Annotated in this window: 62 protein-coding genes and 1 pseudogene; 30 read left to right on the top strand and 33 right to left on the bottom strand. The window is 43.1% G+C overall.

From position 1 onward, the window contains the following. Positions 1–643: pseudogene (locus tag VB714_RS22400) on the top strand (PBS lyase); the annotation flags it as partial. Between the two features lie 12 nt (positions 644–655). Here the strand turns inward: VB714_RS22400 and VB714_RS22395 are convergent. Then, positions 656–874, bottom strand: coding sequence for a hypothetical protein (locus VB714_RS22395; RefSeq protein WP_323226927.1), 219 nt, complete (start codon positions 872–874; stop codon positions 656–658). 100 nt (positions 875–974) lie between these two features. Between VB714_RS22395 and VB714_RS22390 the strand changes: the two genes are divergently transcribed. After that, on the top strand, positions 975–1,211 hold the full coding sequence (locus VB714_RS22390) for a type II toxin-antitoxin system VapB family antitoxin (protein WP_323226926.1): 237 nt from the start codon (positions 975–977) through the stop codon (positions 1,209–1,211). Here the strand turns inward: VB714_RS22390 and VB714_RS22385 are convergent. After that, positions 1,173–1,397, bottom strand: a complete 225-nt coding sequence (locus tag VB714_RS22385; protein ID WP_323226925.1) for a hypothetical protein — start codon at positions 1,395–1,397, stop codon at positions 1,173–1,175. The two genes, VB714_RS22390 and VB714_RS22385, sit on opposite strands and share 39 nt — an antisense overlap. 216 nt (positions 1,398–1,613) lie before the next feature. Between VB714_RS22385 and VB714_RS22380 the strand changes: the two genes are divergently transcribed. Beyond that, positions 1,614–1,823 (top strand): hypothetical protein, encoded by a 210-nt coding sequence (locus VB714_RS22380; protein ID WP_204103953.1) that lies wholly within the window; start codon positions 1,614–1,616, stop codon positions 1,821–1,823. Continuing rightward, the gene (locus VB714_RS22375) at positions 1,820–2,086 is read left to right on the top strand and encodes a type II toxin-antitoxin system RelE family toxin (protein ID WP_204103954.1); all 267 of its coding nucleotides are present in this window, start codon (positions 1,820–1,822) and stop codon (positions 2,084–2,086) included. The genes VB714_RS22380 and VB714_RS22375 overlap by 4 nt, the downstream gene beginning before the upstream one ends. Here the strand turns inward: VB714_RS22375 and VB714_RS22370 are convergent. Together VB714_RS22370 and VB714_RS22365 are read right to left on the bottom strand one after the other, a co-directional pair. After that, complete coding sequence (locus VB714_RS22370) at positions 2,083–2,175, bottom strand: type II toxin-antitoxin system PemK/MazF family toxin (RefSeq protein ID WP_204103955.1); 93 nt, start codon at positions 2,173–2,175, stop codon at positions 2,083–2,085. The genes VB714_RS22375 and VB714_RS22370 overlap by 4 nt on opposite strands. Next, positions 2,168–2,515 (bottom strand): hypothetical protein, encoded by a 348-nt coding sequence (locus VB714_RS22365; protein WP_323226922.1) that lies wholly within the window; start codon positions 2,513–2,515, stop codon positions 2,168–2,170. Before VB714_RS22365 ends, VB714_RS22370 begins: the two co-directional genes overlap by 8 nt. A gap of 115 nt (positions 2,516–2,630) precedes the next feature. Between VB714_RS22365 and VB714_RS22360 the strand changes: the two genes are divergently transcribed. Continuing rightward, positions 2,631–2,885, top strand: coding sequence for a hypothetical protein (locus VB714_RS22360; protein WP_323226921.1), 255 nt, complete (start codon positions 2,631–2,633; stop codon positions 2,883–2,885). A 67-nt stretch (positions 2,886–2,952) separates the two neighbouring features. On the opposite strand, the gene VB714_RS22355 is transcribed toward VB714_RS22360, so the two are convergent. From VB714_RS22355 to VB714_RS22335, 5 genes are all read right to left on the bottom strand, one after another. Next, on the bottom strand, positions 2,953–3,747 hold the full coding sequence (locus VB714_RS22355; RefSeq protein WP_323226918.1) for an MlaE family lipid ABC transporter permease subunit: 795 nt from the start codon (positions 3,745–3,747) through the stop codon (positions 2,953–2,955). A gap of 27 nt (positions 3,748–3,774) precedes the next feature. Then, positions 3,775–4,149: a cytochrome c gene (locus tag VB714_RS22350; RefSeq protein ID WP_323226916.1), complete on the bottom strand. Its 375-nt coding sequence runs from the start codon at positions 4,147–4,149 to the stop codon at positions 3,775–3,777. A gap of 146 nt (positions 4,150–4,295) precedes the next feature. Continuing rightward, complete coding sequence (locus tag VB714_RS22345; protein WP_323226915.1) at positions 4,296–5,171, bottom strand: glycosyltransferase family 2 protein; 876 nt, start codon at positions 5,169–5,171, stop codon at positions 4,296–4,298. Between the two features lie 121 nt (positions 5,172–5,292). Then, entirely contained in the window at positions 5,293–6,063 is a 771-nt protein-coding gene (locus VB714_RS22340) for an HpsJ family protein (protein WP_323226913.1), read from the bottom strand. An 88-nt stretch (positions 6,064–6,151) separates the two neighbouring features. After that, complete coding sequence (locus VB714_RS22335) at positions 6,152–6,352, bottom strand: hypothetical protein (protein ID WP_323226912.1); 201 nt, start codon at positions 6,350–6,352, stop codon at positions 6,152–6,154. A 117-nt stretch (positions 6,353–6,469) separates the two neighbouring features. On the opposite strand from VB714_RS22335, the gene VB714_RS22330 reads away from it, so the two are divergent. From VB714_RS22330 to VB714_RS22320, 3 genes are read left to right on the top strand one after another with little or no spacing between them, the layout of a single operon-like run. Beyond that, the gene (locus tag VB714_RS22330; protein ID WP_323226911.1) at positions 6,470–6,745 is read left to right on the top strand and encodes a hypothetical protein; all 276 of its coding nucleotides are present in this window, start codon (positions 6,470–6,472) and stop codon (positions 6,743–6,745) included. A gap of 30 nt (positions 6,746–6,775) precedes the next feature. After that, positions 6,776–7,504, top strand: coding sequence for a 6-phosphogluconolactonase (gene pgl / locus VB714_RS22325; protein WP_323226910.1), 729 nt, complete (start codon positions 6,776–6,778; stop codon positions 7,502–7,504). 43 nt (positions 7,505–7,547) lie between these two features. Next, entirely contained in the window at positions 7,548–8,216 is a 669-nt protein-coding gene (locus tag VB714_RS22320; RefSeq protein ID WP_323226906.1) for an FHA domain-containing protein, read from the top strand. Here VB714_RS22320 and VB714_RS22315 read toward each other — a convergent pair. After that, positions 8,197–9,246, bottom strand: coding sequence for a YihY/virulence factor BrkB family protein (locus tag VB714_RS22315; RefSeq protein WP_323226905.1), 1,050 nt, complete (start codon positions 9,244–9,246; stop codon positions 8,197–8,199). The genes VB714_RS22320 and VB714_RS22315 overlap by 20 nt on opposite strands. 224 nt (positions 9,247–9,470) lie before the next feature. Between VB714_RS22315 and VB714_RS22310 the strand changes: the two genes are divergently transcribed. Further along, entirely contained in the window at positions 9,471–9,914 is a 444-nt protein-coding gene (locus tag VB714_RS22310; protein WP_323226903.1) for a hypothetical protein, read from the top strand. Positions 9,915–9,949: 35 nt separating this feature from the next. Here the strand turns inward: VB714_RS22310 and VB714_RS22305 are convergent, their stop codons facing one another. From VB714_RS22305 to VB714_RS22290, 4 genes are all read right to left on the bottom strand, one after another. Further along, complete coding sequence (locus VB714_RS22305; RefSeq protein ID WP_323226902.1) at positions 9,950–10,612, bottom strand: hypothetical protein; 663 nt, start codon at positions 10,610–10,612, stop codon at positions 9,950–9,952. A 40-nt stretch (positions 10,613–10,652) separates the two neighbouring features. Next, positions 10,653–11,894 (bottom strand): AAA family ATPase, encoded by a 1,242-nt coding sequence (locus VB714_RS22300; RefSeq protein WP_323226900.1) that lies wholly within the window; start codon positions 11,892–11,894, stop codon positions 10,653–10,655. 61 nt (positions 11,895–11,955) lie between these two features. Continuing rightward, the gene (locus VB714_RS22295) at positions 11,956–12,900 is read right to left on the bottom strand and encodes a hypothetical protein (protein WP_323226899.1); all 945 of its coding nucleotides are present in this window, start codon (positions 12,898–12,900) and stop codon (positions 11,956–11,958) included. 256 nt (positions 12,901–13,156) lie between these two features. Beyond that, positions 13,157–13,432, bottom strand: coding sequence for a hypothetical protein (locus VB714_RS22290; protein WP_323226897.1), 276 nt, complete (start codon positions 13,430–13,432; stop codon positions 13,157–13,159). Here VB714_RS22290 and VB714_RS22285 point away from each other — a divergent pair. From VB714_RS22285 to VB714_RS22265, 5 genes are all read left to right on the top strand, one after another. Then, positions 13,420–15,696, top strand: a complete 2,277-nt coding sequence (locus tag VB714_RS22285; RefSeq protein ID WP_323226895.1) for a ribonuclease R family protein — start codon at positions 13,420–13,422, stop codon at positions 15,694–15,696. The genes VB714_RS22290 and VB714_RS22285 overlap by 13 nt on opposite strands. Then, complete coding sequence (locus tag VB714_RS22280; RefSeq protein ID WP_323226893.1) at positions 15,689–16,399, top strand: flavin prenyltransferase UbiX; 711 nt, start codon at positions 15,689–15,691, stop codon at positions 16,397–16,399. The genes VB714_RS22285 and VB714_RS22280 overlap by 8 nt, the downstream gene beginning before the upstream one ends. A gap of 187 nt (positions 16,400–16,586) precedes the next feature. Beyond that, positions 16,587–17,216, top strand: a complete 630-nt coding sequence (locus VB714_RS22275; RefSeq protein WP_323226892.1) for a hypothetical protein — start codon at positions 16,587–16,589, stop codon at positions 17,214–17,216. Next, complete coding sequence (locus tag VB714_RS22270; protein WP_323226890.1) at positions 17,122–18,000, top strand: transporter substrate-binding domain-containing protein; 879 nt, start codon at positions 17,122–17,124, stop codon at positions 17,998–18,000. The genes VB714_RS22275 and VB714_RS22270 overlap by 95 nt, the downstream gene beginning before the upstream one ends. Positions 18,001–18,048: 48 nt before the next feature. Then, positions 18,049–18,585 (top strand): tetratricopeptide repeat protein, encoded by a 537-nt coding sequence (locus tag VB714_RS22265; RefSeq protein WP_323226889.1) that lies wholly within the window; start codon positions 18,049–18,051, stop codon positions 18,583–18,585. Between the two features lie 90 nt (positions 18,586–18,675). On the opposite strand, the gene VB714_RS22260 is transcribed toward VB714_RS22265, so the two are convergent. After that, positions 18,676–20,496, bottom strand: a complete 1,821-nt coding sequence (locus VB714_RS22260; RefSeq protein ID WP_323226888.1) for an ATP-binding protein — start codon at positions 20,494–20,496, stop codon at positions 18,676–18,678. A 68-nt stretch (positions 20,497–20,564) separates the two neighbouring features. Beyond that, positions 20,565–21,458, bottom strand: a complete 894-nt coding sequence (gene phnD, locus VB714_RS22255; protein ID WP_323226887.1) for a phosphate/phosphite/phosphonate ABC transporter substrate-binding protein — start codon at positions 21,456–21,458, stop codon at positions 20,565–20,567. 104 nt (positions 21,459–21,562) lie between these two features. Between phnD and VB714_RS22250 the strand changes: the two genes are divergently transcribed. Beyond that, a complete protein-coding gene (locus tag VB714_RS22250; RefSeq protein ID WP_323226885.1) occupies positions 21,563–22,354 on the top strand; it encodes a YdcF family protein in 792 nt (263 codons plus the stop codon). A gap of 5 nt (positions 22,355–22,359) precedes the next feature. Here VB714_RS22250 and aroQ read toward each other — a convergent pair whose 3' ends face one another. Continuing rightward, positions 22,360–22,860, bottom strand: coding sequence for a type II 3-dehydroquinate dehydratase (gene aroQ / locus VB714_RS22245; RefSeq protein WP_416309766.1), 501 nt, complete (start codon positions 22,858–22,860; stop codon positions 22,360–22,362). 54 nt (positions 22,861–22,914) lie between these two features. Then, positions 22,915–23,058 carry a hypothetical protein gene (locus VB714_RS22240; RefSeq protein ID WP_323226882.1) on the bottom strand — a complete coding sequence of 48 codons (144 nt, stop codon included), beginning with the start codon at positions 23,056–23,058 and terminating at the stop codon, positions 22,915–22,917. A gap of 132 nt (positions 23,059–23,190) precedes the next feature. Between VB714_RS22240 and VB714_RS22235 the strand changes: the two genes are divergently transcribed. Further along, entirely contained in the window at positions 23,191–23,418 is a 228-nt protein-coding gene (locus VB714_RS22235) for a hypothetical protein (RefSeq protein WP_323226880.1), read from the top strand. Here the strand turns inward: VB714_RS22235 and VB714_RS22230 are convergent. Further along, the gene (locus VB714_RS22230; protein WP_323226879.1) at positions 23,392–24,399 is read right to left on the bottom strand and encodes a pentapeptide repeat-containing protein; all 1,008 of its coding nucleotides are present in this window, start codon (positions 24,397–24,399) and stop codon (positions 23,392–23,394) included. The two genes, VB714_RS22235 and VB714_RS22230, sit on opposite strands and share 27 nt — an antisense overlap. A 245-nt stretch (positions 24,400–24,644) precedes the next feature. On the opposite strand from VB714_RS22230, the gene VB714_RS22225 reads away from it, so the two are divergent. Further along, positions 24,645–25,619, top strand: coding sequence for a M48 family metallopeptidase (locus tag VB714_RS22225; RefSeq protein ID WP_323226877.1), 975 nt, complete (start codon positions 24,645–24,647; stop codon positions 25,617–25,619). Between the two features lie 34 nt (positions 25,620–25,653). Continuing rightward, a complete protein-coding gene (locus VB714_RS22220; protein WP_323226876.1) occupies positions 25,654–26,439 on the top strand; it encodes an RDD family protein in 786 nt (261 codons plus the stop codon). Between the two features lie 6 nt (positions 26,440–26,445). Here the strand turns inward: VB714_RS22220 and VB714_RS22215 are convergent, their stop codons facing one another. Then, on the bottom strand, positions 26,446–27,699 hold the full coding sequence (locus tag VB714_RS22215; RefSeq protein WP_323226874.1) for an ATP-binding protein: 1,254 nt from the start codon (positions 27,697–27,699) through the stop codon (positions 26,446–26,448). 215 nt (positions 27,700–27,914) lie between these two features. Here VB714_RS22215 and VB714_RS22210 point away from each other — a divergent pair, with 215 nt between their 5' ends. The 3 genes from VB714_RS22210 (at position 27,915) to VB714_RS22200 (ending at position 29,345) form a co-directional block, all read left to right on the top strand. After that, positions 27,915–28,436 carry a DUF4149 domain-containing protein gene (locus VB714_RS22210; RefSeq protein ID WP_323226872.1) on the top strand — a complete coding sequence of 174 codons (522 nt, stop codon included), beginning with the start codon at positions 27,915–27,917 and terminating at the stop codon, positions 28,434–28,436. 155 nt (positions 28,437–28,591) lie between these two features. After that, positions 28,592–28,897, top strand: a complete 306-nt coding sequence (locus VB714_RS22205) for a BMC domain-containing protein (protein ID WP_204105529.1) — start codon at positions 28,592–28,594, stop codon at positions 28,895–28,897. A gap of 88 nt (positions 28,898–28,985) precedes the next feature. Further along, positions 28,986–29,345: a BMC domain-containing protein gene (locus VB714_RS22200; protein ID WP_323226869.1), complete on the top strand. Its 360-nt coding sequence runs from the start codon at positions 28,986–28,988 to the stop codon at positions 29,343–29,345. Positions 29,346–29,363: 18 nt separating this feature from the next. Here VB714_RS22200 and VB714_RS22195 read toward each other — a convergent pair whose 3' ends face one another. Then, the gene (locus VB714_RS22195) at positions 29,364–30,188 is read right to left on the bottom strand and encodes a lysophospholipid acyltransferase family protein (protein ID WP_323226868.1); all 825 of its coding nucleotides are present in this window, start codon (positions 30,186–30,188) and stop codon (positions 29,364–29,366) included. 379 nt (positions 30,189–30,567) lie between these two features. On the opposite strand from VB714_RS22195, the gene VB714_RS22190 reads away from it, so the two are divergent. Both VB714_RS22190 and VB714_RS22185 read left to right on the top strand, forming a co-directional pair. Beyond that, entirely contained in the window at positions 30,568–31,227 is a 660-nt protein-coding gene (locus VB714_RS22190; protein WP_323226867.1) for a DUF2993 domain-containing protein, read from the top strand. Between the two features lie 33 nt (positions 31,228–31,260). Next, entirely contained in the window at positions 31,261–31,662 is a 402-nt protein-coding gene (locus VB714_RS22185; protein ID WP_323226866.1) for a DUF2809 domain-containing protein, read from the top strand. Positions 31,663–31,735: 73 nt separating this feature from the next. On the opposite strand, the gene VB714_RS22180 is transcribed toward VB714_RS22185, so the two are convergent. The 5 genes from VB714_RS22180 to VB714_RS22160 all read right to left on the bottom strand — a co-directional run bounded on the left by VB714_RS22180 (position 31,736) and on the right by VB714_RS22160 (position 35,012). Continuing rightward, on the bottom strand, positions 31,736–33,622 hold the full coding sequence (locus VB714_RS22180; protein WP_323226864.1) for a GTPase family protein: 1,887 nt from the start codon (positions 33,620–33,622) through the stop codon (positions 31,736–31,738). Positions 33,623–33,716: 94 nt separating this feature from the next. Continuing rightward, a complete protein-coding gene (locus tag VB714_RS22175) occupies positions 33,717–34,034 on the bottom strand; it encodes a DUF433 domain-containing protein (protein ID WP_204101864.1) in 318 nt (105 codons plus the stop codon). An 88-nt stretch (positions 34,035–34,122) separates the two neighbouring features. Continuing rightward, positions 34,123–34,371 (bottom strand): hypothetical protein, encoded by a 249-nt coding sequence (locus VB714_RS22170; protein ID WP_323226863.1) that lies wholly within the window; start codon positions 34,369–34,371, stop codon positions 34,123–34,125. Between the two features lie 36 nt (positions 34,372–34,407). Beyond that, on the bottom strand, positions 34,408–34,671 hold the full coding sequence (locus VB714_RS22165) for a DUF4926 domain-containing protein (protein WP_323226862.1): 264 nt from the start codon (positions 34,669–34,671) through the stop codon (positions 34,408–34,410). Then, complete coding sequence (locus VB714_RS22160; RefSeq protein WP_323226861.1) at positions 34,671–35,012, bottom strand: DUF6883 domain-containing protein; 342 nt, start codon at positions 35,010–35,012, stop codon at positions 34,671–34,673. Before VB714_RS22160 ends, VB714_RS22165 begins: the two co-directional genes overlap by 1 nt. Before the next feature lie 122 nt (positions 35,013–35,134). Here VB714_RS22160 and VB714_RS22155 point away from each other — a divergent pair, with 122 nt between their 5' ends. Together VB714_RS22155 and argB are read left to right on the top strand one after the other, a co-directional pair. Beyond that, positions 35,135–36,862 carry a succinate dehydrogenase/fumarate reductase flavoprotein subunit gene (locus tag VB714_RS22155; protein ID WP_323226860.1) on the top strand — a complete coding sequence of 576 codons (1,728 nt, stop codon included), beginning with the start codon at positions 35,135–35,137 and terminating at the stop codon, positions 36,860–36,862. A gap of 97 nt (positions 36,863–36,959) precedes the next feature. Continuing rightward, complete coding sequence (gene argB / locus VB714_RS22150) at positions 36,960–37,853, top strand: acetylglutamate kinase (RefSeq protein WP_323226859.1); 894 nt, start codon at positions 36,960–36,962, stop codon at positions 37,851–37,853. Between the two features lie 52 nt (positions 37,854–37,905). Here the strand turns inward: argB and VB714_RS22145 are convergent, their stop codons facing one another. The 4 genes from VB714_RS22145 to VB714_RS22130 all read right to left on the bottom strand — a co-directional run bounded on the left by VB714_RS22145 (position 37,906) and on the right by VB714_RS22130 (position 41,563). Next, positions 37,906–40,113: a PhoX family protein gene (locus VB714_RS22145; RefSeq protein WP_323226858.1), complete on the bottom strand. Its 2,208-nt coding sequence runs from the start codon at positions 40,111–40,113 to the stop codon at positions 37,906–37,908. Positions 40,114–40,395: 282 nt separating this feature from the next. Continuing rightward, positions 40,396–40,863: a 4Fe-4S domain-containing protein gene (locus VB714_RS22140; protein WP_323226857.1), complete on the bottom strand. Its 468-nt coding sequence runs from the start codon at positions 40,861–40,863 to the stop codon at positions 40,396–40,398. Further along, entirely contained in the window at positions 40,864–41,250 is a 387-nt protein-coding gene (locus VB714_RS22135; protein WP_323226856.1) for a DUF1257 domain-containing protein, read from the bottom strand. 82 nt (positions 41,251–41,332) lie between these two features. Further along, positions 41,333–41,563, bottom strand: a complete 231-nt coding sequence (locus VB714_RS22130; protein WP_323226855.1) for a DUF2997 domain-containing protein — start codon at positions 41,561–41,563, stop codon at positions 41,333–41,335. 320 nt (positions 41,564–41,883) lie between these two features. Here VB714_RS22130 and VB714_RS22125 point away from each other — a divergent pair, with 320 nt between their 5' ends. The 4 genes from VB714_RS22125 to VB714_RS22110 all read left to right on the top strand — a co-directional run bounded on the left by VB714_RS22125 (position 41,884) and on the right by VB714_RS22110 (position 45,947). Further along, positions 41,884–43,116: a glycoside hydrolase family 10 protein gene (locus VB714_RS22125; RefSeq protein WP_323226854.1), complete on the top strand. Its 1,233-nt coding sequence runs from the start codon at positions 41,884–41,886 to the stop codon at positions 43,114–43,116. A 136-nt stretch (positions 43,117–43,252) separates the two neighbouring features. Continuing rightward, on the top strand, positions 43,253–43,675 hold the full coding sequence (locus tag VB714_RS22120) for a hypothetical protein (RefSeq protein ID WP_323226853.1): 423 nt from the start codon (positions 43,253–43,255) through the stop codon (positions 43,673–43,675). A 200-nt stretch (positions 43,676–43,875) separates the two neighbouring features. After that, positions 43,876–45,414, top strand: coding sequence for an AAA family ATPase (locus VB714_RS22115; RefSeq protein WP_323226851.1), 1,539 nt, complete (start codon positions 43,876–43,878; stop codon positions 45,412–45,414). Positions 45,415–45,596: 182 nt separating this feature from the next. Continuing rightward, entirely contained in the window at positions 45,597–45,947 is a 351-nt protein-coding gene (locus tag VB714_RS22110) for a DUF1257 domain-containing protein (protein WP_323226850.1), read from the top strand. Between the two features lie 130 nt (positions 45,948–46,077). Here the strand turns inward: VB714_RS22110 and dusA are convergent, their stop codons facing one another. Together dusA and VB714_RS22100 are read right to left on the bottom strand one after the other, a co-directional pair. Then, the gene (gene dusA / locus VB714_RS22105; protein WP_323226849.1) at positions 46,078–47,085 is read right to left on the bottom strand and encodes a tRNA dihydrouridine(20/20a) synthase DusA; all 1,008 of its coding nucleotides are present in this window, start codon (positions 47,083–47,085) and stop codon (positions 46,078–46,080) included. Between the two features lie 156 nt (positions 47,086–47,241). Next, on the bottom strand, positions 47,242–49,422 hold the full coding sequence (locus tag VB714_RS22100; protein ID WP_416309765.1) for a DNA cytosine methyltransferase: 2,181 nt from the start codon (positions 49,420–49,422) through the stop codon (positions 47,242–47,244). A 281-nt stretch (positions 49,423–49,703) separates the two neighbouring features. On the opposite strand from VB714_RS22100, the gene VB714_RS22095 reads away from it, so the two are divergent. Beyond that, the gene (locus VB714_RS22095) at positions 49,704–50,207 is read left to right on the top strand and encodes a GNAT family protein (protein ID WP_323226847.1); all 504 of its coding nucleotides are present in this window, start codon (positions 49,704–49,706) and stop codon (positions 50,205–50,207) included. Here the strand turns inward: VB714_RS22095 and VB714_RS22090 are convergent. Further along, positions 50,201–50,437: a hypothetical protein gene (locus VB714_RS22090; protein ID WP_323226846.1), complete on the bottom strand. Its 237-nt coding sequence runs from the start codon at positions 50,435–50,437 to the stop codon at positions 50,201–50,203. The genes VB714_RS22095 and VB714_RS22090 overlap by 7 nt on opposite strands. Position 50,438: the final 1 nt, after the last annotated feature.

Here is a 50,438-nt window from a genome sequence, read left to right as displayed (position 1 = left end):
TTCTGCCTTAAAAGACTGCCTCAGCGATGAAGTTTGCCAAAACAACTTTGACCTATTCAAAAAATGCTACCAAGTCATGTGGAACTGTGCCACCAACCTCCCCTATCCCGACTTTTATCAAGCATGGCACAATCCCCCCACCACTCCCCATCCCGAAGTCGAAGACACCACTCCAGTTGCTTCCACTCCCTTCACCCAGCATTGCAACCTAGCACTTTTGCCCCAGAGTATTAACCAAGCCATCCAGTCATCTAGTCACCCCCCAAACCGCCAAATCATTTGCATCGACGGTAGCCGCTTCAGCGACCCCAGTAACCCCGCCCTGCAAATCTACACCGTCCTCAAAAAAGCAGGCTGTCCCGCCATTAACGACAGACCCCGCACCATTGGCGAATTGCAAGCCTACTGCGAAGACGACCTCAGTGCAGAGAAAATCGCCCTCATCCTCTACGAAGCACCCACCGATCTACCCCCCCAAGAGTTTGATATCGCCGTCCTCAATCAACTCGCCCGGTTTAGCCATCCCCCCATTGCCGTGGTTGTAGGCGATCGCCTCCCCGAGTGCCGATTACCGCACTTCCTGGAAACAGACCCGGATTTGATCGCCAATATCCTTCAGTGGTTGCACAATTTGGAACGATGAACTAACTTGCTTTTAAACCTTCCTCAACTGCTCCTTCATCAAATCATTCACACTGCCTGTTTTTGCTGTTCCTTGTTTGAAAGACTCCAAAGTAGCTTTAGCATTGGCAGCAATCTCTAAACGTCGCTTTTCAATTCTTCTTTTTTTGATTAGCTCAAACAAATAATCTTGCTCGTCAAGAGATAGTTTTTCAACAGAATCTATAATTTCTTGAAAAGATATAATGCTCATAACTCATCTCGTTTATTAACTGGCTGCAACAGAATTTTAATGATAAACTAGAGAAATAAAGACGCAAAATCAAACCATCTCATTAAATTAATAACTAACAATGATAACTCAAATCGAACTTAACCCAAAATTGGTTCAAGAGGCATTACAATTAACTCAATTGACAACAGAACAAGAATTAATTGATTTTGCCCTACAAGAACTCATTCGTACTCGCAAAAAGCGCAATCTCTTGGATTTAAGTGGACAAATTCAATTCTCAACTACCTACGATTATAAGGCATTACGGGAAAATCGTTTAGCATTTCGCATTTTCTTTCGCTTCTTCTTGTTCTAATAAGCTCATTAACTTATGAGCCGCATCACCATAATTGTAAGGCGACCAAACGCGATGAGATGTAGCATTATCGAGGGATTCGATCGCCTCTTCCTTAGCTAACTCAGCAAGCAAAAATTGCATCATTTGGAACTTCTCAGCACGGGATAACTGCTGCAATTCTTCCAATAATTCAGAATGTGACATAAAAAGCCATTGGATTTATCTCTCCATTTTATCGTGAAAGAGCGCGATCGCACAAAGAGAATGGGTAATGATATGATAAGAATATCGCCAACCGAGCATTAAATGAGGTAAAGTTATGACCATTATTCTCAACCTAAATATCGAAGAAAAATTGATGAAGCACTAAAAATTGCCATTACGCGCTACAATTTGGGTTGTTAACTACAGAAAATAGCAATGTCTGAAATTACACTAGACGAAACCAAACTCAAAGAATTACTCAAAACAGCTATTTTTGAATTACTGCAAGAACAAAAAGAATTATTTTCAGAACTTGTTACAGAAGTCTTAGAAGATATAGGCATGGAAAATGCGATTAAAGAAGGTGAAAATACTGAAATAGTCAGCCGTGAGGAAATCTTCAAAATTCTGGATAGAAAACCATGAATATTGAATTTAGAAAGAGCTTTGCAAGAGATTTGCTCGAAATTATTGATGTTAAGCTGTTGCAGAGAATTCAGGAAGTGATTGAGCGAGTCGAGCAAGCAGAAAAATTAAGCGAAGTGAGTAATATGAAAAAGATAAAAGGCGAGACAGATTACTACCGTATTAGAGTAGGAAATTACCGAATCGGTATTAAATTTAATGATGGTGTAGTTTATTTTGTTAGGATACTGCATCGAAAAGAAATTTATAGATACTTTCCCTAATTATTCACGATCGCACAAGGGCGAGTTTTGCCAATTTCATCACCAACAGTCGGATCGGCACAGTAGAGCCAAATTTCACCTCTACGCATAATCTTGATACTCATAGAAATCTTCGGGACAGTCATCAACAAACTCAGTAAGATTGCTCCCTTTTGCATAGTAAGAACGCATCATTTCAGCCGCATCTCTTAAACTGATTTTTTCATTTGTTGCCGGATTTTGAGGTTGTTCTTTTTCCATCTCGAGTAATTGCATGAGTTGTGCTGCACCTGAATTAGAAGTATGCACTCCAGCCATAATTGCTCCAGTTTCATTTCCCAAACTCAATCCCTCTCCTTTCGCTAATTCAGCAAGCAAAAATTGCATCATTTGGAACTTATCGGCACGGGATAACTGCTGCAATTGTTCCAATAATTCAGAATGTGACATAAAAAGCCATTGAATTCATTTCTCTATTTTATCGTAAAAGAGCGCGATCGCACAAAGAGAATGGGTAATGATATGATAAGAATATCGCCAACCAAGCATTAACGGAGGTAAAATTATGACCATTGTTCTCAATCTGAGTTTGGAAGTAGAGGCAAAACTGAAGGAAGAAGCAACCCGACAGGGAAAAGAGATTTCTGTTATTGCTTCCGAATTGTTAACGAAGGTTTTAGAATGGGAAGCATGGGACAGAGAAGATGCGATCGCGGGTATTCAAAAAGGTTTAGATGATTTTGAAGCAGGTCGATTTCGTTCTTTTGATGAATTTACACAAGAACAATATCGCAAACACAATCTCTCAAACCCAGAATGAATTACCGTGTTAAATCTTGAAAGAGCGCGATCGCGACAATCCCACCCGTCAAATAATCTGTTACTTATTACCCAATTACCGCATTTCCCATTCCTTGGAACATAAGCCAAGAGAGAAAAAAGTTAGTCACAAAAATTGCTAACAGTGATGTTACTACGGCTGTTGTTGTAGACTGTCCGACTCCCTTTGCTCCCCCAGTTGTCGTTAAACCCCAACTACAGCCGATAACGGCAACCAATCCTCCAAAAACAACAGATTTAATCACCGCACTGAAAATATCCCATACCCCTAAAAAATTTTGAATCGATTCGAGAAAAACAGATTGAGAAATACCGTAAAGATTTGTTGCGACTAATAACCCTCCCGACATTCCCAAAAGTAACGATAAAAGTGTTAATACAGGCAGCATCAAACAACAAGCAATAATACGAGGAATGACCAGATAATCAATGGGATCGGTTTTGAGGATATAAAGTGCGTCAATTTGTTCCGTGACCCGCATGGTGCCAATTTCCGCCGCAAATGCCGATCCCACTCGTCCCGCTAAAACCACTGCTGTGAGGACGGGGGTTAATTCTCGGGTTAATGCCACCGCTAAAACGCCACCGATCGCGCTTCCTGCCCCAAAATGAATAAATTCCCGCGCTACTTGAATTGTAAACACCATCCCCACAAAACCCGCCGTAGTTAGGGCGATCGCCAAGGAACCCGGACCGACTGCATTACACTGTTCGAGGGTATTGCGACGGTTAATTTTCGCCTTCAGTAAATGCAAAACAACTTGACCCCCTAAAAATATGGCGGCAATGAGTCGCTGTATCCAATTCCGTAACCCCATATTTGAGGCAACTTGACCTGCCATAATCACAAATAGTTAATAATAATTACATTACAATCGCTTTAAATATCCTAATAAATCTGCCATATCTTGCGGTTTAGGCTGGAACTGGGGCATGGGTGGAGTTGTCCCATCAATCACTTGTCGAATGATTTGCAGGTCGGACCTGCGATCGCTCAAATGTTCCAGGCTTGGACCGACATATCCCGTCCCATAGATTCCGTGACAGCCAGCACAATTAATCGCAAAGATTTCCTGACCTCGCTCAATATTTCTATTTAACGCGAAGACTCTTTGTATATAAGGATCGAAACTGTGGGAATATGAGAACCCCATTATCCCGATCGCAATTAATAAAATAAATACCAGCACGAATAAAACCATTCGTCGAACCGGAATTTGAACTTTGGCTTCTAAGTTAGTCACGGGTTGAGAAAATTGTTTGCGAAAAAGTACCGGGAAAAAATAGATCGATATCCGGAAGTTAGCTAAACTGTTCCCATCGGACTCTCAATTATTGTGCCAAAGTATTGCGATAAATGAAAATATCTTAAGATTTTTCTTAATTTATGTTAATTTTTGTGTTTTTCTGTTGCTAATGGTACCTTGGCTGAGTTGGCTTCGGCAGTTTTTTTAGTTTGGAGTTCCCAAACTTTAAGAATAATAAAATATTCGTAGAAAGATTGGAGAACGCACCAAGCCCAACCCGGACGACCATCCCAAATTCCTCCCAACAGGAAATACATATATAAAAATCTTAAAAAAGGGCGAAAAGGAAGACGTAAAGAGAGGTCTTTAAGAGCGCGACGCTTCTCAACCTCCGATCGCCCCCAAAACAAATCTTGCCAGCGAACATCTCCCGCTTCAAGTTGAGATAGGGTTTCTCTCGCTTCATCGGTGGAGTAACGATTGTGTTTTTCCAGCCAACGACTGAACCCCTTACCGCTTGTATAGTGAGGATAGGTTTCTTTTAAAAAGCTCGTTTCACCGTCGCAAATTTCTCGTTCGGTGTGGCCGTAATCATCAAACCAAACCTTATCTTTACGGAAAAGTCGGAGTTGATAGCGGGGATATTGGGTGCAATGGCGAATCCAACGATTCATAAACATGACCCGTTCCGCCACATAATAGCCGATATATTTATCCTTGTTTTGAATAACTTGACAGCATTCGCCATAAAGTTCTGGGGTCATGCGTTCGTCAGCTTCAAGGATGTAAACCCAATCATATTGGGTGGGGACTTCCCGCAGCATCCAAGTGCGTTGTTTACCGTGACTTTCAAAACTGTGTTGGACAATGCGAACATCATAGTTACTAACAATATCTAAAGTGCGATCGCTGCTATAAGAATCCACAATAATAATGTCATCGCACAAAGAAATAATAGACTCGATACAAGCTGCGATTTCTATTTCTTCGTTGTAAGTCAGGATATAAATAGAAAACATTAATAGGTTTTGGGTATGGGTTAGAGTTTATGGGTTATTCATTGATAATTATTCACTGATAATTATTCATTGATAATTGTTCACCATCCCACTCGAAAAAAGAGTGGGATGAGTGAGAAGCCTAGACGCGACGGCGACTGGAAGCGCCACCTCCTCCAGCTAATCCTCGAAAGCCCATTGCACCAATGACACTATAGCCGATGGACAGCAATAAACTGCTGACTCCGGTGCGAATACCCGATTTAAAAGCGTTAGTTTTAGCACGCTGTTCCGCTTCCTGTCGGCGTTCTTGGAGTTGGGTTTGAGCCGCTTCTAACTGTTCGTCCAATGCGGCTGGATTGGTTTTTAACTGTTCGATTTGACTGCGGATTGTTTGCAATTGTTCGAGACGAGGACCTGTGACTTGACCGCTTTTAATTGCGTCGTCGAGTTGTTTAATGCGATTGTCGTCTATGAGGAGTTGATTGATTTGGTCGAATTGGGTTTGAATCTGCTGTTCCGCAGCCGTTAAACCCTGTTGAATTTGTTCAGTGGCCTGTTTCATTTTATAGCGAAGATTCCCTAAGTGCAGGGGAATAAACAATAAAAACATGAGTCCGAGGATGCAGGCAAACAAAAAAGACCAAAATCTTAAGTCAGTGACAGAAACACCGCGACTTTCATTCCCGAGGGATTCGCCGATCCAATATCCCACAATGAGGAAAGCAATCCCCACCATGGGAATGATACCGCGATCGACAATATTGCTGGCTAAAGTCAGTTGCCAGTCTTTGTTTGTAATCTGAAAGGGAATCGCTAGTACAATATAGTCAAGCAGAGACGAAACGATGAGTATCACCCCGACAAGTTTAAGTGCTAGAGAAGAAAAGGCAGAAAAGGCTGGATTGTTCATTATTTTTATCTGAGTCGTATCAGTTTAATCTTTGGGGAAGCATGAAGGCGAGAGGATTAAGCATGAAAGCGCCTGTAGAATTCTTCTCTTATCTTGCCCGAACTTGTCGGCATAAGGGAAGAGAGTCGCCTCCAGTTATACCTCGAAAGCCAGTCCAGCCAATAATAGTGTAACCAATGGCGAGGAGCAAGCTATTGATAACCGCGTAAAAGCCGGATTTTAAAACATTTGTTTTGGCTTCGTTTTTGTCCTGTTGATGGCGATCGCCGAAGTCCGCGATCGCCCGCAAAAACAAACGCCCACCAGGGTAAATCTGCTCATGAAATACGCTGAGTTATTCCCGTCAAATATTCTGGCATCCAATATCCGCAAATGAGGAAAGATATCTGGTTATAGGCTGAATTCAATGTGCTTGCCAATTATGTTGGCTGCGTTTCCGATCGCAGAAATGCCCGTAAAAAAATTTGGACTAAAAAACTCTTGCTCTAGATTTCCTATCTTAACCCACGATCGCCTCAGCATCGATAAATTACGAGGAGAAAACTGGAAAAGACTGGGGATGCACTCTGTCGATCTTAAATTCCGATCTGGAAAATGTAACGTTAAGTTACAAAATCGGGAGAGCGCGATCGCCAAAAATTCAAAAAAAGTTATCGAGCAAAAAACTGATTTGCGCCTTTAAGCTGGAAAATAACTAAATTTAAAGAATTTCATGGGCAATCCATCAATTGAAGTTTTAGCCGATAAGAGCGCTCTAGTAAAACGGGCAACGGTTCTGGTACTGGAGAAAATCCAATCCGCTTTGCAAGAGCGAGGACAATGTACTCTGGTTCTCGCGGGGGGCAGTACCCCTAAACCCCTTTATGAGGCGATCGCCGCTCAATCTCTCCCTTGGGACAAAATTCACGTTTTTTGGGGAGACGAACGCTATGTTCCCCACGATCATCCCGACAGCAATTATAATATGGCTCGCAAGGCATGGTTAGAGCGGGTAGACTTCCCAGAAGCCAATATTCACGCCATGCCCACGGGAGCCAAGGATGCCACCGCCGATGCCCATCGCCACGATCGCGAACTACAGGGCTTTTTTGGGGTCAAAGCGGGGGAATTTCCCCGTTTTGATATCATCCTCCTGGGCATGGGAGATGACGGTCATACTGCGTCTTTATTCCCCCAAACAGAAGTCTTACAGGTATGCGATCGCCTCGTCGCCGTGGGCAACAAATCCGGTCAACCTCGCCTAACCTTCACGATTCCCCTGATCAATCGCGGGCGTTGCGTTATCTTTTTAGCAGCAGGAGCCAACAAGCAAAACGCCCTTGCTCATGTTTGGGGAAATTCCGCCGATCCCAAGGATTATCCCTCCCGTTTTATTCAACCCGAGGGAGAACTTTGGTGGTTTGTTGATGAAATTGCCGCCCGCGACATTGAAGCAAAATAAAACAATAACCGATAACCGATAACCGATAACTGAAATAATTGACATGATCGTTTGTCCGAATTGCAATCACCAAAACCCTGACGGCGCAACCCAATGCGAAGCCTGTTATACGCCCCTACCTACCATGACCAATTGCCCCAACTGCGGCGCGATCGTGCAAGTCGATGCCAGTTTTTGCGGACAATGCGGTTATAACTTACAGGAAACAAGCATCACTGTGGCAGAAGAAGGGGAAAATAACGGCATTGAACTCAGCAAATCTGAGGTTAGCACGCCTCCACCTTTGAGTTCTACGGTAGCAACGGTTGTGGAACAAGAAGAAGAAGGTACTGCTGCTTCTGCACCCCCTATTTCCACCGGGGGCTCCTCGACGCAACTCCAAGTTAAAACGGCGAGTTTACTGCATCTGCAAACCGATACTGTCATTGAATTTCCACAAAATTTACCCGTGATTCATATCGGCAAACCGGGAGGACCGATCCCCCCTGATGTTGATGTTTCCGGGTTTCCCGACTCGGCGATCGTTTCGCGGGTTCATGCCGATATTCGCGTGGAAGCAGATGTGTTTTTCATTGAGGATGTGGGCAGCGCCAATGGCACCTATATCAATCATAATCCTTTGCCTCCAGGAAACCGTCACCGCCTCAGAGCTGGCGATCGCATTGCTTTAGGGAAAGAAGATAAAGTCACGTTTATTTTTCAGCTTGCTTAGGAATAGGGGGATGAGGAGGGATTGTTTCCTCCTTTCTTCCTTCTAAGGTAGGGCGATCGCGCACTCTTTTTTTGATAGTTTTGCGTTTCATTGCTTCGCCAACGGTCACGTTAACTACCCCACCAATGAGAAAAACGAGGGAGGTTAAATACAACCAGAGCATTAAAACAATAACCGCCCCGACTGCCCCATAAACCTTGTTATATGCGCCAAAATTGTCCACGTAAGCGCGAAACAATAAGGAAATACCCGCCCAAGCAAAGGCAGCTAACATGGCTCCTGGGAGAATGGGAGTGCCTTTGCGCCACTGACTCGGACCTAAGCGGTAAATGAGGGCAAAAGCGACGATCGCAATGCTGAGAGCAAAGGGCCAATTGAGTTGTTGCCAAAGTTTGAGCAACCAATAGCTGCCAATTTCCAATTTCTCGATGGGGAGTGCCTCAATGGTCCGGACCGCGAATTTCACGAGAACATCGCCGACAAGGACGAGAAATGAGGCAATGAGGAGCAATCCGATACTGCCTAGGGTAAGGAGGAGGGAAATGATTTTGGCGTGCCACCAGGGTCGTCGTTTGTGTCTAGGAATTTCGTGAATGCGATCGAGGGCATTCATCGCGGCACCGATCGCGGCGGAGGAGATCCACAAAGTGGCAGCAAAACTGGCGGAAAATAGACCTGTGCTGCGGGTACGAGTGATTTCTGTAACAAAGTTGGAGAGAAGTTCCCAAACTAAATCTGGGGCGACAATTTTCAGGTTCGCTGCTAACCCTTGCATGGTAGAACCGAGAGACTCATCTTGTACAACCCCAAAGCCTTCAATTAAGGTGCGAAAGAGAGTGGCTAGGGAATTTTCAAAGAGGGCGATCGCGGTAATCAGCGCCAAAATTGCTGGGAATAGTGCCAGCAGGGAATTATACGCCATTTCTGCGGAAAGACCCGCCAAACGTTGGCGAAAAATTCTCGCGATAATGGTGCGGATAACTAACCAATTTAGGTAGGAAAAAAAGCGGAAAAAATGCGGGAGTGGCATGGTGAAACTGATTCACGATTAGATCGCTTGCAAATTCGTGTTCGATCCCCGTTAACCCCCCTGAAAAAGGTCAGCATTTTGCAATGATGCAAGAGGTCTATATCTTAATTTGCCAGATTTTGGTCAAGCTGGCATCACGGGAAAGAGTTCGCATCTTCAGTTAGGATAAATTTTTGTAGAGAACGATCGCAATTTTTCGGACTTTTTTCAAGGAGTGCTGGGTTATGAGTGAAGAGGTGGTGCAATGGCTGGCGGAAATTCGGACGTTAAAGCAACAATTGGCGCAGTTGGAGGGCGATCGCAATGCGGCGCAGGAGAGTGCTGCACATTGGCGCAAACTCTACAATATTGAAGCACGACAGCGACGGGAGGAGGCGCAGTTGGCTCGCCAGGAGAGTCAACTCCTACAGGCAAAACTCGAGCAGGTTGAGGAGGAAATTCCTGCACTGTCGATGGAGGATATTGAGGCTGCTATTAAGGCGGAAATTGCTGCTTTGGAGACTCCTGAAGCGATAAAGGGGAAGTTAATTACGGTCATTCGCGAGCGCGATCGGGCGTTGGAGGCTTTAAAGAATGAACAGGACAATCATATCGAAACTCGTCGCAGTTTAACGGCAGTTATTGGGGATACCATCGATCAATTGACTCGAATGCGTAATGAAAAATAGGGGTTTTTGTTTTGGGTTGGCGATCGAGATTATTTTTAGAGGGTAATATTTCGGGTTTGCATTTCTTCGATAAATATTTTTAAGCTGGGATTTTTGGGATAATATTGGGTGAGTTCTTTGGGTTTAGAATACTTTCTAGAAATTTGCTCGTAATAATCTAAAGTTTTTTCGATTTTTATTTTTGAGTTTTTCTTTTTCAAGCATTTTGTGAGTTGCTTATCACAACCTTTGATCTTTGCCGCTTTTTTGGGATCGTCGCAATACAGAGGCAGCAACCAACACTCAATGGAGTGAATGGCAATCGCAAAAATAAATTTTTCTTCATACTCTTCATATTGAAAATTGTGACATTTCTTGCCGATGATTTCTTTAAATTTTGCAACAACGCGATCGCGTAATTCCCCTACGCTTAATTCTCTTCCCGTTCCAGCTTCATGCTTTAATATATCAAAATTCTTATTATCAGAAACATCAGTATCGATATGAATAATAATATAAGTACAAGAGCCAAGAGCTTCTATAAATTCTTGCGACTCGCAATATTCAAAGACTTTCTCCCATCCTCCATAAGAATCTTTATCGCGATCGGGTTGTAATGGTTGTATTAATAGATCGGGATCGTCAAAATAACCATAGAGAATATTTTCAATAACGACTTGGTCGATTATTCCTTCTGTTACTAAGCCAAAATCAATCATTATCAGAGATACTATTTCAAACGATGAAAATATACTAAAATCAAAAGTTTTTGGGGAGTCCGCCAATATAGCCTCTTAAGAATGCTTCTGAAAGTCTGACAGGTTTTTGTCCTGCGATCGCTTTCGGTTTAGAAACTCTCCTAACTTTAGTATATCCAAATTTGTTACGATAAACAACAAATAATCTTTGTTCGTCATCATCTAAATCTAACCCATCTAAAACAGCAGGATTATGAGTTGTGAGAATAGTTTGTTTATCATACTTCTGAGCGAGTTCGACTAACTCTTGTAGTAAACGACGGCATAATCTAGGATTGAGAGAATTATCAATATTATCAATCGCAAAGAAATCTGGGGTTTCTTCGCCGACAAAGAGGGCAAGATAGAAAAGAGTAAATAAAAATCCTTCATTTGAACTGCGCTGGTCAAAATATTTGAGTTCTGGATCGAGATATCTATCAAAAATATGAATTCTTCGTTCGTTCTCAAATAGGTCTTTAGGAATTTCAAAATCTTTAAACCAACTGATTAAGCGAAGTCGTTCTTTTATTTCATTAAATCTTGTTTTATCTTCTTTCATATCAAGAAATCTCAAAAATTTAAACAATCCTTCTCCATGAATACCTAGCGGTTGAATCTGTCCTTCTTGTTCAAAAATTCTAAGTGATGAATTGTTAGGACAAAACACAAGAAATTCTGAAAAAAAAGATAATCTATTAAAATTATTTAGTTCGTCTTTGTATTCCTCATTCAAATCATTTAAGCTCTTTTCCAATAAGATTCTTTGTTCCAATATATCATTTTTAAATTGAACAATATTTCTGATTTTATTTTGTAGATCGTTTTTGTTTTTTTGTATATCTTTTTCTATTTCATCTAACTCTTTTATGCGTTCGTTAGATTTGTCTAACATTTTGAGTCCATTACCATAAACTTTTTGAGGATTAATTTGCTCCCATTGATCGTATAATTTATTTTCATGAGTTAATGCAAATGGAAATTTTTTGAAGTCATTTAAAATTATTTCTACTCCGACATATTTCTCAACATTCTCTTTATCAAAAGCCGATCGCATAAACTGAGGTTGTGTGACGCGAATACCGCGAGACACCAAAAACTCATTATCTAACTTGTCACTATAAGCCGCAGAAGCCAGCGCGATCGCCTCCAGAATATTAGTTTTTCCGCAGCCATTTTCCCCAATGAGAACATTAATGCGTCCCAATTCCAGATCGAGACTTTCAATCGATTTATAGTTTTGAATCTTAACTTCTCGAATCATGGTTCAAATTATCAGTTTGCTATTTATCCTGTTGCGATCGTAACAAATAACCCAGAATAAATTATTGTGACTTCAGATATGCCAAGAAATCTAATAATTCCTCATCGCTCAAAACTTGGCGCGATCGCTTACCATAGCGTTCGATTAAAAAATCGCGTCCCTGTGCTTGCGTCCACTGTAAGCGACGAATTTCAATATTAGTCTGGGAGAGAACGTCCGAAAAATCAATGTTTTCTGTCAGGGGTTTAAGCGCTGCTGGGGGTGCAGATGCTTCTACAGGTTCAGTTTCAGGTTCGACAGATGTAGGCGAATCTTGCATTTCTGGCGCGGTTTCGGGAAATGTCGGTTCCGAGGGAATAAAATCAGAACTAGGCTCTGGTAAGGGTTCTGATGGTATTATCGTTTCTTTGACTGGGGTATTCTCAAAAGAGGCGATCGCCCCTGGAATCACCGTTTCCTCGGGAATTTTATCCTCAGAAGAAGCGATCGCCGTTGCGGGTTCGGGAGTGGGAAGCGTGACAGGGGTAGAAAAATCGGCTAAATCTTCAGAAATAACCCCTGACTGAGACGAGACAACCTGAATTTCCTCATCTCTTCTTATTTTTTCTTCTTCTCTTCTTGTTTTCTCCTCATTTCTTCCTTCTTCTTGCGCTGAAACAGGGAGTTCCGTCGCAGGAGACTGTCCCGATAGATGCGACGGACTCCCATTGCGCGATCGCACTTCAGGAAGAGAAGGAATAGTCTCAAGATTTAATAACCCTAAAGCACGTTCTCGAGCGCGATCTTCGGCTTCTTCCACAGTATCAGCCGCACCCAGTCCCGTTCCTAAAACCATCCGATCTAGATGAACCGTGACTTTGACCACATACTTACCTTGCTCGAATTTCAGTAGCTCGCTCACGAGACTACCTTGGGGATAATGAGAACGAAATAGCTTTAACATCATAAGAATGTAGAGTGTGAAGTGCAGAATATAAGAGATTTTGGCTTTGTTTTTATCCTTCATCCAGACGGATCGGACTCGATCGCATCTCTTAAAAATTATTATCTCATACTTGAAGAAAAGATCATTGTGATTCCAGCTTATTATTTTACCCTTCTCCACCAAAAAGAACTTGCCAATGAGCCGATAAAATCTACAATGGATAAAAGACTATTTTGGATTCTACTCACTTCTTGATGATAGGGTGAGAGTAAGATAAGAAAATGGTCTTGAGAGAAAACGGACTTGACAGACTTTTTGGGGAGTGACACCGAAGCCTTTACCGATCGCTCGATCCTCCTATTTTGCAGAGATTGGTTCTTTCGTTGATACACTCCGCCCCTCCGGAAACGAGTAAACTCAAAGGAATCGAACCGATCGCAACAGGAAATGTCAACCCGTTTGAGTTAGAGACTAAGCTCTCTGATGCTAACTCTCCGAATCTCTTCTCTTCGATTTTGGCGAGCATAAGCAGTAGAGTGCGATCGCCTTCCAACCTCCCCGGTGCCATGACAACGCTCGAGTTATAAGGAATCACGAGAAATGAATTTTTCAATCGCTACATTACTTTCCCAGTTTAGCCAAGATAAGTTGGTGCCCGGAAAAGTCCTCGAAAAAAAATTAGGATGCGATGACGATCTCGATCTGCAAAAATTGCAAATTGCCCTTGATGCGTTGGAAAGAGTCGGTATTCTCACCAAAGAACTGGGGAAATATCGCCGGGTAGCCCGAGAAGATATTATTGAAGCTAAATTACGTTGCTCGAGTAAGGGCTTTTGTTTTGCGATCCAAGATGAAGAAGATACCGAAGATATTTACGTGCGGGAAAGCCATTTAAGCAGCGCTTGGAATGGCGATCGCGTCTTGGTTAAGATTGTTAAAGATGGGAGTCGTCGGCGATCGCCAGAAGGTGCGGTAGAAGTGATTCTCGATCGCGCTAACCCCTCTCTCCTCGCCCGCATCAAAAAAACCAGCAAAGGCTATCGCGCTGTCCCTCTCGACGATCGCTTGCTCTTTGAACTGCAACTGCAAGACGACAGCGACAAATTAGAAACCGCGATCGATCACCTGGTTCACGTGGAAGTTTTGCGCTATCCTTTGGGGGGAAATTTTCCTTTTGGTCGAGTCACCAAAATTTTAGGCAGTGACGCTGAAACGGCCAATGATATCGATATTGTTGCTTGCAAGCACGACCTTCCACAAGCCTTTAGCGAAAAGCATCTCGAAGCCGCTAAAGCCTCCCCTAAACCCGCACCCTCGGGGAAAATCGCCAAAGCAGAAATCGATCGCCGCTTGGACCTGCGATCGGTACTGACAGTAACGTTAGAAGACGAAAACTGTTTGCAAGGCAAATATCCTGAAATTGTAGAAAATGCCTTCAGTTTGGAACTCCTACCCGACGATCGTTGGTATTTGGGCATTCACATTGCAGACTTCTCTCATTACCTCGAATACGAATCTATTTTAGACATCGAAGCGAAAAAACGCGGGACGGCAGTTTATTTGCGCGATTTTACCCTCCCACTTTTTCCCGAAACCATTACTCGACGCTGTTCCTTCTTAGTGGGTCAAGAACGCCTTTCCATGAGCGTTTTACTCACCTTGGATAAAACCGGACAACTCTTGGAGTTTGATATTCAACCCAGTGTTATTAAAGTTGACCATCAACTCAGCTATCAACAAGTGCAATCTTTTTTGGGACAGCAACAAAAGATTCCCAAAGAACTCGAAGAAGGGGTAGAAATGCTCGATCGCCTCTTTTACAATCTTGCTCCTGTCGTTAAAGCGCAACGCATTCAGCGCGGTGGGTTTGAGTTCTCTTTAAGCGATTATGCCTGTCCGTTTAAAGATGAAGGGCGACTGGGGGCGATCGTCAATAGTAATGTTCTGCCGATCCGCGCTCTCCTTGCAGAATTGTGCGTTTTAGCAGGAAAGGCGATCGCCGATCACTGTCGCGCTTTGGAATTACCTACCCTTTATTGCATTCAACCCGAACCCGATCTGATGGAATTGGAAGATTTCATCAAATTAGGACTCAATCTCAATTTAAAGTTAGAAATGGAGTCAGAGGAAGAAATTCAATCCCGAGATTATCAGAGTTTTGTGCAAGAGATTACCAACTCCGAGCATCCTAAAATTCTGACCTATTTCCTGAAAAATACCCTCAAATCTCCCTATTACAGCACCAAACCGGGAGCGCATTTCGGATTAGCTTATCCTGATAGTTATTGCCACGTTCTCAGCCCAGGACGGCGTTATGCCGATCTAATCGTACAGCGCATTCTCCACGTTCTCTTTGATGAAGGTCGCGATCGCCGTTCTACGCGATCGAGAAAAGGGGTAAATCTGGGCAGTAGCAAGTGTCACGAGGAAGTAAACTGGAATGTCTTACCCGCCACAACTCAAGCACAATGGGAACACGATCTCACCGTTGTTGTCCATCATCTCAACGAACGGAATAAGGTGGCAGAAGATGCCGAAAACGACTTGGATGGCTTGAAAAAGGCGGAAAAAATGAAAGAACGCACAGGAGAAGTATTTCAAGGTTTAATTACTGGAGTGCAATCCTATGGCTTTTTCGTGGAAATTGAAGAGTTAATGGTAGAGGGTTTGGTTCATGTCAGTTCCCTTAAAGATGATTGGTACGAATACCGATCGCGCCATAGTTGCTTAGTGGGACGCAAAAATCGCACCGCTTATCGTTTAGGCGATCGGGTTGAAGTCCAAGTGAAAAGCGTGGACTACTATCGCCAACAAATCGATCTCGTCACCGTCGGTGGTGGTAGTGAGGCAAATAATGAGGACTTTGAAGATGAATAGTGATCAGTCATCCTCCCCATCCTCCCCATCCTCCCCACCCTCCCCACCCTCCCCATCCTCCCCACACTCCCCACCCTCCCCACCCTCCCCAAAATCTTTAATTGTGGGTGTAAGTGGGGCGAGTGGGTTGATTTATGCGGTTCGCGCTCTTAAATACTTGCTGGAAGCCGGCTATACTGTCGATCTGGTGGCTTCCAAGGCAAGTTTTATGGTTTGGCAGGCCGAGCAAAATGTGCGAATGCCTCCTGAACCCGAAGAACAAGCAGCGTTTTGGCGCGATCGCGCTAGTGTGGCCAACGCAGGAGTATTGCGCTGTCACCGTTGGAGCAATGTTGGGGCGACGATCGCCTCGGGTTCTTTTCGGACTTTGGGCGCGATCGTTATACCCTGTAGCATGAGTACCGTCGCCAAAATCGCCCACGGATTGAGTTCCGACCTACTTGAGCGCATGGCTGACGTACAATTAAAAGAAGGACGAAAATTAATTCTTGTCCCCCGAGAAACACCCTTGAGTTTAATTCATTTACGAAACTTAACTCTCCTGGCCGAAGCTGGAGCAAGTATTGTACCCGCTATTCCTGCGTGGTACCACAACCCCCAAACCATTGAGGATTTAGTCGATTTTGTCGTCGCCCGCGCCCTCGATCGATTGGATATTGATTGTGTTCCTTTACAGCGATGGCAAGGAGGGGTTGATAGTTGATAGTTGATAGTTGATAGTTGATAGTTGATAGTGGATGGTAGGGGTTTGGTCTCCAAACCCTAGGGGAGTAGGGGTTTGGTCTCCAAACCCTAGGGGAGTAGGGGTTTGGTCTCCAAACCCTAGGGGAGTAGGTAGTGGATAGTTGATATAGTAGGGGTTTGGTCTCCAAACCCTGATAATTGAAAAGATGCGTGCAACATGGATGGTATTGCTGGCGATCGCGATCGGACTGACTCTGCTCCAGAATTGGTCGCCTTCTTTGTCGTTAATTCTCTTTGGCAGTGCAACTCTCGCCCTTCCCTTGGCGGTATGGTTGGGGTTAGGGTTGGGTGCAGGTATTGCGACCAGTCTGCTCGTACAATTACTTAATTATCGTCCTCCTATTTCCTCTTCGGAGTCTAACCCCGACGTTGCACCGCGCTATCGCGACGCACCCCGAGGAAAACGCCGCACTCGTCCCCCCGGAAAATCAGACTGGGAAGTTCCTCCTTCTCCTGATTGGGATCCTCTGGCTGAAGATGATGGTGGCTGGGATATTGATGAAGCTCCCTCAGCAGCTACGATTCCTCAAACCAATGCCCCCCAAAGCGATCTGCGTAAAAATGCTCGCACGATTCAACAAGATTCTCCACCGAGAAAGCGTCCTCCTCAACCAGAGTCCCAAAGTCCTCCAACGACTCAAGACCCTCCAGAATCTAAAGCAACACCCTCTCAAGCCGCCGATGGCATCTATGATGCAAATTATCGAGTTATTACTCCCCCGGATACTGAAGAAAGTCAATTCTCGCCAGAAGAGGAAAAAAACTGGGATTTTTAAATCTTTATTATTAATTTTTGGCTGTTGGTTATTGACAGTTGAGGGAATAAGTGCTGCGGAATTAGCAGAAATTCTGGAACGAGGTCAATTAATTGTTGGTGTTAAAGATAATCTTCGTCCTTTGGGATTTCGCGATGGAGAGGGTAATTTACAAGGGTTAGAGATTGATATTGCTCGGAAATTAGCAGAGGAATTATTTGGCGATCGCAATGCGATTATCCTACAACCTGTTACTAATGCGGAACGATTAAATGCGGCGATCGCCCAAGAAGTCGATCTGACGATCGCCCGTGTTGGGGTTAACTCTTCGCGATCGCGTCTGATTAATTTTAGTCGTTACTATTATTTTGACAGCACCGGGTTTATTACCCGAGAAGCCAATATCAACAGCCGGATCGATCTAAAATATCGCAAAGTTGCCGTTTTAGAGCGATCGAGTACCATCGCCATCGTTCGCCATGCTATCCCAGAAGTGCAGTTAATGGGGGTAAAATCCTATCAAGAGGCTTTGACTCTCCTAGAAGCAGGGGAAATTGCTGCTTTTGCTGGCGATCGCAGTCTCTTGACGGGGTGGGTACAAGAATATCCTCAATATCGCGTGTTGCGCGATCGCCTCGGGGGAATTCCTTTAGCGATTGTTGTCCCGAAAGGGTTAAAACATAGCGAGTTGTATCTGTACGTCAATGACGCGATCGCGCGATGGCAAGATTCGGGATGGTTGCAGGATCGCATTAATTATTGGGGTTTGGGAAATTTCCCCGAGGGTGAGGAAAATGGACAATAAGATGGCACAATTGTTTATTGAAGCAACAACAAATAATAAACAACAAATATGAAAGAACAACTCCCAGTCATTTATATTTCTTTTTTGCTGGTTTTACTCGCAGGAACGGCGATTTTTTTATTTCAACAAGTTTTTCGCACTCGTCGTCTTGAAAACCAGTTAGAAAAATTGCAAAAGAAGCTAAAAGGGGGCGAAGGCACATCAAAAGACTATTATGAATTAGGCAGTATATATTTAAAGAAAAAATTATACGTTCAGTCTTCTCAAGTGTTCCAAAAAGGCTTAAAATCAGCCAGTAAGGAAGAGATTGAACCGGAAAATTTAGCTTTGATTTATAATGCACTCGGCTTTTCGTATTTTTCTCGCGAACAATACGATTTGGCTATTCGTAACTATAAGGAAGCACTGAAACTCAATCCCGAATATGCGATCGCCAATAACAATCTCGCTAATGTCTACGAAAAGAAAACAATGGATGCAAAAGCCCTAGAAACCTACAAAGAAACCTTGCAATATGCTCCAGCCAATAAAACTGCTCAACGACGAGTTGAGGCATTACAAAAGCGCTTTGCAACCCCTCAGTAGTTTCAAGATATCCCAAAATAAAAAGAGCGCGATTTCGAGTATTTTCAATGAAAAAATCGAGGGCAAATCAAGGAGATGATTAGAGATAAACTATCTTGAGAGTTCAATTTCCTTAGAGAGAAGTTTCTCTGAATTTGCGTTGGGAGTAGTGTAATTAGAATTTATGATGAGTCGGGTAGGAAGAGTTATTGTAAACTGTGTTCCTCGACCAACCTCGGAGATAACTTCAATTTTACCTCCATGTTTTTCAATAATACGATAACAAATTGCCAAACCTAGCCCCGTACCTTGTCCGATAGGTTTCGTTGTAAAAAAGGGATTAAAAATTTTGTTAAGAATTGTTTCTGGAATGCCAGAGCCATTATCTTTTATGCTTATCTGAATTTCTTCTTCTCCCGTTCCGCAAGTGCGGATTGTAATCTGTTTGGGTTCAATTTCGCTACTTAACAAGGCATCAATCCCATTAACAATTAAATTGAGAAAAACTTGATTAAGTTGAGCGGGATAGCAAGAAATTTTCGGTAGATCGCCATAATCTTTGATAATTTCAATGCCTTGTTTAATTTTACTACTGAGGATAATCAGCGTACTATCAATTCCTTCGTGAAGATCAATATCTTTGATTTCTGATTCGTCCAAACGAGAAAAATTTCGTAGGGAATTGACGATTTCTTTAATTCGTTCCGTTCCTGTCCGCATTGATGTTAGTATTCTGGGAAAATCAGACTGAAGAAAATCAAAGTCGATCGCCTCAATCTTGTCTTGAATTTCAGATTTCAGGTCGGGATAAGATTCTCGGTAAAGAGCCAGTAAATCAAATAGATCGCCAAGATATCCTTGAGCATGAGTGATATTTCCATGAATAAAATTAACAGGATTATTAATCTCGTGGGCAACTCCAGCAACCATTTCCCCCAAACTGGACATTTTTTCGGTTTGAATGAGTTGGGTTTGGGTTTCTTGCAAGGTTTCTAAGGTTATTTGTAACTCTTGGGTGCGTTCTTCAACTCGTTCTTCTAAGAAGTATTGTGCTTCTGCAAGTTGTGCGATTTGTTGTTTAACTTTATAAATAAGTTGGTTGAAGGAATCAGCTAATACACCTACTTCATCACTGGTTTTTACGGGGACTTGTAGATCGTAATTTGCATCTTGAGTAATTTTTCGAGCAGTTTTTGTCAGGACTTCGAGAGGACGTGCAATCTTGCGTCCGGTATAAAGAGAAAGAAGAATAGCAGTGCCAATGGACAAAAGCAAACTGGTAAAAATAATCCGTTCCCGTAAATGTTTAGCATTTAGCAAATCTTGATTGGCAATTTCTTGTTTATCTTTAGCAATTTGGTGCAATTGGTCTAATTTACCTGCTAATGTCTCAAACTGAATATCGATGTCTCGAGTTCCATCTTCCAAAACGGAAGCTAAGACTCGTTTTTGAGTCTCTGCACGTTTCTCAATGGGAATTCTGAGGGGGTTCACCTGTGGCCAAATCTCCTCGAAATAGCCCACGTAAGCATCGATAGTGACTTGATAATCATGGGACATTTTTTCGATAGACTCGGCCGATCGCCCACTGCGATCGCCCACCTTATTGAGTTCCACTAGCAGGGTTTCGACGCGATTGACGTTGGTTTCAAACTGTCCCACTTCATAACGAAACCAAAAAGGGTCTTTAATAGAAACAATCAGCTTTTGAGGATGAGCGCGAATTTTCAGAATAGAAGTTGCTAAATCGTGCAGTAAGGTTTCTTGTTGCACTGCGATCGTCAGATTTTCCTGTGCCTGATTTTGGTAATAATCCCCGATCCCTAATCCCAACATTGTCCCAGAAATCGAGATACCAATTGCTAGAGAATTAGCATAAGCAATTTTTTTGGAAATACCCGCGAGATTTCCATTTGCAAACCATTTTTTCACCCACTTTAGCTCCATAATTGCCGATAACAGGAAGATGCTCCCCGATATCCTCCCAAGCTAGATTTCTTTTACAAGTAATCTTTTTCACCGATCGCTTTATATCCCTCGCGAATTAGATCGTAGTCTTCATCTTTAGCGGGAACCATTTTCGATTCCGTATATTTCTTGTTCGCAGGGGAAACTAAAATTGCGTCCATTAGCTTTCTTTCATTTTCCACGACCCGCGATCGCATCTCCTCAATACATTCGGGACCTAGGGAAGGATTAGCAACTAGAATATCATTAGGGAGTTGTTCCCCTTTAGCGATAATGGAGAAGTCCGATTCGCTAAGGTTCTGTTCTCCTATAATACGCTGATAGCGGGTGCTGGCATCCGCCCAAACATCTAATTTCCCTTCTTTGAGTTCGATTAAACCGCTATCGTCACCGATAATCTTAGTGTTAAAATCCTTGTTGATTTCAAAACCCGCTTCTTTCAACAGTCGTAAAACCCCTAAATGTCCCGCAGTAGAGCCTTCTTCGCGAATGCCAATGGTTTTCCCTTTCAGGTCTTCGACACTCTTTATGGGGGTGCCAGCGACTCCCAGAATGACAGTATGATAGCCTGGACGAGTGATGCCGACAAAGGGGATGGCATTCGCTTTGGAGTGCATCAAAACGTACTCTGAGGGACCTGCGAGGACGATATCGACGCGATCGAACATCAAGGCGGGAGTCGCCGCTACGAAGTTGCTAACGGGGAAAAGTTCAATGGGAATGCCTAATACTTCTCCTAAAGCAGTTTGAAAAGCGCCAAATTCGTCTTTGAGGCGTTCTTCTCCTGGAATATCAGTGACGGCGAATCGCAGTTTTTCGGGACAGCTTGCGATGGGTTCGGAAGAGGTTGAATTAGAATCTGTTTTTGCGGTACTACAGGCTATTACCAACAATAATGGGAAGATAAGTAAGTTTTGTATTTTCATTTTATCGGTTGACTCAACTTTTGATTTTGGGGGATTTTTCCTCTTGCCGAAGTGAATGCGATCGCTCCTCTTCATTAATCATAACCTTAGTTTATTATCTCATTATGTTTCTTTTTCTCTCTAAATTTTTACCTCTGTTTTTTTATCCTTTAGGACTCTCTTGCGTTCTTTTAGGTGTTTCTTTTGTTCTCTCTTGGCAGCGATCGCGCTGGACTCCTTTACCGATCGCTGTGGCTTTTTTGCTGATTATTACTACCAGTCATCCCAGTGTTAATGCTTTCCTGATTCATTCCCTCGAAGGGCGACATATTCCCTCGAAAGAACTCCCTCAAGCCGATGCTATTGTGGTATTGGGGGGGTGTATTAAACCTGCGACTCCTCCTCGTCCGATGGTTGATATAACCGAGGGAGGCGATCGCCTTCTTTATGCCGCACAACTCTATAAGCAAGGGAAAGCACCGTTGATTATTGTTGCGGGAGGTCGCATCGGTTGGGGAGAAAAATTCCCTCCCGAGTCGGCAGATATGGCACAGTTGCTGGAGTTTTTGGGGGTGCCGCGATCGGCTATTATTGAGGAAACGGAGTCTCTCAATACTTATCAGAATGCAGTTAATGTAAAGAAAATTTTAGAGAAAGAGAAACTCGATCGCATTTTATTAGTAACTTCGGCAATGCACATGGCGCGATCGTATCTTATTTTCAAGCATCAAAATATTGATTTTATTCCCGCACCTACTGATTTTTATACCACGGAAAATCTGAACATCAAAACAGATTTTAATTTGTGGGTTTTCCTGTTGAGTTTAATTCCGAGTATCGAAGGTATGTCCAATACAACTCAGGCTTTAAGAGAGTATATCGGGATTGTTGTCTATTGGTTGCGAGGTTGGTTGTGATTTAATTAATTGTTTTCTTTAATAGTTTGCTGAAGATACTCGACGATCGCCAATAGTCCTAAACGATAACTATTCGCACCAAAGCCGCTAATCTGACCGATCGCGACTGGGGCAATATAGGAATGATGGCGAAATTCTTCTCGTTGATAAATATTGCTTAAATGCACTTCTACAGTAGGTAGTTTAACTCCAGCGATCGCATCTCGCAAAGCAACACTTGTGTGAGTATAAGCCCCAGCATTAATTATCAATCCGTGTTTCTTTCCGGGTTTCTTTCCGGGTTTCTCTTCTCCAGCACGATGAATGGCATCGACTAAAGCCCCTTCATGGTTAGACTGATAGCATTCTACCTTAGCCCCCAATGATTCGGCCTCCCGACCTAGCATAGCATCGATTTCAGCCAGGGTTGTCAATCCATAAAGACTTGGTTCTCGCCGGCCCAGAAGATTCAAATTCGGACCGTGGAGAACCAATATATTTGGAACTAAGATGTTTGCAACCAAGATGTTTAATAAATCTATAGTTTTAGAACGCACTCACCCAGATTTTTTACCCAGAGATTATCTGACACATCTTCTGGGACGATCGTTCGTAGGAATTGGAATTAACTCGGGTTCGGGTTCGACTTCTGGCCCCAGAAGAGTTTCTACAAGGCGACGCGCCCATTCCTTAAGTTTTTCCAAAACCTTGTCTAAATAGTCCATCGAACAGAATTCTCCTGTGAGACTGAACTGAATATTTTCTTAAATTGGTATTAGATCTGAATTCAATTTTTTAGATCTTACTACCAGAGTATCACAAGAATTTGTAATTCCGCAACCCCACTTGCAGCTAAGATGACGACAAAGCTAGAACGCGTTGCTACTTTGGTTTTCATGGTGGAATCCTTGGTTGTCTATGGCTACGTTCTGGCGATTTCTCTAGGGTTTGCGGGAAGGATGTCTGGGCTATTGGTCGCCGACTATTATCAAGGACAAGGTGTCGCAATGTTCAAGAAATACAGAATTTGGCGATCGCCTCGCCTTTGCAGAAGAAAACTAAGCGACAACTCTTCCATCGGGTAATATTGCTCCCGTTAAATTTGCTCCTGTGAGTTTAACAAACCAGCGATCGCCGGTTCCCATTTTAGCATTCTTTAAATTGACACCGCGTAAGTCTGCTCCACTTAAGTCCGCACCAATTAAATTTGCGCCTTCCAAATTGGCATCTTTGAGATTAGCTTGTAACAAATTGGCTCGAAATAAATTCGCATTCTGCAAATTAGCTCCTTCAAAGTTGGTACCGTGTAAAAAACCGTCACTTAAATCTGCTCCTTGTAAATTGGCAGCTTGTAAATTTCGGCCCGATAGGTCTTTTTCCTTTAAATTTGCACCCTGTAAGTCGGCTCCCACAAAATCGGAAAAAGTGGGTCTTTTATACTTTTCTTGTGGCGATCGCTCAGAAAACGGTTTTTGGTGGGCAGAATCGTTAGGTTTGTGATGAGTATCGTAATGATTGTCTGGAGAACTATTTCCTTGGCGTTGATAGTTATGATGGGTACTATAACTATTATTTTCGTAACAAGCATAACTGTTATCGCTGCGATAGCGTGGAGTATAGGCTTGATATGATTTATAGTCGTGGCGATCGCTCTGAGTTCGATCTTGATAAGGACTATGACGATTGCGATCGCTTACTTTTTGGTCTTGATAAGAATCAGAACTCGAGGGATTTTTTGAGTTATACCCATAAGCACCATAACTTTTGCGATCGCTAGAAGAATAAGGGCTATAACTGCCGTAAGGATTGCGATCTCGAGGAGGTTGAGGGCGATCGGAGGGTGTAGCGCGGCGCTTAGGGGACACCGATCGCAGGTAATCTCGTGCTTGATTGATTTCCTTGAGCTTTTCTTCTGCAACCTCTAGAAGCTGGCGATCGTCTTTAGGCTGGCGATCGGGGTGCCAAATGAAAGCCAAATTTTTATAGGCTTGTTTGACCTCTTCCCAAGAGGCACCCGGTTGCAATCCTAATACGCGATAATGGTGGCGATCCCGATGTGTCTTCATAAGCGGCTGATTCGGGGTATTGGTTTCTTAACCTAAACGTTTTCTAGCCTATCAAAATTAGATCAAAACTGCGATAATCCTAACAAATTCCTTATAAAGTTGATTAGGATTGGTAGAGAGAGGAGCTTATGTACTCATATTCGACTGTATGGAGCTTGGCAAGGTACGATCGGGATGAATTGGTGGATGATAGATTAAAATTTACTTTAAAATTTACTTAGAGTTCTTCCAAAATTATCCTCGTAATGAATGAAAACTATAGTTTAGACAACAATTTAGACACCGTGTTAGATATTGTGGACTCTCAGACTGCGATCGCAGATTCTCTTATTGTTGCTTCTCAAGAAGAGAGAAGAATTTTAACAGGATTAACCGCAGAGGCTTACGAACATCCCTTCGATCGCAAAGCCTTAGAATCTTTGCAAAAAATGCCAGGGATGTCATTGCTCTTTAAAAAGATTAATGAATATGGTATCGATCGCCAACTGAGATTGCAACACGCTGGAAGTTATTTCAGAGTGACTTCTCGGAGTTTTCCCGATTTTCATCAAACACTGATAAAAGCCTGTCAAATTCTAGAAATTTCCCCGATTCCAGATGTTTATCTATTTCAGGGTTTACGCAATTCTTATACCATTGGTGTAGAAGCACCTATACTTTGTTTTGGTATGAATGTGCTTGAATCTTTCGATCCCGACGAATTACTATATATTATCGGTCACGAACTCGCTCATATTAAGAGTCAGCATTTACTTTATCACCAAACAGCAACAATTTTACCGACTTTAGGAACATTATTAAATCGCACAACGATGGGAATTAGCGGTTTAGCAACCAGTGGTATTCAATGGGCTTTATATAATTGGGTCATGATGGCAACATTTACTGCCGATCGCGCTGGATTGTTAGCTTGTCAAAATATTAGAGCAGTAATAACCAGTTTACTTCAAGGTTCTGGGATTTCCAAAAATTATATTACGCCTATATTGGTTGAAGATTTTGTTGCACAGGCCAGAGAATTTGAAGCTGATTTCGATCGCCTTGACAAATTTGCCAAAATGTTTACTTTTATGAATGAAGAACAATATCCTTGGTCGGTCATGCGAACATCAGAACTTTTGAAATGGTATCAATCTGGAGAATATGAAGCTCTCCTGCATGAAACCAGTTTAGCTGATTTGAAACCAACAGAAGAATGGGGATTCCTCTCTTCATGGTAGATTGATAGTTGATAGTTGATAATTGATAGTTAAAATGCGTATTCTTAATCAGGTTAATCTTAAAACGCCGGAAAGTGTGGAGTTGCAGTTTACCTTAGCTGGTATCGGCAATCGTGCTTATGCTCTTCTCATTGATTATATTATCTGGGGATTATTTTTGATTTTATTTTTCATTTTGTCGGCAATTGTATCAACTCAAGCGGTTAATATTTTTGAGCAATTTATTGATAATACAGATAACCTAGAACTTTGGCTAACCTCGATTCAAATCTTGGTTACTTTTATTATTTATGTTGGCTATTTTGTCTTTTTTGAAACCCTTTGGCAAGGTCAAACACCGGGAAAGCGTTTTGTCAAAATTCGCGTCATTCGCGATGATGGAAAACCATCTCGACTTCCTCAAGCAACCCTGCGTTCTTTGCTGCGTCCTTTTGATGATATTCTGTTTCTGGGGGTATTTTTTATCGTTCTCAATAAGCAGGAAAAACGGATTGGTGACTTTATTGCCGGCACATTAGTCATTCAAGAAGAACGTCCTCTTGTTGCTGCAACTTTTCTTGTTTCCGATACCGCAAAAGCATTATCAGAACAACTCATTCAAGAAGCAGATTTGTCTCAACTACATCCGGAGGATTTTACAACAATTCGTAACTATTTACAGCGTCGTCCGAAAATGTTGCCCTCAGCGATCGCCATCAAAAGTAGAGAACTTGCTTATGCGGTAAAAGATGCGATCGCCCTCGAAAATGTACCGGAAGGAATTACTGCTACACAATTTTTAGAAGCGGTTTATTTAGCGTATCAGCAAGAGCATGAATAATAATGATTAGGGGTTTATTATTGGTAACAATACTTTAAAAATTGAGCCTTTGCCAATTTGACTGGTGACGGAAATTGAACCACCGCACCGCAAGATTAATTGTTGTACTAATGTTAATCCTAATCCAGCCCCGATCGCCTCATTCTCTGCTATCGTTCGTCCTTGATAAAAGCCCTCAAAAATATGGGATAATTCGTGAGGCGCAATTCCCACCCCTGTATCTTTAAATACCAACTGAACAAATTCATTTTGCAAAGAAGCAATAACAGAAATCTTGCCCTCTGATGGCGTAAAATGCAAGCTATTATTCAGCAAACCAATAACAATTTGTTGCAACCAATGGGAAGGACAAGAAACAGCAGGTAATCCGGTTGGAATCGTATAGCCCAATTGAATGCCCTTTTCCATCGCAAGAGGTTGATACGTGCTAACAATACCTGGAACTAGATTTTCTAATTGTATAGGAGAAAAATCTTTATGACGATCCAACTCAAGCAACAATCGCATCCCGTTAATTAAAGAATTTTGGCGATCGTATTCCCGCTTGAGAAGTTCTAAATAACGATGATGGCGATCGCGATCGAGGTGAGGAGATTCCAGCAAACTCAATGCAGTTTTAATATGAGTCAGCGTAGTTTTTAGTTCCTCAATTCCTCGGGGAAATAACTGACTGGTAAAAACTTCATTAAAAGACTCGCGATCGCCTAAAGAGAGAGTATTCTCTTCTCGATACTGCATTTGCTTGCGAAAAATCTGCGTGACGATCGGAGAATTACTCTGGGAATGACAACAAAATGTATCGTTTTGTAACAGTTCGGAGGGAGTACGATCGGAAATTGCGATCTGTAATTGGAGCGCTTGCAAAAGTTTCTCCACCGTTGTAGATTCAAAATCCCACAACAGAGAAAATCTTTCCTGACTTTGCGATCGCGCAATCAGAAAACCGCAAATTTCCTCGGATTTCACCACTAAAAATGCTTCTCGGGGATCGATAGGTAAAGTCAAGGAGACTGTATCTTTTACTTCTCCAGCATCATGATTGCAGTAATAAATTGAACCTCCCTCATAGTTGGCGATCGCCTCCCACCACCCTTGCAGAGAAGCCGGATAAACCCAGAGAGTAGCTTGAATTTGCTCCTCCCGCAAAACATCGATCCATGCTCTGGCGATCGCTTCTAAAGTTGCTATACTGGCTGGAAAGGGAGTCAGGGATTCCCCTTCAACAAGGGGGTAAAGAGAAAACAAAGAAAGGGAAGACATAAGGAAAACTGGCGATCGAGAAAGAGAATATGCCCAATTCTAAGACCAAAAAGCAAGTAAATTTAACATTTCTTATTTAAACAAAATAAAAGTGCAATATTTACCTCCCTAAGAGAGGTCAAAATAGCTGAATTACTTCATGTTTTGTGATGTTTTTTGGGTTCTGAGCTTGTTAACCTAGAATATATAGAGTAATGGAACTTAAGGAGACAACAGTGAATTCTCTTCCCGATCGCCATTCAATAATAATTGGCAAAAACTGGCAAACTGCCGTCATGTTCGTTTTAGGATTTTGGCTGAGTAGTAGCTTAGTTCTCGATACCCTCATTGTTCCGAGTCTATATAGAACGGGAATGATGAGTCAAACAGATTTTGCAAGTATGGGTTACGTTGTTTTTGGTGCCTTTAACCGCATGGAATTATTGTGTGCGGCCTTAACGATCGTCGGCGTTCTCATTCTTCATTATTATCATCATCTGAGCGATCGTCAAGATCGCTTATCCATCATCTTGTCTGGGGTTTTATTTGCAATTGCCATCATTTATACCTATATTTTGACCCCCCAGATGAGCGGTTTAGGACTACAATTAAATCTCTTTGAACCCACTGCGAGTGCCTTTCCTGCTGCAATGATGGGAATGCAAATCAGTTATTGGGGCTTGGAAATCATTAAACTCCTTGCTGGAGTAACTCTATTGCGCTGGTTTTACCGTAAAGTGGTAACAGATAATGGGTAATTAGTGGATAATTGTCAAACCTCACGTACTTGATTCTTTTTGTTAAGACCTCTTTCTTTTGGGAAGAGGTTTTTTAATTGTTCAGTTCTCTACAACCCAAATCCTGTACAATAACAAAACTGCCTCATTCTTAATTTTGAGTTGAAAAAACGCTTATGCCAGAAGCCGTTAGTGTTATTGAAACATTAGGATTTCCTGCTATATTAGCTGCCGCCGATGCAATGGTAAAAGCAGCCAGAGTTACCGTTGTTTGGTGCGATAAAGCCGAAAGTGGTCGTTTCGTCGTCGCTATTCGTGGTAAAGTCGGAGAAGTGGAACGCGCTCACGAAGCGGGAATTGAAGCTGCAAAAAATGTTTACGGTGGCCAAGTAATCACTCACTATGTTGTTCCTAATCCTCCCGAAAATGTCGTAGCGGTTTTACCTCTTGAATATACTGAAGCCGTCGAACCCTTTCGATGATAAATTAGAGTTTGGCGATCGCCGATCGCCCTTTCGATCCAGATTGAATTTACAGATTGAATTTACAGATTGACTTAGGAGAACAAAAATGCCCCAGGCAGTAGGATCGCTTGAAACAAAAGGATTTCCAGGAGTCCTGGCCGCCGCCGATGCAATGGTAAAGGCAGGACGAGTCACCCTTGTTGGGTATATTCGCGTTGGTAGCGCCCGCTTCACCGTTAACATTCGCGGAGATGTTTCTGAAGTAAAAGCCTCAATGGATGCTGGAATTGCTGCCGTAGAAAATGCTTACGGTGGTGTTTTAGAATCTTGGGTGATTATTCCCAGGCCCCATGAAAATGTCGTGGCGGTCTTACCCATTGATTTTAACGAAGATGTTGCCTCTTTCCGCTCGTCAGTGGAACAACCTCGGGTTTTCCCCGCCGCCGGAAATGGTACAAATCCTTAATCGGGATGCGTCTTAATTCTATCCTGCGGATAGTTGGTCGAGTTGTTGCTGCATTTGGGTTTGCACTTGTTGAGTACAAGTGCGGACATAATCGCGATCGCGGGCTGCTTTCCGTCCGTAGCGAGGAAAATAGATGGGGGGACACACTCGCGTTTTGATCTGCACGGGCAAGGGAAAATTGGGGAGAGGACCGATCGATATTCCCCAAGGCAAACCGAGATAAACGGGGAAAACTTCCGGATCCACATTAAATGGCCAAGGAATCCCCCATTGATGCAATATTTTTACCTGTTCGTAGAAATCTGCGAGAATAATTAAGGTATCGTGCGCCCCGTGAGAGACAATGGGAACAATAGGGAGATTTTCTCGTAAAGCCAGTTTAATAAAGCCCACTCGCCCGGCAAATTCGATTTTGTGGCGATCGCGATGGGGACGAAAAACATCTTTTGCTCCCCCTGGATAGACTAAAAGACTTGCCCCGTGATTGATAGCTGCGATCGCCATTTTGGGATGAGCCGCGATCGATCCCACTTCCATGGCCAAATCTGCCAAGGGGGGATTGACTTTCCAGAGATTCTGGTGGCTGAGTCCGTAAATCAATCTTTGGGTGCCAAAGCGTCGAAACCAGTCATAGATCGTCATGACCATATCCGGTGCCGCCAGTCCGCCATTATGAGAGCCAACGAATAGGAATTGCTCCTCGGGAATCTCTTCCCATCCTTCCGTTTGCACGCGAAAGTAATGCTCGTAAAACCAGCCCCAAAATGGCATTAAGGCACGAATGCGATCGGGGTTGCGCTTGTCTAAAGACCAGCCGGGTTTTGCGTTTACGGAATTGGGCATCAATTAGCTTAAAGTAATTTTGGGGGTTTGCTCGGACGCGATCGCGCTGAATCTGTACTATACCCGATTTTTCTTTGGATTTTATTAGCGATCGCAGCGATTAAATCCCATAAATAATAACAAATTTTACTTGATTTCTTGACATTGACAATGGTATTCTAACAGAGTGGGAATCTGTGCGCTCCTGTAACCCCTTTCTCAATTGAATTTGTTGCAATTAATCAGGACAACGAGCAATAAAACCTAATTCAGATAACGAGCAATTTTGATGCGATCGATTGTAAAGCCGCTCAGATTCCCAAAACTAAATTAATATTTTCCGTAAAAAGTTAACATTTATTTATATACTATGAATCATAACAACTCCATAAGGTAAACCGTGTTACTACTCGATCGCAAAAATTTTGGCGAACAAGCCATTAATAAGATTGCCACTCTCGCTCTTTCCAGCCAACTTAACGAAGCACAACAGCTAAACGTCCGTGTTAAAACCGATCCGACGCTTCTCTCTCAAGGGAAATTAGCCTCTCTTTTAATTGATGGGACGGGATTAGTGACCCGAGGGGATTTGCGGATGCAGCAAATGTACTTAGAAATGGATGAAATTGCCGTCAGTCCCTTCAAAGCATTGATGGGAAATATTGTTCTCACTCAACCCACTCAAGGAACGGCAAAATTTGTGCTGACGGAGAAAGACTTCGATCGCGCTTTAAATCGTTTGCAATTGCGCGATCGGGTATCTTGTCAGTTGTCGAAAAATGGGGAATTAGCGATCCTAGAGAGTCAAGATCGGGTTATTCTAACAGCAATACCCACGATCCAAGGAAAAGGAGAAAAGGTCACGTTAGAAATGCGATCGCTTAACGCTTCTTTTCCCGCCAAGCAAGTTAAAATACTCGTGGGAGAACTGGAAAATATTCTCAATCTGCGAAATTTTGGCATGACAGGTATTGCTTTAATAATTCAGAAGCTAGAGCTAGGAAATGGTTATTTAACCTTAAACGCAACGGCAACAATGACACAATTTCCTGCAAAATAGAAGAACAATAACAACGCTCATTCTGAAATACTCTTGAGAAAACTGCGATTTAATCCTCGTTTCCTTGCCTTTCTCTCTTTGGTCGTCATTGTTCCCATTGGCATCTCTACCAAATTCTATCATGGTATGGGGGCTCAATGGGTCAGCGATTATTTAGGCGATGTTCTTTATGAGATGGCTTGGTGTTGGTTTTTGTTTATCTTTTTTCCTACTAAAAAAGCTGTTTGGATAATTCCGATTTCAGTATTTATCATCACTTCCTGTTTAGAATTTCTACAATTGTGGCATCCTGCCTGGTTGCAAGCTATTCGGGCTACTTTTGCGGGTAGAATGCTACTTGGGACAACCTTTGTCACCGCAGATTTTTTCTACTATGCGATCGGCTGTTTGCTAAGTTGGCTTTGGTTGCGACAAATTTGGCAAATTCGCCAATAGAGAATCAGTAGGAATTCTGCCTATTTACACTTCTTTACATAGTTTGGGTGCGTTAGATTATTCCTCGCGCACCTTAAAATTGTTGTAAATACTCTTCATATTTGCGTCGGAGTTGTTCAATATTTAAAGGTTGTAGCCAATATTCTACCAAGGCATAGCCTAAAGCCTTCGCCGTTTTAGATATTTGAATGCGTTCTTCAGAGGAGATTGATTGCTCTAATAATAACGGCCAGAGGGCAAGTAAATCAAAGTTATTTGTATTAGGATTTTCGAGATTAAAAAGGGAGAATAGATCGTAAGCCATTTGGAGTTTACCAATTACAACGGGTAATTGTTCAATGGGAATTTGTTCGGCGAGTAAATAAGCTAAAGCTGGAGATCCTGTCGTGAGAGTAGAAATGAATTGCAGGATGGGGCTTTTGAGTAATTCTGTTAGTCCTTGAGTGGTTTTCATTTGGAAGCTGTAGCGATCGATAATTTGGGCCGCAGCGATGGTTTTAGTCTCGCGATCGCGCAAAAAACGGGCGAGGCGAATTTGTTTGCTGGGGTCGATCGCTTCAATTAAGGCGATGGAAAGAACATCTGCACCCCAAGAAGGGCGATCGCCATCGCGGGTAACTAAAGGGAATACACCTTCACAAAAATCCCCCAAATTTTCGAGGCGATATTCTGTTGCCCCGCGAATGGCTTTTTCTTTGGGACGATGACCGTTTTGCCAATTGTAGGGGGGTTGCCACTCGCGGACGGGACGCAGGCGATCGACTTGGGTAACGACGGCGATCGCGGGTAAGTCTGCAATAGTATTTTTAATTTCTTGCAGGAAGTCTGCATCCATTTGCAGGGCAGGATCGAGGGCGGGAGTAACCACTAAAACGAGGTCGGCAGTGGTGGCAAAATCTAAGACTAATTCTCGTAAATCTTCCCGATCGCTTTGTTCGTAACCTGGAGTATCCCATAAAGTGAGAGTTTCTCCCATTTGGGTTTGCCAGTGATAGTTTTGAATTTTGTCGGTACTGGGTAAAACATCAACTTCAGCGCGATCGCTGGCAAAAAGAGTGTTAATTAAGCTACTTTTTCCGGCTCCAGTGCGCCCCACCAGGAGAATATTGAGGGGTTTAGCTGCAATTTTTTCGACGGGTTGCGATCGCTGGAGGATTTCTTGTAGAGTTTGGGTTTCCTTGGGTTTAAGATCGAGATTGGTTGGGGTAGTATTACCGTAAAGGGCGATCGCTTGTTGGCAGAGGTTTTTTAAAGCAGCCTCTCGCAGGAGTTGCCCGAAGTTGGCGAGGAGTTGTTGATTTGCTGCGTTAGTGCTGGATTTGCTCACCTGTCGTGCCAAAGCTACAGCAGGATTTAAAACCCATTGCCCCCAGTTCCAGACTTTAACAAGAATGCGGGCAGAGGGTTCTACTTTTTGGTACATTTCATAGGCTTGGTAAGCCTGTCCGATGGAGACGCGATCGAGGACGGGGGAGAGTTGCTGCATCCAGCGATCGAGGTCGTCTACGGTGCCGCGAATGAGTCCGTAGGCTTGAGGAATGTAGATATTGAGGAGAGGATATTTAACTTCAGGATGGTAGATATGGGCGATTGCGGCGACCATTTCCTGACATCTTTGCCAAAAGGTCGGCCAGTCCTCCCAAAACGGCGCATCTTGGCGGGTTTGTTGCAGGATATCCTGTAGGGCGTTTTCTGCTTTTTTGAGGTCTTCTGGGCTTGTTTCTCTGGCTTCTAAAGGATGTTGAAGTTGCGTTACGACTTCTTCTAGGGGGACAAGATTGGGTTTTGTCCATTTCACCAACAGCCAGCGCCAACCCACAAGAGTGAGAACAAAAATCCCCCAGATCCAACTGATGCCCCAGGCTTGAATTTGCCATCCTGCTGCGATGAGAAAGAAAAGGGCGATCGCGGCGATCGGGGTTGCGAGAATGACCCATTGCCAAGGCTTTAATTTTATCATTGGTTTAACTCTAATACTTATCTTTATTTAGTATAAAATATTCTTAATTTGTCGCGCATTAAATTCTCGACCTTCATATAAAGAGTAACACTCATTATTTTAGTTTTCCTAGTTTACGCATTCTCGCTACAAAAGAAGATTCTCCTGCTTCTAAACGTCGTTCTTCTGAATCTTGAAAGCGCTGTTCGATTTCGAGATCGCACTGCTCTTTATATTCCCAATAGTAAGCTAGTGCAGAATAAATCTGACTCATTTGAAGATGGGGATATTGGTTTGCGAGTTCTTCTGGTGTCCAATTGTAGGCCTTTATAGCAGAAATCAGTTCTACAACCTTCATGCGCGTTCCGGAAATAATGGCGCGATCGCGATCGTTTAATTCAATGTACTTAAATGCAGTTGTTGTAATAGGCATGGGTTTTATGGAGGAGTAATGTTATTGATTGGGGTGCATCTCAATAATGTAAATTCGTAGAGTGTGCAGGGAGAATTATCAATATTTTTCAAGTTCTATTAGTATACCCTACCCACCCTACTAACTGGAGGACTACTTTTTCTAGAGGGACAAGACTGGGCTTTGTCCATTTCACCAACAGCCAGCGCCAACCCACAAGAGTGAGAACAAAAATCCCCCAGATCCAACTGATGCCCCAGAGATGAATTTGCCATCCTGCTGCGATGAGAAAGAAAAGGGCGATCGCGGCGATCGGGGTTGCGAGAATGACCCATTGCCAAGGCTTTAATTTTATCATTACTACAAAAATGATCGTCTATTGTTGTTCTATATTTCAAGAAACTAGACTTAACTCATAACTGATAACTAAAATTTCCTCAGCTTTTAAAATAGCCATTGCATACTCCTCTCCACAAGAATCGGCAAACTCTACTAAATACTTTGATTCTTGAGATCGATTGTAAATTTCCACAATTGTTCCAATTTGTCCTCTTGGTAAATTTATAATTGAATCATACGCTGATTCTACGAGTGTTAACCTGTCTCGTGGAATAGGGTAGAGATTGGTAACACTGTCTAATAAATTGGGTTGTTTCATTAGTCTGTAGGTAGTTTAAGAAAAGCAGAAATTAAGCGAGGACTGAGATTATTTGAGGTAATTTCCCAAATGGTACGAAGCGTAACCCGATCGCGATCGGGTAAGAGCCAATCAACTTTATATTGTTGTCCAAATTCTGTAACATTTTGTTGAAAAACTTCGCCTTCAATTGCGGCTATTTGAATTAAAGCTCTCAGTTCCTCTGCATTCGCTGCAGTAATGCCCAAAACTGATGCAAATACTCGAGCCTTGTGTTTGCCGCTAGAATGCTTGGGATTTAGGCAATAACCGACTAACTTTTGCATAGAGATTTCAGCGCGATCGCCATTGGGTAATTTCATAATAAAGCACTGTTTTAGAGTATCAAAAGAAGAAGAGCGATATAAATTCGCTAAAAAAATTAACAATATTGAGGGATCGCATCCCCCAAAATAGAATAAAGGCCAAAATTCCCCAAACTTCAATGCTAGAACATGATGTAATTATCGTCGGTGGCGGACTCGCCGGCTGCCGCGCCGCCCTAGAAATCAAACGGATCGACCCGAAAATCGATGTCGGTTTAGTCGCCAAAACCCATCCCATCCGATCGCACTCCGTCGCCGCACAAGGAGGGATCGCCGCCAGCTTACAAAATGTCGATCCCGAGGATGGCTGGGAAGCCCACGCCTTCGATACGGTTAAAGGTTCCGACTACCTCGCGGATCAAGATGCCGTGGAAATTCTCACCAAAGAAGCCCCTCAAGTTATCATCGACCTCGAACACCTCGGAGTCCTATTTTCTCGCCTTGAAGACGGACGCATCGCCCAACGCGCCTTTGGGGGACACTCCCATAAACGCACCTGTTACGCCGCCGATAAAACCGGCCACGCCATCTTGCACGAACTGGTCAATAATTTGCGCCGTAACGGAGTAACAATTTACGATGAATGGTACGTCCTGCAACCGATCCTCGAAGAAAACGAAGCGAAAGGATTGGTCATGTATCGCATCCTTGACGGCACTATCGAAATTGTCCGCGCCAAAGCCGTCATGTTTGCAACAGGAGGATACGGACGAGTTTTTAATACCACCTCCAACGATTATGCCTCCACGGGGGACGGTTTAGCCATGTGTGCAATGGCAGGATTGCCCTTGGAAGATATGGAATTTGTCCAATTTCACCCTACCGGATTATATCCCGTCGGTGTATTGATTTCTGAAGCCGTGCGGGGAGAAGGGGCATACCTGCGAAATAGCGAGGGAGAACGTTTTATGGAACGTTACGCCCCGAAACAAATGGAACTCGCCCCTCGGGATATTACCTCAAGGGCGATTACTTTAGAAATTCGCGCCGGGCGTGGCATTCATACCGATGGAAGTGCAGGAGGGTCTTTCATCCACCTAGACTTGCGCCATCTGGGGAAAGAAAAAATAATGAGTCGCGTCCCCTTTTGTTGGGAAGAAGCCCATCGTTTGGTGGGTATTGATGCCGTTAACGAACCCATGCCCGTCCGTCCCACCGCACATTACTCAATGGGGGGCATTCCTGTCAATACCCAAGGACGGGTGCGAAGGAGTGGTCGCGAATTAGTGGAGGGCTTTTTTGCCGCCGGAGAATGTGCTTGCGTTTCGGTTCACGGTGCCAACCGCTTAGGGAGTAATTCCCTCTTAGAATGCGTGGTTTACGGGCGCAAAACTGGAGAGGCGATCGCCCACTACATCCCGTCCCGTCCAATGCCCAGCTTCGACCCGCAAACCTATCTCACTGCTGCCAAACAGCGCTTACACGACCTGATCGAGCAAAAAGGAACAATTCGTATCGGTGAGTTGCGATCGCAGTTCCAAGACTGTATGAGCGAACATTGCGGAGTTTTTCGCACTGAAGCCATTATGCAGGAAGGTTTGAGCCAATTGCAAACCCTGAAAGGCAAACTCTCACAAATTCGTCTCGATGACAAAGATTTTTGTTGGAATAGCGAGTTAGTAGAAGCCTTAGAATTGCAGAATTTGGCGATCGTGGCGGAAACTATCCTCACCTCCGCTTTAAACCGCAAAGAAAGCCGAGGGGCGCATTCACGGGAAGACTATCCCCAACGAGACGATCGCAATTTCCTCAAACATTCCCTCGCCTACTATTCCCCCGAGGCGATCGACCTCAAATATATGTTAGTGGTCATTAATCGCTTTGAACCCAAAGAGCGAAAATATTAGGAAAAGAGTCAGGAAATCCCATTTGTATCGAATTTAACGGAATTTTGTTCTTTTTTTCGGTATCGATTGTGGGTTATCATCATTTACACGCGGGTTTATGAAAGGCGAAAGCGAATACATCCAGGAAATCGGAGCAACACGGGTACGAGTTTTAAGTGAAGCACTCCCTTATATTCAACAGTTTGCGGGTAGGACTGTTGTGATTAAATATGGTGGCGCGGCAATGAAAGATGCTCAACTGAAGAAACAAGTGATTCGCGATATCGTGTTTCTCTCTTGTGTGGGAGCCCGTCCCGTCGTGGTTCACGGCGGTGGACCCGAAATTAATACTTGGCTCGGTAAAATCGGCATTGAACCTCAATTTAAAGATGGGTTGCGCGTGACGGATGCAGCGACAATGGATGTTGTCGAAATGGTGTTAGTCGGGCGAGTTAACAAAGAAATTGTTTCTCTCATTAGTACGGCAGGAGGTTCGGCCGTTGGATTGTGCGGTAAAGATGGTAATTTAATTACTGCTCGCCCAGTCGGTCAAAAGGGCATTGGTTTTGTTGGAGAAGTGAGCAATGTTGATATTAAAGTCATTGAAACCTTAACAGAAAGGGGTTATGTTCCTGTCGTTTCTAGTGTTGCGGCGGATATTAACGGACAAGCTCATAATATTAATGCCGATACAGTAGCGGGGGAAATTGCGGCAGCATTAGGGGCAGAAAAAATGATTTTGCTTACCGATACGCCAGGAATTTTAAAGGATTATAAAGACCCCTCTACGCTATTAACTAAATTGGATATTCAACAGGCCAGAGAGTTAATTGATGATGGCGTTGTTGCGGGAGGAATGATTCCTAAAGTTAATTGCTGCGTGCGATCGCTGGCTCAAGGTGTAAAAGCTGCCCATATTATTGACGGGCGCATTCCCCATGCTTTGTTGTTAGAAATGTTTACGGATGAAGGGATCGGCTCGATGATTGTTGCCTCGGGTTATACGATCTAAAGAAATATGAATGGAGTGAGAGAGAAAAATTTCCTCTCTCATTGCTCATTTTTTATCTGGGAATAGACTGATTGGACAAACGGCGCACAGCAACAACGGCGGGTTTAGGGGGATCGTTCGCCTTCCGACCCGGCCAGTTTGACCCGATGGGAACCTCGCGAGATTGAATGAACTCCTCACCATCCGTCGTTTGCATCGCATACTTGCGCGTTTCCGACTTCATCCCCTGACGAATGCCATTACGTTCCCCTGGATGTTGTACCGCAAGGAATAAGGTCCCCTCATCTTGGGTGAAAAACGGTCCCGTACACTCGCACTCACTCGGTCCAATACCAAAAGGATAGGCCTCTCCCGCACTAGGTCCCGAAGTGGGTAAAAACCAGATGGAATTGTTGCCAAAAATCCCTAATAAATCCTTCTGAGAAAGGGGTTTTCCCTCTTTCATGCGACTGGGAACGGGCTTATTATGAGCGCTAGTAGACATATCCGTAACGACCCAGAGATTGCCCGTGTTGTCGATTTCGATATTATCAGGGTTAGAGAAACCCGTACCCCCCGCAGCCGGTTCTCCTCCCATGGCCAAAGCCTGCCAACGGAAGGTCATGGCACCGGGGTCCATTCCCTCTTCCTTCAAGCTAACGATCCAGCCAAACTCGTAGGGAACTTCGCCATTAGGACCCTTAAAGATGCGGGTATCGGGTCCGCCATCTCCCCCTGGAGTTCCGGAAGTGAAGGCAATATAAAGGGTTCCATCTTTGGCAACGATGGTATCTTCCGGACGTGCTGTAGTGGTGATTCCTGCGGCATTTCCGGCATAATGTGCGTCGATGAGGATGGCACCCTGTTTCTCTGCTTCCGTGCCTGGGTAGAGGTCGCCAAGGGTGGGAAATTGCGTTTTTATCGCCTTAGCTTCGGCATCCTTGGTCACTTTCACAACACCCCCCGCATTGCGATCGGGGTTGGGAAACTTGACCATTCCTCCCCCAACGGTACTGGGAAGGATGGGATCGATCGCGGTACTGGGAGTCAAGGGAATCCAGCTTCCTGTCCCGTCAGGATTGAATTTCGCCCCATACAGCATTCCCTCTTCGAGAAGGCGAGAATTAGCCTTGTCGGTGACATTGCGAACTGTATCTTGAGAAACGAACTTATAGAGATGTCCTCCCCGGCGATCGCAGCCCGAATAAACGGCTAATTTTTTCCCTGGACGCACTAAAAACCCGACAGCTTCGTGACGGTAGCGCCCTAACCAAGTGTGTTTTGTGCCGTAGTCTTTGGGGTTAGCGGGATCGAGTTCCACCATCCAACCGTACTTATTTCCTGCCAAGCCAAAAGGATTGCCTTGACCCTCAATTTCCCCAATTCCAAAGGGTTTCGAGGCAGGAGGTAGAGAAGAACCATCCGCCATCACGGGTTCGGGAACGAGGTCTTGATAGTTCTCTTCCGCACTAAAGACAGTTCCCCAAGGGGTAGTTCCTCCGGCACAGTTGCCAAAAGTACCAATAATTTTGCTACCTAAATTATCGTCATAGCCTTGTTTGTTGCGCTTATTAAAGATAGCAACGGCGGGACCGGTAGATTTAAGATAGCGTCCATCTTCTAGCCCGGAAATTCCTGTCACGCGGCGATCGCGATCGCTATAGGTTCGCACCCATTGTCCATCGGGGTTACGACGCAGAGAAATCACTCCCATTCCTACATCGATCATGGCTTCTTTGGCAATTTCTTGAATTTGTGCCTTTAAGGGACTATTGGAGAGTGCAAAAGCATCGATCGTGCCTTCACTACCGGTTAGGGCGCTTTTAACTGCCTCAAAAGGCAGAGATTTACCGATCGCTTCCGGATAGGTTGCCATCCAGGTTTGCCCGCTAATATACTCAAAATTAATGGTTAAATAGCCTTCATTGGGGGCAGTTTCCACAAAGGAAAGATAGTCGTTGTTATAGCCGAAGCGAGAATCCCCAACGCGATCGCCCCAAGCAGCAATGACATCATAAGTAAAGCCTTTCGGTAAAACAAGATCGTCTTGAACTTGATAGGTACTGTAAGACTCAATTTGCTTTGTTTGAGTTAGCGCATTAACCTCTAAAGGAATTGGGAGTTTAACGGGTTCAAAACTTAAACCATTAGCCAACAAGGAAGAATCCGCGCCCGAAAATGGCATCGAGAACCCTTGACGCGGAGAAGCCAAAGAACCGAGGGCAACACTCCCAGCACTTGCTCCCATAAACAACAAAAAGTGACGACGTTTAATGCCCATTATCTTTTTAGTTTGAAAATTGTTCGTTCTCTTGGTTTTTTAATTTGAGGCTGTTAAAATTCAGCACATAGCACTCGATGCTAGAACAATTTGTTTAGAATTATATAAAGTTGAGGTAATCCCAAGGTTAAGATTATCACTTCACTATTGCTCATTGGACAGCGACAGTCTTCTTGTCCTATTCCCTTGAGCAGGTCATCTAAGCTGTGAAGCATTTAAACGACACTAACTGAATTCCCTTTGTTTTTTAACTTTCGCCCCCATTGAATTATCAACTCTCCTTCATTCACCGATCGCCTTTTTGCGTTTCTGTTCCTTTTGCTTAAGTTCTTGTTCCCGTCGGAGTCGGTTTTGTACAGCCGCGATCGAAGCATCAACGGGAAAACCTGCAATAGGAATTGTTTGATATTTTCGTGCTGCTTCTAACTGCTTCAACTCCGTGTAATCTACCCAATGAATGCAGTTTACCGGACAAGTATCGATCGCCTCGCCGATGCTGTCTTCCGAGTCCCCATCTTGACGAATCACCCGCGCCCGTCCATAATCTGGCTCAATATAAAAAGTATTCGGAGACGTATGGGCGCAGTGTTTACAACCGATGCAAGTAACCTCATCGACGTAAACACCCTTCTCTCGCAGTTTTCCACCTAATTCTGGCTCAAAACCCGTGCGATCGGGGGCATCTCGAAAAACGCCCCCTAACTCTGGTTCAAAACCCGATCGCGCTTGAGTAGGATCGAAATCGCTCATTTAAGCACTCCAGCGCTGGACAACCAAACAAATAGAACCATCTTCATTTTTCTGTTCTCGCGCTACTTGAAACCCTTGTTTTACTGTTTCGCTAACTACGGTGTGATAGGCATAACGCTGAGTGACCTGCTTAATAAAACCTTCCACAGATAAAGGCTGTTGCCAGTATTGCAGATCGGCAACCATTTCATATTCTTCACCATTCCAGCTAAAACCGATGTCGTAGTCGTTTTCTTGTTCTACGACAACTTCAGCACTCTGAGTTTTGCCCTGATAACCCCGAACAGTTTCGGGTCCTTCTTTCCACTCAATATCCAAGTCAGTCAAAGCCGCTTTGAGAGAAACGAGATTGCGAATTTGGGTTTTGATATTGCTGAAATGAGACATATTGTAAAGTTCCTTAATGAATAATTGAAATCAGAATTTTATGTAGGGGCGCAATGCTTGCGCCCCCTTGCTCATTTTGACCTTACCAACTCGTCCAAGTCGTTTGGGGGTTGGTTGCTGCAACAGAATCAGAGACTTTCCCCTGTTGCTTGAGGGCGTAATAGTCTGAAGTTTTTTCCACAGACATGACTCGACCGAGTTGTGCCTCGATCGCCTCGGTGACTTCCGCGCAAGATTTGCCCACGATTCCCGTGACCTTCTCTTGTACGCGACCGTCTGGATAAATAATGAACTCTAGGGTTTCCATGCTCATCGCTGGGGGTTGCTCCTCCAAAATGCAGATAGAGAATAGGGGGAAAAATGCGATCGCAGTTCTCTTTTTGTCTTACCCATTTTTCGGCGAAACAGTATTAATATTTCAAGAATCTTAACAAAGTTTCGTATTAATGGAACAACTCGCTTCAATATTTTGTTAAGTTTCCCGTAACTTTTTCCGAGAGTCAAGGAATTTAACCTAAAACGAGAGAATACGGGAGTGGGAACGTCTCGCTCCCTAGTTGCGTAAATCCTCTAAATTAAGGATTCTTGTGGAAAATCTTTGCTTCAAAATAAAAAATTTCTCTCTAGAGATAGATGCAACTTCAATTTCGGAACTGGTTTAAAAACGGTTTACTCTTAGGACTGATTGCGAGTTTGGCGATCGCCCTCTTGAATGTCCCTATTTCTCCGCGTTCTTTACCAATGGATGCGGGGGAAGTTCGTGGTGTTTGGCTAACCAATGTCAATAGCGGCGTACTCTTTTTCCCTTGGGGTATACAACGCGCTGTTAATACATTGGCGCAATTGCATTTTAATACTCTCTATCCCGTCGTTTGGAATCGAGGAGATACGTTTTATCCCAGTGCGATCGCCAAAGCAGCAACCGGACGCGATCGCGAACCTTTCCTCAAACTCATGCACTTGGGTTCTGATGTACTCAAAGAGGTCGTAACCCGAGGACATCAACAAGGATTTAAGGTTATTCCCTGGTTTGAATATGGTTTGATGACTCCTCAAGGTTCAGTCTTAGCTAAACGTCATCCCGACTGGTTTACGCAAACCCTAGATCGACAGCGAAAAGAATATCGCGATGCTTTTCAAGATAGCGAAGAACCCAAAAAGTCCTTTGAGTGGTTCAATAATTTATTTTCCATGCGTCAGGTGTGGTTAAACCCGTTACATCCAGAAGTGAGGAAGTTTATCAAAGGACTGATTTTAGAGGTTGTCCAAAACTATGATGTTGACGGCATTCAAATCGACGATCATTTTGGGATACCCGTGGAAATGGGCTACGATGATTTAACACTACAAATCTATCGAGAGGAACACCAGGGCAAATTACCGCCCAGCAACCCTTACGACCCGCGTTGGATGGGGTGGAGAGCAAACAAAGTGACTGAGTTGATGACAGAAATTTATCAGGAAGTTAAAGCCATAAAACCCGATTGTCTTATTTCTCTGTCTCCCAATTCTCAAAGCTATTCCTATACAAATTATCTACAAAATTGGCAAGTTTGGATTGCTCGAGGTCTGATTGATGAATTAGTCCTGCAAGTCTATCGTGGCGATCGCCAGGGCTTCATTAACGAACTCTCTCAACCCCCAGTCCGTTTCGCCCAACAACAGATTCCCGTCAGTATTGGCATTTTAAGCGGAGTCGTCTCCAAACCCGTCCCTATGAATACTATTCAAGAACAAGTTCGAGAAGTCCGCGATCGCCATTTTGCTGGCGTTTCCTTCTTTTACTGGGAAAGTCTCTGGGGTTACATCGCCCCAGAATCCCCAAAACGCCGCAGACAAGGCTTTCACGACTTATTTACCCGATGAATCTCCCCTCATTTTTCCCCGCTTTGTAAACAAATATTACAATAATGCTGTCATACTGGCTTGGCATCTTGACAGTTTCCTCAAAAGGCAATTAAGATGACACAACATACCCGGGTAAAAACAAAACAAGCACGAGATGCAAGACAAGCACAAAGTTACTCTTTATCTTCCACCAGACCTCCACCGTAGGCTTAAAATCAAATCCGCCGTGGATATTGAATCGATGTCCGCAATGGTAGAAAAGGCCGTTCTTTTTTACTTGCAGCATCCGGAAGTTATCGAAGAAACCCAGGAACAAACTCAATCTTTGAAATCCTTGACGGAAAAACAAAAACAAGGACAGAAACAAGGACAAAACCATCAGGTTTATCATTGTCCCGACTGTCGTTCTCCCGTTGTTCAAAGGGATGGTGAATTGATTTCCTTAAAAAATCAAGCTGGCATTCTTGTCAATGAAATTTCCCAAGAAATTTCTGTTGAGAAAGTACGCGAGCAGGTTAGAGAAGAACTCAATTCTCATTCTGAATCTCGAGGGGAAGAGACCTTAGTTCCTTGTTAAAGTTTCCTGTTCAAGTTTCCCATTATCCGATTTCTGTTGGGGTTTTCTGTCAGAGAATTCCGCTTCATTGGAATCTTATTTCACTCTCATTGCCCGATATTTTTAGAGATTTTAGATTTTTCTGAATTGATTTTTCTGAATATCTTTAGATCGCAAGGGGTTTGATTGTTGAGCGATCGATTACTTAAGGGTTAATCACCATGAAAGAAGAATTAAGCATTCTCATCAAAGCTCAATATCCCCTAATTTATCTCGTTACCCCCGAGGAACAGCGAGCAGAGCAAGCGATCGCCCGCATCGCTCGAACAGAAACCCAACACCAACAGGTTTTTGTTTGGACGATGACCCAGGGGATGGTGGAATGCGGAAACGAACAGACAAACCCAGATCGGAATCAAGCGCGGAATTCAACCCGACATAATACTGTCTCTCCAGAAGCGGCAATTAAATGGGTAATTCAGCACGAACAGGCGGGACTATTTATATTTAAAGACTTACACGATTTCATTACAGATCCGGGCGTAAAGCGAGCATTAAGAGACGCGATCGCCTCCTTTAAAGGGACTGAGAAGATTATTATTCTCATGTCTCCCTTACAAGAAATTCCTATCGAACTCGAGAAAGAAGTCGTCGTTCTTGACTATCCCCTGCCCAATATGGCAGAACTGAATAAAGTTCTCGATCGCCACCTCGATAAAACCAAAACTAGCCGAATCACCACAGAAGTTCGCGAAAAACTACTCAGAGCGGCACTCGGTTTAACCAAAGACGAAGCCGAAAAAGTTTACCGCAAGGCCTATGTTAAAGCCGGTCGTCTCACCCAAGAAGAAGTTGACATTATTCTCTCGGAGAAAAAACAACTGATTCGACGTAATGGCATTTTGGAATATATCGAAGAAGATGAAACTCTGGACGCGATCGGAGGTTTAGACGAGTTAAAAAAATGGCTGCGCCAACGTTCTAACGCCTTCACCGAAAGAGCCAGAGAGTACGGACTTCCCCAACCCAAAGGAATGCTCATTTTAGGGGTTCCAGGCTGCGGTAAATCCCTGATCGCCAAAACCACATCGCGGCTGTGGGGATTGCCCATCCTGCGCTTGGATATGGGACGAGTGTATGATGGTTCGATGGTAGGGCGATCGGAAGCCAACTTACGCAACGCCCTCAAAACCGCCGAATCCATTTCTCCCGCCATTCTTTTCATTGACGAACTTGATAAATCCTTTGCAGGGGGGACGGGTTCTGCGGATTCCGATGGCGGTACATCGAGCCGAATTTTTGGTTCCTTCCTAACCTGGATGCAGGAGAAAACCTCCCCAGTGTTTGTTATGGCAACAGCGAACCGGATCGAACGATTGCCAGGGGAATTTTTACGCAAAGGACGCTTTGACGAGATATTTTTTGTTGACCTTCCCACGCAACAAGAACGGGAAGAAATATTTAGAATTCATTTATGCAAGCGACGGGATGACATTGCACGCTTCGACCTTCCCCAACTTGCTACAATGTCCGACGGATTTTCCGGAGCAGAGATCGAGCAGGCAATTATCGCCGCCATGTACGAAGCATTCGCCCAAGATCGGGAATTCGTACAAATCGATATTATTGCGGCACTCAAAGCCACTCTACCTCTGTCCCGAACCATGATGGAACAGGTAACTGCGCTGCGAGAATGGGCCAGACAGCGTGCCAGACCTGCCGCCACCGCCACGGCTGAATACCAGCGCATGGAGTTCTAACAGGCTTTCTCCCCTCGTTTTGAAGGGAGCAAAGACTAGCAAATCGCTAGTAGTTTAACGTTAGCAAGTCGCTAACAAGCAAAAAAAAAGCTGCCTTCAGAAGCCACTCTGACGGCAAGCTCAAACTCAAAAACACATCACAAATATATCACTGTCGTTTACCTTTTCGAGAGGAAATCCAAATGTCTCATTTCAGCACCTTGCGTACCAAAATCTCCGATGTTGCGATTCTCCAAACCTCTTTGCGCGATTTGGGCATCAGCGTTAAAAACGATGCTGACGTTCGCGGTTATAACGGACAGCGCGTTCGCGCCGATTTGGTTGCCGTTCTCGATGGCGAATACGATCTCGGCTGGTCTCGCAATGGCGATGGTACCTTCGATTTGATTGCCGACCTTTGGGGTGTTGCTAAGAAGCACAACCAGACCGAGTTGATCAACTCCATCAATCAAAAGTACGCCGTTAACAAAACCTTATCTGAAGTGAAGCAACGTGGTTTACAGAATGCCAATGTTAAGTTGGTTATCCAGTAGTCTCCAGTTTGCGTTCCGAAATATAGGGGTTAACTATTTTTCAAGTTAACCCTTTTTTTGCACTTAGGAGTTCGGTATACCGAACTCTTTTTTTTCAAGAGTCAATACAGGCGATCGCTTCACATTAAAATCATGGCACTCGAGTTAATGCTTCGCGAACGACTTCTACCCCAGCATCAATACGACCGATATTTTCTGTAATATAGCGTTTCCATGCTTTTGTCCCTGGTTGTCCTGTAAATAGTTGCAACATATGGCGAGTGATACTGTTTAGTTTTAGACCTTTCCCCGTCCAGTATTCAAGATAGGGGAACATTGCTTGCACGATCTCTCGACGAGTCGGGGGTATCTGAGTCTCTCCATAAAAATCGCGATCGCAGGTTGCAAACAAATAGGGATTATCATAAGCAGCGCGACCGATCATAACCGCATCAATAGATTGCAATTGTTCTTGAACTTGTTGCCAATGGGTAAATCCGCCATTAATTTCTATGATGAGATGGGGAAATTCTTGCTTGAGGCGATGAACATCAGCATAACGCAAAGGGGGAACTGTGCGATTTTCCTTGGGGCTTAACCCTTGCAACCATGCCTTCCGCGCATGAACGGTAAAACGCTGACAGCCAGTTTCGGAGACAATACGCACGAATTCTCGCATATCTTCATAGCGATCGCGATCGTCCACCCCAATTCTATGTTTGACGGTGACAGGAATCGAGACTGTTTGTTGCATGGCCTCTACTGCTTTGGCTACAGTTTCCGGTTGCAGCATCAAACAGGCTCCAAAATTGCCGCTTTGCACTCGCGGACTGGGACAGCCTACATTCAGGTTTACTTCGTCATAGCCCCACTCTTCTGCAATTTTTGCACAAGTTATCAACGCTTCTCGATCGTCGCCTCCCAACTGTAAAACGAGGGGTTTTTCTTCTGGAGAGAAACCGAGGAGTTTTTCGCGATCGCCGTGCAGAATTGCTGCTGTTGTCACCATTTCTGTATAAAGAAGCGTCCGTCGCGTGATTTGTCGCATAAAATAGCGAAAATGGCGATCGGTGCGATCCATCATCGGCGCAATGCTGACGGGATATTGAGAAGGAATAAGGGAGGAAACGCGATCGGATTTCTGAACTTCGGCTAACACAACTTTAACTGATTAAATATTTTTGATAACACTCTAGATCGAGTTTAACGAGAATAAGGTCATCTCGGTTGAAAATGGGATGGGTGAGTGCGTTGAACACAGTTGGAAAAACATAAACTGGGATTATAGCTCATAAATAATATCTAATTCACTGCTCTATAGTTTGAGGGTGAGAGTTAAAATCTTATTCCATTGTTCTTTATGGATTTTTTGCAACTCTGTATCAACTTCAACTAATTGTGAATATCCATCAACAAATTGTTGTAGAGACATAACTAATCTCAAATAGTATTTTAAAGTCGGGAGAACTCCATTGATGATTATTTGACAACCATGAGTTTCACGAACTTGTTCAATCTCATTCTCAATTTGTTCTTTTTCCGATTCTTGAATATCTGCTGATGAATAAATGCAATATCGTTGTGGGTTGAATTTAATGATTTTGTCTTTAGCAATACGAATCATTTGCAAATCGATTGCTTTCCCATGTTTAATTTCAATTACTTCAATCAATTGATCGTCGCGATCGTATATTTCAATATCTCCTGCACTTTTAGAGGTGCGATCGGAAGCAGTATGACTTCCTAACGGTTTTAGCCTACATTCTTCATATCGACTAATTTCCTCAATGATTAATTCATAAATTGCATAAAAAGCAAGCACAGGAAGTTTTGATGCTCCATGAGTTTTGTAATTATAATTAAAATGTTTTTTCAAACAGTTAATAATTGTTTTGATGTCCAGTTTTTCAGCATTCTCAATCCGTACAATTTCAACCTTATTAGCTTCAACAATTTTTCTAGATTCATGCAACAGCATTTGTAACACGATTTCTGCTCGATCGCCATTATTTTGTACAAAATCAATAAGATTTAAAAAGGCTTCTTTAACGGCGCGATCGCTAATTTTTCCATTATAATCAAGAGTATAAGGATAAGGTTGTTCAAGAGAACGAGTGAGCCAGCCACTCTCAGCCATTGCAGGTAAACCTAATTCCTGTAAGGTCGGTGTAACTTCTTTAGTGTCAATTGTTCGACCTGAAAATCCTCCTTGCATATTAGATTGATGATATCTAATATCTTGCTTTGGATATAAAATTTTATGAACTACTAATGTAATGAAAACAGTATAAACAGCTTTTTGGCGAGTGCATTTTTTTGCAATTACATTAATAAAATTTATATACTGGATTGGAATTTCTTGTTGAATTTTATCAATAGAAATTGAACGATTATAAATTTCAATCAATTTATTTTTATGTTCCATAGCCTGAAGTCCTGGAATTGCTAATTGAATAGGGGATGATTTTTGAGAAATACTTGCAGTTGTTATATTAGCAGAACTATTATGATTGAATTCATTTTCTAAAATTTGCTCTCTTAATTGTAAAGCAATTTCATACATCATAGGAATACAGACAGAATTACCGACCTGCTTATAACACTCAGAAACGTTTTTATGAGTGATAAAATGATCGGGAAATCCCATGATTCTATAGCATTCCTTAAGGGTCAATTTACGCACAGAATTTTCTTCAGGAATATGAATAAAAAAACGTCCTGAAGTCTCTTGAGAGGGGATAGTAGGATGTACACCATCAATTGAATAAATTCGGTTAGGTTGATGGTGAACTCGAGAAAGATGTTCTGTATTAGGTCTAATTCCTTTTTTCCAGATACTTTTATTTCGATAACCAACGAAAATTAATCCCGATCTTTGCTGCTTGGGATTTTCGATCATCGTATATTCTGTAGGGTTTAAATATTCAAATTTACCAGATTGACAGAGAAATTCTCTAAGTGGATAGATTTGAGAATCGATCCGAATGCGTTCAAAATCAAATTTTTGTTTTTTTGTTGCGATGATAATGACTCGTTCTCGATTTTGAGGTAAACCAAAATCTTTTGCATTTATTACCTTTAAACTCACAAAATAACCTAAATCTTCTAGAGAATAAAGTATAACTTTCAAAGTTTTACCTTTATCTTGATGGAGTAAATGCTTGACATTTTCTAGTAAAATGACACTGGGATTTTTTGCCTCAATAATTTCACAAATTGAAAAAAATAAAGTCCCCCGAGTATCTTGAAACCCTTTTCTTTTTCCACAAATACTAAAAGGTTGACAAGGAAATCCTGCTGTTAAAACATCAAAGTCAGGTAGATTTTTAATCTCAATTTTTGTGATATCTACTTCGGGAAAATCACCGAAGTTATTAAAATAAACTTCTTGGCAGGCAGGATTAATTTCACAGGAAGAAACACATTGATAACCAGCCTGTTCAAATGCTAGACGAAATCCACCTATTCCAGCAAAAAGATCCGCAAATTTAAAGATTTTAGAGAATGATTTTAAATGCTGAGTATTAATATTTAGTTTACTTATTTTCTGTTGACAATTCTGCACTAACACAATAATGGGATGAATAGATTTTGTAGGCTTCTCAGTATAGCAAATTTTTAACCTAAGCTATTAACGCAATAGAACCAGTAAGAAGTTTGCCTGCACCAAACTTGAAATGCTTTCCAATCTTGCAAAGAAGCGCGATCGCGGTAAATCATACCCGTTTTTGCGTCAGAGGGGATTAATATTCTAGATGAGGTTTTATGAGAACGATAATGAGAATCGAATTGCGGGAAACTCGAGTAAAAGATTTAGATTTTGTGCTAACGGTTGAAGGCGATCGCGAAAATCGTCCCTATATCTATCAATGGAGTAGAGAGCAACATCAAGCAGCCTTTACCAATGTCGATATATTTCACGGTATCATTGAGGCGATCGCCAACAAAAAATTACTGGGCTATTTTATTTTAGAAGGGTTGCAAAGCCCCGATCGCTGCTTGTCATTGCGACGGATCGCGATCGCACAAAAAGGACAAGGATATGGACGAGAGGCATTGCAATTGCTGAAAAAACTGGCATTTGAGAATTATAATGCCCATCGTTTCTGCTTGGATGTCAAAGAATTTAACCAACGGGCAAAACACTTATACGAAACCGAAGGATTTGTGCTGGAAGGAAAATTACGCGAAAATTTTCAAGGCGAAAATGGCTTCGAGTCGTGTTACATTTTGTCAATATTAGAGCAAGAGTATCGCAGTACACCAAAATTGATTTATTGATGATAAGTAAAGGAAATTTCATCGACCACTTTCATTCGTCCCGTGCGAGTTGCTCGAAGTAGGCGATCGATCGAAGCTCTCTCCTCTTCCGGCAAAGAATCATCTAGAATCGCCGCCATTAAACCATAGCGATCGGCAAGGGTGATTTTTCCTGCTTGGCTCGCTTGGGCAAATAAATGAGATAAAGCACCTGGAATCAGACGAGGTGAAGACTCAAAGGCATAGAACATA

Origin of the sequence: Spirulina sp. 06S082 (assembly GCF_034932145.1) — a bacterium.
In the GTDB taxonomy this organism is placed as follows: domain Bacteria; phylum Cyanobacteriota; class Cyanobacteriia; order Cyanobacteriales; family Spirulinaceae; genus CCY15215.
The sequence above is the reverse complement of the archived record's forward strand: the minus strand, read 5'-3'. Positions and strand labels throughout refer to the sequence as shown.

What these genes read in the sequence shown, in the direction of transcription:
- VB714_RS22395 (WP_323226927.1), bottom strand. Translation starts at nt 874, where the DNA reads ATGAGCATTATATCTTTTCAAGAAATTATAGATTCTGTTGAAAAACTA.
- VB714_RS22390 (WP_323226926.1), top strand. Translation starts at nt 975, where the DNA reads ATGATAACTCAAATCGAACTTAACCCAAAATTGGTTCAAGAGGCATTA.
- VB714_RS22385 (WP_323226925.1), bottom strand. Translation starts at nt 1,397, where the DNA reads ATGTCACATTCTGAATTATTGGAAGAATTGCAGCAGTTATCCCGTGCT.
- VB714_RS22380 (WP_204103953.1), top strand. Translation starts at nt 1,614, where the DNA reads ATGTCTGAAATTACACTAGACGAAACCAAACTCAAAGAATTACTCAAA.
- VB714_RS22375 (WP_204103954.1), top strand. Translation starts at nt 1,820, where the DNA reads ATGAATATTGAATTTAGAAAGAGCTTTGCAAGAGATTTGCTCGAAATT.
- VB714_RS22370 (WP_204103955.1), bottom strand. Translation starts at nt 2,175, where the DNA reads ATGCGTAGAGGTGAAATTTGGCTCTACTGTGCCGATCCGACTGTTGGT.
- VB714_RS22365 (WP_323226922.1), bottom strand. Translation starts at nt 2,515, where the DNA reads ATGTCACATTCTGAATTATTGGAACAATTGCAGCAGTTATCCCGTGCC.
- VB714_RS22360 (WP_323226921.1), top strand. Translation starts at nt 2,631, where the DNA reads ATGACCATTGTTCTCAATCTGAGTTTGGAAGTAGAGGCAAAACTGAAG.
- VB714_RS22355 (WP_323226918.1), bottom strand. Translation starts at nt 3,747, where the DNA reads ATGGCAGGTCAAGTTGCCTCAAATATGGGGTTACGGAATTGGATACAG.
- VB714_RS22345 (WP_323226915.1), bottom strand. Translation starts at nt 5,171, where the DNA reads ATGTTTTCTATTTATATCCTGACTTACAACGAAGAAATAGAAATCGCA.
- VB714_RS22340 (WP_323226913.1), bottom strand. Translation starts at nt 6,063, where the DNA reads ATGAACAATCCAGCCTTTTCTGCCTTTTCTTCTCTAGCACTTAAACTT.
- VB714_RS22330 (WP_323226911.1), top strand. Translation starts at nt 6,470, where the DNA reads ATGTGCTTGCCAATTATGTTGGCTGCGTTTCCGATCGCAGAAATGCCC.
- pgl (WP_323226910.1), top strand. Translation starts at nt 6,776, where the DNA reads ATGGGCAATCCATCAATTGAAGTTTTAGCCGATAAGAGCGCTCTAGTA.
- VB714_RS22320 (WP_323226906.1), top strand. Translation starts at nt 7,548, where the DNA reads ATGATCGTTTGTCCGAATTGCAATCACCAAAACCCTGACGGCGCAACC.
- VB714_RS22315 (WP_323226905.1), bottom strand. Translation starts at nt 9,246, where the DNA reads ATGCCACTCCCGCATTTTTTCCGCTTTTTTTCCTACCTAAATTGGTTA.
- VB714_RS22310 (WP_323226903.1), top strand. Translation starts at nt 9,471, where the DNA reads ATGAGTGAAGAGGTGGTGCAATGGCTGGCGGAAATTCGGACGTTAAAG.
- VB714_RS22305 (WP_323226902.1), bottom strand. Translation starts at nt 10,612, where the DNA reads ATGATTGATTTTGGCTTAGTAACAGAAGGAATAATCGACCAAGTCGTT.
- VB714_RS22300 (WP_323226900.1), bottom strand. Translation starts at nt 11,894, where the DNA reads ATGATTCGAGAAGTTAAGATTCAAAACTATAAATCGATTGAAAGTCTC.
- VB714_RS22295 (WP_323226899.1), bottom strand. Translation starts at nt 12,900, where the DNA reads ATGAAGGATAAAAACAAAGCCAAAATCTCTTATATTCTGCACTTCACA.
- VB714_RS22285 (WP_323226895.1), top strand. Translation starts at nt 13,420, where the DNA reads ATGAATTTTTCAATCGCTACATTACTTTCCCAGTTTAGCCAAGATAAG.
- VB714_RS22280 (WP_323226893.1), top strand. Translation starts at nt 15,689, where the DNA reads ATGAATAGTGATCAGTCATCCTCCCCATCCTCCCCATCCTCCCCACCC.
- VB714_RS22275 (WP_323226892.1), top strand. Translation starts at nt 16,587, where the DNA reads ATGCGTGCAACATGGATGGTATTGCTGGCGATCGCGATCGGACTGACT.
- VB714_RS22270 (WP_323226890.1), top strand. Translation starts at nt 17,122, where the DNA reads ATGGCATCTATGATGCAAATTATCGAGTTATTACTCCCCCGGATACTG.
- VB714_RS22265 (WP_323226889.1), top strand. Translation starts at nt 18,049, where the DNA reads ATGAAAGAACAACTCCCAGTCATTTATATTTCTTTTTTGCTGGTTTTA.
- phnD (WP_323226887.1), bottom strand. Translation starts at nt 21,458, where the DNA reads ATGAAAATACAAAACTTACTTATCTTCCCATTATTGTTGGTAATAGCC.
- VB714_RS22250 (WP_323226885.1), top strand. Translation starts at nt 21,563, where the DNA reads ATGTTTCTTTTTCTCTCTAAATTTTTACCTCTGTTTTTTTATCCTTTA.
- VB714_RS22240 (WP_323226882.1), bottom strand. Translation starts at nt 23,058, where the DNA reads ATGGACTATTTAGACAAGGTTTTGGAAAAACTTAAGGAATGGGCGCGT.
- VB714_RS22235 (WP_323226880.1), top strand. Translation starts at nt 23,191, where the DNA reads ATGACGACAAAGCTAGAACGCGTTGCTACTTTGGTTTTCATGGTGGAA.
- VB714_RS22230 (WP_323226879.1), bottom strand. Translation starts at nt 24,399, where the DNA reads ATGAAGACACATCGGGATCGCCACCATTATCGCGTATTAGGATTGCAA.
- VB714_RS22225 (WP_323226877.1), top strand. Translation starts at nt 24,645, where the DNA reads ATGAATGAAAACTATAGTTTAGACAACAATTTAGACACCGTGTTAGAT.
- VB714_RS22220 (WP_323226876.1), top strand. Translation starts at nt 25,654, where the DNA reads ATGCGTATTCTTAATCAGGTTAATCTTAAAACGCCGGAAAGTGTGGAG.
- VB714_RS22215 (WP_323226874.1), bottom strand. Translation starts at nt 27,699, where the DNA reads ATGTCTTCCCTTTCTTTGTTTTCTCTTTACCCCCTTGTTGAAGGGGAA.
- VB714_RS22205 (WP_204105529.1), top strand. Translation starts at nt 28,592, where the DNA reads ATGCCAGAAGCCGTTAGTGTTATTGAAACATTAGGATTTCCTGCTATA.
- VB714_RS22200 (WP_323226869.1), top strand. Translation starts at nt 28,986, where the DNA reads ATGCCCCAGGCAGTAGGATCGCTTGAAACAAAAGGATTTCCAGGAGTC.
- VB714_RS22195 (WP_323226868.1), bottom strand. Translation starts at nt 30,188, where the DNA reads ATGCCCAATTCCGTAAACGCAAAACCCGGCTGGTCTTTAGACAAGCGC.
- VB714_RS22180 (WP_323226864.1), bottom strand. Translation starts at nt 33,622, where the DNA reads ATGATAAAATTAAAGCCTTGGCAATGGGTCATTCTCGCAACCCCGATC.
- VB714_RS22175 (WP_204101864.1), bottom strand. Translation starts at nt 34,034, where the DNA reads ATGCCTATTACAACAACTGCATTTAAGTACATTGAATTAAACGATCGC.
- VB714_RS22170 (WP_323226863.1), bottom strand. Translation starts at nt 34,371, where the DNA reads ATGATAAAATTAAAGCCTTGGCAATGGGTCATTCTCGCAACCCCGATC.
- VB714_RS22165 (WP_323226862.1), bottom strand. Translation starts at nt 34,671, where the DNA reads ATGAAACAACCCAATTTATTAGACAGTGTTACCAATCTCTACCCTATT.
- VB714_RS22160 (WP_323226861.1), bottom strand. Translation starts at nt 35,012, where the DNA reads ATGAAATTACCCAATGGCGATCGCGCTGAAATCTCTATGCAAAAGTTA.
- VB714_RS22155 (WP_323226860.1), top strand. Translation starts at nt 35,135, where the DNA reads ATGCTAGAACATGATGTAATTATCGTCGGTGGCGGACTCGCCGGCTGC.
- argB (WP_323226859.1), top strand. Translation starts at nt 36,960, where the DNA reads ATGAAAGGCGAAAGCGAATACATCCAGGAAATCGGAGCAACACGGGTA.
- VB714_RS22145 (WP_323226858.1), bottom strand. Translation starts at nt 40,113, where the DNA reads ATGGGCATTAAACGTCGTCACTTTTTGTTGTTTATGGGAGCAAGTGCT.
- VB714_RS22140 (WP_323226857.1), bottom strand. Translation starts at nt 40,863, where the DNA reads ATGAGCGATTTCGATCCTACTCAAGCGCGATCGGGTTTTGAACCAGAG.
- VB714_RS22135 (WP_323226856.1), bottom strand. Translation starts at nt 41,250, where the DNA reads ATGTCTCATTTCAGCAATATCAAAACCCAAATTCGCAATCTCGTTTCT.
- VB714_RS22130 (WP_323226855.1), bottom strand. Translation starts at nt 41,563, where the DNA reads ATGAGCATGGAAACCCTAGAGTTCATTATTTATCCAGACGGTCGCGTA.
- VB714_RS22125 (WP_323226854.1), top strand. Translation starts at nt 41,884, where the DNA reads ATGCAACTTCAATTTCGGAACTGGTTTAAAAACGGTTTACTCTTAGGA.
- VB714_RS22120 (WP_323226853.1), top strand. Translation starts at nt 43,253, where the DNA reads ATGCAAGACAAGCACAAAGTTACTCTTTATCTTCCACCAGACCTCCAC.
- VB714_RS22115 (WP_323226851.1), top strand. Translation starts at nt 43,876, where the DNA reads ATGAAAGAAGAATTAAGCATTCTCATCAAAGCTCAATATCCCCTAATT.
- VB714_RS22110 (WP_323226850.1), top strand. Translation starts at nt 45,597, where the DNA reads ATGTCTCATTTCAGCACCTTGCGTACCAAAATCTCCGATGTTGCGATT.
- VB714_RS22095 (WP_323226847.1), top strand. Translation starts at nt 49,704, where the DNA reads ATGAGAATCGAATTGCGGGAAACTCGAGTAAAAGATTTAGATTTTGTG.
- VB714_RS22090 (WP_323226846.1), bottom strand. Translation starts at nt 50,437, where the DNA reads ATGTTCTATGCCTTTGAGTCTTCACCTCGTCTGATTCCAGGTGCTTTA.